At 47.1% G+C, this 52129-nt stretch carries 32 protein-coding genes and 8 pseudogenes; 27 read left to right on the top strand and 13 right to left on the bottom strand.

Translation table 11 applies throughout. From position 1 onward, the window contains the following. On the top strand, window positions 1-204 hold a 204-nt coding region (locus tag ACGF7G_RS14045; RefSeq protein ID WP_387466257.1), incomplete at its 5' end, for a hypothetical protein. A 9-nt stretch (window positions 205-213) separates the two neighbouring features. Further along, window positions 214-669, top strand: coding sequence for a hypothetical protein (locus ACGF7G_RS14040; protein ID WP_387466255.1), 456 nt, complete (start codon window positions 214-216; stop codon window positions 667-669). Window positions 670-888: 219 nt separating this feature from the next. Here the strand turns inward: ACGF7G_RS14040 and ACGF7G_RS14035 are convergent. The 6 genes and pseudogenes from ACGF7G_RS14035 to ACGF7G_RS14010 form a co-directional block, all read right to left on the bottom strand. After that, window positions 889-1845, bottom strand: a pseudogene (locus ACGF7G_RS14035) (IS110 family transposase). A gap of 122 nt (window positions 1846-1967) precedes the next feature. Further along, a pseudogene (locus ACGF7G_RS14030) lies at window positions 1968-2347 on the bottom strand (recombinase family protein); the annotation flags it as partial. Further along, window positions 2343-2483 (bottom strand): hypothetical protein, encoded by a 141-nt coding sequence (locus ACGF7G_RS14025; RefSeq protein ID WP_387466253.1) that lies wholly within the window; start codon window positions 2481-2483, stop codon window positions 2343-2345. The gene ACGF7G_RS14025 and the pseudogene ACGF7G_RS14030, both read right to left, overlap by 5 nt. A gap of 153 nt (window positions 2484-2636) precedes the next feature. After that, the gene (locus ACGF7G_RS14020; RefSeq protein ID WP_387466269.1) at window positions 2637-3635 is read right to left on the bottom strand and encodes a radical SAM protein; all 999 of its coding nucleotides are present in this window, start codon (window positions 3633-3635) and stop codon (window positions 2637-2639) included. A gap of 42 nt (window positions 3636-3677) precedes the next feature. Beyond that, complete coding sequence (locus ACGF7G_RS14015) at window positions 3678-4313, bottom strand: hypothetical protein (protein ID WP_387466251.1); 636 nt, start codon at window positions 4311-4313, stop codon at window positions 3678-3680. A 1195-nt stretch (window positions 4314-5508) separates the two neighbouring features. Beyond that, window positions 5509-6476 (bottom strand): annotated as a pseudogene (locus tag ACGF7G_RS14010) (IS30 family transposase). A 618-nt stretch (window positions 6477-7094) separates the two neighbouring features. Between ACGF7G_RS14010 and ACGF7G_RS14005 the strand changes: the two are divergent. The 3 genes and pseudogenes from ACGF7G_RS14005 to tnpA (ACGF7G_RS13995) all read left to right on the top strand — a co-directional run bounded on the left by ACGF7G_RS14005 (window position 7095) and on the right by tnpA (ACGF7G_RS13995) (window position 28400). Continuing rightward, complete coding sequence (locus tag ACGF7G_RS14005; protein ID WP_387466250.1) at window positions 7095-7547, top strand: hypothetical protein; 453 nt, start codon at window positions 7095-7097, stop codon at window positions 7545-7547. A 121-nt stretch (window positions 7548-7668) separates the two neighbouring features. Then, window positions 7669-27711 (top strand): annotated as a pseudogene (locus ACGF7G_RS14000) (non-ribosomal peptide synthase/polyketide synthase). Between the two features lie 233 nt (window positions 27712-27944). Beyond that, a complete protein-coding gene (gene tnpA, locus ACGF7G_RS13995; RefSeq protein ID WP_387466248.1) occupies window positions 27945-28400 on the top strand; it encodes an IS200/IS605 family transposase in 456 nt (151 codons plus the stop codon). Window positions 28401-28515: 115 nt separating this feature from the next. Here tnpA (ACGF7G_RS13995) and tnpC read toward each other — a convergent pair. The 5 genes and pseudogenes from tnpC to ACGF7G_RS13970 all read right to left on the bottom strand — a co-directional run. Next, window positions 28516-29586 (bottom strand): annotated as a pseudogene (gene tnpC / locus ACGF7G_RS13990) (IS66 family transposase); the annotation flags it as partial. Window positions 29587-29649: 63 nt separating this feature from the next. Then, window positions 29650-29985: an IS66 family insertion sequence element accessory protein TnpB gene (gene tnpB / locus ACGF7G_RS13985; protein ID WP_387466246.1), complete on the bottom strand. Its 336-nt coding sequence runs from the start codon at window positions 29983-29985 to the stop codon at window positions 29650-29652. Further along, window positions 29979-30281, bottom strand: coding sequence for an IS66 family insertion sequence element accessory protein TnpA (gene tnpA / locus ACGF7G_RS13980; protein ID WP_387466244.1), 303 nt, complete (start codon window positions 30279-30281; stop codon window positions 29979-29981). The genes tnpB and tnpA (ACGF7G_RS13980) overlap by 7 nt, the downstream gene beginning before the upstream one ends. A gap of 367 nt (window positions 30282-30648) precedes the next feature. Then, window positions 30649-30945: a NadS family protein gene (nadS, locus tag ACGF7G_RS13975; protein ID WP_133813298.1), complete on the bottom strand. Its 297-nt coding sequence runs from the start codon at window positions 30943-30945 to the stop codon at window positions 30649-30651. An 80-nt stretch (window positions 30946-31025) separates the two neighbouring features. Continuing rightward, complete coding sequence (locus tag ACGF7G_RS13970) at window positions 31026-31253, bottom strand: type II toxin-antitoxin system RelE/ParE family toxin (RefSeq protein WP_387466267.1); 228 nt, start codon at window positions 31251-31253, stop codon at window positions 31026-31028. A gap of 462 nt (window positions 31254-31715) precedes the next feature. On the opposite strand from ACGF7G_RS13970, the gene ACGF7G_RS13965 reads away from it, so the two are divergent. The 10 genes from ACGF7G_RS13965 to ACGF7G_RS13920 all read left to right on the top strand — a co-directional run bounded on the left by ACGF7G_RS13965 (window position 31716) and on the right by ACGF7G_RS13920 (window position 40987). Beyond that, entirely contained in the window at window positions 31716-32507 is a 792-nt protein-coding gene (locus ACGF7G_RS13965; protein WP_387466242.1) for a hypothetical protein, read from the top strand. A 2-nt stretch (window positions 32508-32509) separates the two neighbouring features. Next, a complete protein-coding gene (locus ACGF7G_RS13960) occupies window positions 32510-33247 on the top strand; it encodes a TIGR03759 family integrating conjugative element protein (RefSeq protein ID WP_387466265.1) in 738 nt (245 codons plus the stop codon). Beyond that, the gene (locus ACGF7G_RS13955; RefSeq protein ID WP_387466240.1) at window positions 33226-33849 is read left to right on the top strand and encodes a transglycosylase SLT domain-containing protein; all 624 of its coding nucleotides are present in this window, start codon (window positions 33226-33228) and stop codon (window positions 33847-33849) included. The genes ACGF7G_RS13960 and ACGF7G_RS13955 overlap by 22 nt, the downstream gene beginning before the upstream one ends. Window positions 33850-33854: 5 nt before the next feature. Beyond that, complete coding sequence (locus tag ACGF7G_RS13950; RefSeq protein WP_387466238.1) at window positions 33855-34391, top strand: integrating conjugative element protein; 537 nt, start codon at window positions 33855-33857, stop codon at window positions 34389-34391. Continuing rightward, window positions 34391-34993, top strand: a complete 603-nt coding sequence (locus ACGF7G_RS13945; protein WP_387466236.1) for a restriction endonuclease — start codon at window positions 34391-34393, stop codon at window positions 34991-34993. The genes ACGF7G_RS13950 and ACGF7G_RS13945 overlap by 1 nt, the downstream gene beginning before the upstream one ends. Next, window positions 34993-37155, top strand: coding sequence for a type IV conjugative transfer system coupling protein TraD (gene traD / locus ACGF7G_RS13940; protein WP_387466234.1), 2163 nt, complete (start codon window positions 34993-34995; stop codon window positions 37153-37155). The genes ACGF7G_RS13945 and traD overlap by 1 nt, the downstream gene beginning before the upstream one ends. Beyond that, window positions 37136-37888, top strand: coding sequence for a TIGR03747 family integrating conjugative element membrane protein (locus tag ACGF7G_RS13935; protein WP_387466233.1), 753 nt, complete (start codon window positions 37136-37138; stop codon window positions 37886-37888). Before traD ends, ACGF7G_RS13935 begins: the two co-directional genes overlap by 20 nt. Before the next feature lie 638 nt (window positions 37889-38526). Next, window positions 38527-39423, top strand: coding sequence for a hypothetical protein (locus ACGF7G_RS13930; protein WP_242688814.1), 897 nt, complete (start codon window positions 38527-38529; stop codon window positions 39421-39423). A gap of 17 nt (window positions 39424-39440) precedes the next feature. Beyond that, entirely contained in the window at window positions 39441-40325 is an 885-nt protein-coding gene (locus tag ACGF7G_RS13925; protein WP_387466263.1) for a nucleotidyl transferase AbiEii/AbiGii toxin family protein, read from the top strand. Then, window positions 40319-40987, top strand: a complete 669-nt coding sequence (locus ACGF7G_RS13920; RefSeq protein ID WP_387466230.1) for a PP2C family protein-serine/threonine phosphatase — start codon at window positions 40319-40321, stop codon at window positions 40985-40987. The genes ACGF7G_RS13925 and ACGF7G_RS13920 overlap by 7 nt, the downstream gene beginning before the upstream one ends. Here the strand turns inward: ACGF7G_RS13920 and ACGF7G_RS13915 are convergent. Further along, window positions 40939-41554 (bottom strand): annotated as a pseudogene (locus tag ACGF7G_RS13915) (DUF1016 domain-containing protein). The gene ACGF7G_RS13920 and the pseudogene ACGF7G_RS13915 sit on opposite strands and share 49 nt — an antisense overlap. Window positions 41555-41976: 422 nt before the next feature. Between ACGF7G_RS13915 and ACGF7G_RS13910 the strand changes: the two are divergent. The 3 genes and pseudogenes from ACGF7G_RS13910 to ACGF7G_RS13900 all read left to right on the top strand — a co-directional run bounded on the left by ACGF7G_RS13910 (window position 41977) and on the right by ACGF7G_RS13900 (window position 43980). Then, complete coding sequence (locus ACGF7G_RS13910; protein ID WP_387466229.1) at window positions 41977-42867, top strand: DNA-processing protein DprA; 891 nt, start codon at window positions 41977-41979, stop codon at window positions 42865-42867. Between the two features lie 452 nt (window positions 42868-43319). Beyond that, window positions 43320-43678: pseudogene (locus tag ACGF7G_RS13905) on the top strand (type II toxin-antitoxin system RelE/ParE family toxin). Window positions 43679-43680: 2 nt separating this feature from the next. Then, entirely contained in the window at window positions 43681-43980 is a 300-nt protein-coding gene (locus ACGF7G_RS13900; RefSeq protein ID WP_058588837.1) for a helix-turn-helix domain-containing protein, read from the top strand. A 142-nt stretch (window positions 43981-44122) separates the two neighbouring features. Here ACGF7G_RS13900 and ACGF7G_RS13895 read toward each other — a convergent pair. Continuing rightward, window positions 44123-44251, bottom strand: a pseudogene (locus tag ACGF7G_RS13895) (transposase); the annotation flags it as partial. 155 nt (window positions 44252-44406) lie between these two features. Between ACGF7G_RS13895 and ACGF7G_RS13890 the strand changes: the two are divergent. The 9 genes from ACGF7G_RS13890 to ACGF7G_RS13850 form a co-directional block, all read left to right on the top strand. After that, window positions 44407-44733 carry an RAQPRD family integrative conjugative element protein gene (locus ACGF7G_RS13890; RefSeq protein ID WP_387466226.1) on the top strand — a complete coding sequence of 109 codons (327 nt, stop codon included), beginning with the start codon at window positions 44407-44409 and terminating at the stop codon, window positions 44731-44733. Then, complete coding sequence (locus tag ACGF7G_RS13885; RefSeq protein ID WP_387466224.1) at window positions 44730-44966, top strand: TIGR03758 family integrating conjugative element protein; 237 nt, start codon at window positions 44730-44732, stop codon at window positions 44964-44966. The genes ACGF7G_RS13890 and ACGF7G_RS13885 overlap by 4 nt, the downstream gene beginning before the upstream one ends. Before the next feature lie 39 nt (window positions 44967-45005). Then, window positions 45006-45392 carry a TIGR03745 family integrating conjugative element membrane protein gene (locus ACGF7G_RS13880; RefSeq protein ID WP_011145431.1) on the top strand — a complete coding sequence of 129 codons (387 nt, stop codon included), beginning with the start codon at window positions 45006-45008 and terminating at the stop codon, window positions 45390-45392. A 21-nt stretch (window positions 45393-45413) separates the two neighbouring features. Beyond that, a complete protein-coding gene (locus ACGF7G_RS13875) occupies window positions 45414-45788 on the top strand; it encodes a TIGR03750 family conjugal transfer protein (protein WP_387466261.1) in 375 nt (124 codons plus the stop codon). After that, on the top strand, window positions 45785-46441 hold the full coding sequence (locus tag ACGF7G_RS13870; RefSeq protein ID WP_387466222.1) for a PFL_4703 family integrating conjugative element protein: 657 nt from the start codon (window positions 45785-45787) through the stop codon (window positions 46439-46441). The genes ACGF7G_RS13875 and ACGF7G_RS13870 overlap by 4 nt, the downstream gene beginning before the upstream one ends. A 59-nt stretch (window positions 46442-46500) precedes the next feature. Further along, window positions 46501-47361, top strand: coding sequence for a TIGR03749 family integrating conjugative element protein (locus ACGF7G_RS13865; RefSeq protein WP_387466259.1), 861 nt, complete (start codon window positions 46501-46503; stop codon window positions 47359-47361). Then, a complete protein-coding gene (locus tag ACGF7G_RS13860; protein ID WP_387466221.1) occupies window positions 47351-48829 on the top strand; it encodes a TIGR03752 family integrating conjugative element protein in 1479 nt (492 codons plus the stop codon). The genes ACGF7G_RS13865 and ACGF7G_RS13860 overlap by 11 nt, the downstream gene beginning before the upstream one ends. A 25-nt stretch (window positions 48830-48854) precedes the next feature. Continuing rightward, window positions 48855-49274, top strand: a complete 420-nt coding sequence (locus ACGF7G_RS13855) for a TIGR03751 family conjugal transfer lipoprotein (RefSeq protein WP_133814224.1) — start codon at window positions 48855-48857, stop codon at window positions 49272-49274. Further along, window positions 49271-52129: conjugative transfer ATPase (locus tag ACGF7G_RS13850; RefSeq protein ID WP_387466219.1), on the top strand; the 2859-nt coding region annotated here is incomplete at its 3' end. The genes ACGF7G_RS13855 and ACGF7G_RS13850, both read left to right, overlap by 4 nt.

Below are 52129 nucleotides of genomic sequence, written 5' to 3'. Positions count from 1 at the left end.
AAAGGCGCCATACTGTCCTGCCAGTCCGGCCTGTGGACAAAAGCAGAAGCCACCTTGCAGCAGAACCAATGTTATCAGGATGGAAACTGGGGCGGACGTGATTTTGCTGAGCACCGATGTAAGCTTGGATATTATGCGGCGGGACTTAAATTTGTGGGTCACCAACGCAGCGAATCAGCCTATGTCATTACCTGCTGTAAATAAAAACGTAACATGTGCGTATATCTGATTTTTATTTTGGTGGTGTTGTGTTGTCCTTGCTTTGCACTGGTGAGCGGATTAACGCCCTGGCGGGGATTTATTTGTTCGGGGTTTCGGCACAGGAAAAAACGGTATTACGTCATTCATCTTTCCCCGACTGACAGGATAGGGCGTCTGACGCGAAGTCGAACCCGGTGCTTTCATGCGGCATTTGTTCGCGAACTTGAGGGGGCGCTTTTGCGGGCAGACAGGGATATTCTGTTTCGTTCTCATTTGATGCGGCCTGCTCAGATACAGCTGGCCTGTTCGGTTCTGGCACATTACCCGACATGGCGTTACCGGATGATTAAAGTGGTGATCCCTCGCTGGGAGCGAACAGGAATTACATTACAAAACTTACTGTATGAGTGGCGTTATACTCCGACGGCTGCCTGTGGTCTTATGGTGGTGGTGAAGCAGGAAAAATAACATTTTATATTAGAGAGCATAAAAATCTGTGGGGCAATTGTTTAAATGCTCCCCTCGGATGGCCGTTCTGAATGGTGAACTAAAGGCACAATTTGGGAGTTGGTATCCCGGCATCAGAATTAATGAGCTAGCCGGAGTACGGTTGATAGTTCTACATTAGCTATAGCAGCATAAACACTAATGTAGTGCTCCACAGTTAATGAGCAACTGTCTTTCACTTTAAACCATGTGGAGTGATTCGTCCCACGGTTTATTTGTTTTTACCATTGCATTAAGGATGACCAATAATTTACGCATACAAGCAACGATGGCAACTTTATTGGGTTTGCCTGCAACTATCAGCCTCGTGTAGAAAGCACAAAGCACGGGATTAAATCTAATTGCTGTTAACGTAGCCATTACAGCATTCGACGCACCATTGCTCTCCCTCCGAAGATCGTTCTCTTTCCACCGAAGAATCCAGAGTCTCGATTAAACGGTGCAACACCAATTAAGGAGCTAATTTCCCGGTGTGTTAACTTGCCCAGTTCGGGCATGTCAGCAATCAAGGTGGCTACCGTGGCAGGTCCAACATCTTTCTTTGTGGATAATAGATCGAGTTTGGCACGATGAAACATTTTGATATGTTTAGACAATGCAGATTCAATGACTTTAAGCTGTTCCTGTATGAAGCTGATCATTAAAGTGATGCTTTCTCGGATTTCTGGATGGCAACTCCCCAACCTTTGGTGTTCTGAGATGGAAAGTGTGACTAATTTGGCGGCGGCGCGCGATCATGGCTTGCAGCACCCGTTGCTAAGTAGATGGCAATATCCTGGCTATTTTATCCCGATCTGTTCGTTGGGATAAAACCAGAGCTAACTGTGCCAACACCTGAGCATCTATTTTATCTGTTTTGGCTAAGTTACCCATTGCCTTAGCAAAGTTACAGGCTTGTCGGGGATTAACGATGGCAACAGCCAGCCCCAGAGTCTGCAAAACACAGGCGACAGGTACCTCATAACCACCTGTTGCTTCTAATACAACTAAATCAATTGCATAGTTAGCGAGTGTCACCGTGAGTTCATCATGGCCTCTAGGGGTATTTGGATATGTCATTACGGTTCCCTGAGTACCAAGTGCAATTTCAAGTGAAACTTTGGCGACATCAATACCGACATAAATAGTTTCAGTCATGGTTCTTCAGCTCCCATTCTTGCAAATGCGAATTTTGTTTCAAGCAACTGTTCAGGTTTTTCGAAGAAAAGTAACAATCATGCGTCGAAAACTCATTAAATATCCTACTGTAAGGTTGTTTTTCAAACAGCAGACTCCTGATTTACCGCTTTTACACTGAGAATAGTTTGTTGTGTCGAGCTGAATTCCCGGGCAACGGTACTTATGCTGGCCCCGGCTTTAATATGTTCGAGCACATCCTGTTGCTGTTCCTCATTCAATACCGGTGGACGTCCAAAGCATTTCCCTGCATTCCTGCTCTTGCTATTCCTGAGTGTGTACGCTCAAGCAGAAGATCACGTTCAAACTCCGCCACTGCTGAAATAACCTGCATAGTCATTTTTTCGGCAGGGTTGGTGAGATCCACACTGCCCAGTGCCAGGCAATGCACGCGAATGTCTGACGCGGTCAGTTGTTCAACTGTTTTCCTTATGTCCATCGCATTGAGACCAAGACGATCAAGCGCTCTGTCCTTGATGCACGTTTTTGCTGGTACTCGCTATCATTTCAATGTCAATGCGTGTGGTTCCTCCAGTCAGCAGGGAGCTTTGCATCCCGTATTGAGCACAATGATGCCGGAAATCTGTGAGGAACCACACTCACCCGCCTAAATATTCACCATTGTTAAAAGTTGAGATGCGTAAGTTAGTTCATTTGTGCTACGGAGTACTAAATATGCAGCAATCATATGATGAAAACTATGTTATTAGAGCTTGACCATCAAGACGGTAGCTTATTAGTCGAATCCTCCATCAAACGTTGTTAACATAATGTGGCCATGCAGCCTCATCTATTGCTACTGAAGCTATTAACTCTGGTATCAGCTCATCAATTCTTTCAATTAGAACTTGTGCCACATGCTGATCAGTAAATATTCTCTTGCATGCCTGACAACGATGTGCATACATATTCTCCCATTTGATTTCATCATTATAATCAGCACACCAAGCTAAAATTTTTTCTGGTCCCATAAAGTGAAGCAATAAAATTAATAAGTCTTGCTCTGCTTTATCTATGACAGTTTTAATTGAATTAACTTCGCTAATTTTACCAAAATTCAATTCTTTTATTCGATTTAATCCTAGTCCACAGCAGACTCCAATATTTCCATCGCCTTGAATTACTATTGTCTGTAGGACGCTATTGCAACCAGTACAAGAAGCAATATTCTCTTTGGAAATATACCAATTTTTTTTATAGTTGGCCTTATCATCAGGAGATAGTGGCATCCAAGGACTTTCTTCAAATCGAAGTTTTAATTCCTCTCTTGAAATGTGGCTAAGATTAACCGAATTTACAAAATTCTCCTTTGATATTAATTTTTCCAGCCCACCTTCAATATTCACATGAAAAACAATTTTATTCTCGTAAGCGGAGTTAACGGCGTTTATTATATTACTCATAGGAATAAATTTTATGTGCTCATCGCCTGTACTAAAGTTGATTTCTTTGAGTCCGGAATCTATCAATATCCTTAGCTTTGATAAGGCAATGGACTTAGATTTTGCCCAGTGTGCATTTGTTACTAATCGAGTATGCAATCCTAAAGAAGTAGCGTACTCAATTGCCTTAACCAAATCTCTCCATCTTAGTGTCGGCTCGCCTCCTGTGAATACAACATTTAGGAAGTTAAGACGGCGTGCTTCATTAATTGCATAAATTATTTCATCTAAAGATAGCGTATTATTCACACGTGGGCTGCTGAATGTTCCGCAGTTAGAACATTCAGCATTACATCGAAACGTGGGCATAATTGATAACGTTCTTTCTTTCCTAACTATTCCATGCCCCATTTATATACCCGCCCTTTTATTATTTTTTGCCACTTTCACTAACTGCTGAGCTATTGAGCGTATATCATTGCCTCCACTCTTGTTAAATACATGAATATCAGGACCTGTAGGTGGGGCATATGGATTAAAATCCATAGCTGTAATAGCCACATGGATAACTGCTACTGCAATCAATACAATTACTGTTTCAACTGCAATAATAGAGTCTATCTTTGACTGCATATCTTCTGTCGTTAGTCCATCCTTACGTGATTGCTCGTTGAGGAGAGCATAAACAATATCCTGATCACCTGACTTCAAAATAGCTTTTGCCACATCCATTCTAATTTCATCTTTGTTAATTTTTTTAGCTGAACTAATAGAAAAGTTATGTTTAAGCTTTTGGGAATACGAAATGGCCCAATTTCGGAAGTCATCATTTGCCATTATGGAAAATACTAACTTATTGGCTTCTCCAACTTTTTCTATATTGACTTTGCCGATTACTTCTGGAAAGTGAGCTGCGATTGTACCTGTAGGGTTATTTAGAAACATACCAATACCATTTTTATGTTCTAAGCTCTGTAAAAGTCTATTTAAGCCGAGTGATAACTCTGGTCGACTAAAACGCAAGTAACTTTCGTATTGTCCTTTCATAACAAACCTTTATTTTTTAGGTTATTAATCACTTAACACTTGCATAATTTTATTTGCAAGGGTTAAATAACGTTTCATAATTCTGCTACATATGATCCTCTTCAACCCATTGTTATACATGAAATTATTAGTAGTATAAGATGTAGCACTATTTTGGAATCTTATTTAACGCCAATGAACTGAATTGGATCCAATTAGCCACTCCTACCAAACGTGACTATCCTAAAAAATATAGATTAAAAGCCCATATCTAGCTTAGCATTAAGAGTCACTCTCTGAGTTTATCCATGGTAATTATGATATTTGTCACACAAGTCAAAACAAAATAATTGAAATACACGATATCAGCGTATTAATAAAATACTATTCTTATTTATTCTGGGTACTTGATGCAACGTATATAATTTAGAAAGGTGACATTGATTGTATCGTAATACAGTTCTCCTTTAGGCGAATCAACAAAAATAGTCATTTTCATACAATGATCACGAAAACCTTTTTCATCATTAACAGCTAAATCAATACGGCGGGTATATTCATTACCATCAGTGAAAACATACTTGATTAAAGTTGCTATTCGTTGTGTCAGTCCTATGGTCTAGTGACGTTTCAAGATTGCTGCTAATACAACAAATCATTGAAACGCCGGTAGCGCATTGAGTGCGTTTCTCATCTGTGACCGTTCCAGATATTTTGAACAAGATTTCGCGTTCTGGGGCGTTTTCCGGTACCCTTCCCAAGTGTCTCTTCCCTGCATTAGACATACGGAGCGAAAAATCAAACACTGGCCCCTGGATAAACGGCTTCAGTGGTGGCAGCGTTATGCTCGGCCGTGGCTGAATGAGCTGCTGCCCTGGTCTGAGAATCGTAACCGGATGCTTACCGTTATAACACCAATACCCCGAAATGAACGGGAGCAAAGGATTATGCCCGCTGATTGATGGCATTATTGATGCCACAATTACTAATAAGAGTATTTCCTGAAGGAATCTTTATGTTTTATCGTATGACAACCTCCTACTTAGGTTGTGATGGCAACCTGTAGCAGCGTAAATGTTGTGAACACTTTTTCGAGGTAAGGGAAAAGGCGGTATTTTATTAATGTTAATTACCTAAATAAGAAATGATTTCATATGTATAATTATTGTTAATATATAGATAAATCAGGTAGATTCACATAATAAGTGCAACATCGTTAATCGGGAAGTAAACATGTTCGTATTCCCTTAAATAATTCATTCGGCGTTTTCCCACCCCGTGTTTTTCGGGGACGATGATTTAATCGGTTTACCACAAAATTTATCTCCTGATCAGAGACTTCATTAAAATCAGTTCCTTTGGGAAAGTATTGTCTGATTAATCCATTGATATTCTCATTGATCCCTCTTTCCCAAGGCGAGTAAGGGTGAGCAAAATAAATTTGGGTTTCTAATTTTTTACTCATGATTTCATGATCTGCGAACTCCAAACCGTTATCGAATGTGATGGTCTTAACCCTTTGTTTTAAAGGGTATAATACTTTAACTACCGCTTTTGCTACTTCTGATGCCCGCTTGCTATCAAGTTTAACAATTATGGTATACAGCGTTTTGCGCTCAACCAGAGTTAATAAAACACTTTTTTGTCTTTCCCCATTATCGTGTCCCCTTCCCAGTCGCCAATACGTTCCTTTTTATCAACAATTTCCGGGTGAACATCAATACTGACCCGATTTTTAATTTTGCCTCTTCTTTCATAGCGACCATAGCGTTTGCGATAAGGTTTTCTGGCAATCCAGAGATGTTGCCATAAATCACCTCCCTCTATTTTATCTTGATAAATCAGCCTATAAATCGTCTCATGATGCAACGATATCCCTTTATGTCGCTTCAAATAATCAACCACTTGTTCAGGACTTAAATCTTTCCAAATTAACCGTTTTATCCATTTTTCGACTTCCGGCGTTATTTTCACGGCTTTCTTAGCAAAATGACGACGAGCTAATCCCTTCAAATGAGCCTGTTTAGGACAGTATGCCTGAGCTTCCTGATTTCTTTTCAACTCTCTACTGATGGTTGACGGATTTCGCTTAAGTGACTCAGCAATGAAAAGCTGTGAAAACCCCGCTGTTTTTAAACTGGAAATCTGGTACCTTTCTGTTTCGGTCAGTTGTGTATAGGCCATAGCGCATTCTCCTGTGGCGGGAAAGATGCCTACTATAGCAACTGACCGCCCTTCTGAAAAATTGCGCTTATTAGTCGAATCCGCCTCAGCTTTTTATTTTAAGGTTATATGTTGGCTAGGGTATTAATTTATATTTTTAAGTTATTGTTACGATTGTTGTTTATTATGTGATCTAAGTCTGACTTTATTATCAATTTTGTCTTTTTGGTTGATTGTATAGTTTTTTATTTCTATATTTAATTGTGATTAATTTGTTAATTTCTCCTTGATACATGTTGGTTGTATTTTAGATGATTAAGGATGGAGGGAATGAAAAAACGGTAGTTAGCAGATTTAATGTATATGTTATCCGGTATTTTTAAACCAAATAACAAAATTCGTAACCGCTAATACTGCGTAATGATAAATATCTGTGAATATTTGGAAAATTACATCAAAAAATAATTCCATTGGGATATATTGTCTAATAGTTAATGTCATATTGTGGAAGTGTTTATATTTTTCTTAATTGAATATTGATCAGGAGGTTTGAGATTATTGATGGGAAAACAGCTAAAAAATCGACGCTTGATATGTGGTTCAATCAGAATAGTTACAGACCACGATTAATTAATATTCATGACCGCCATTATCACAACGACTATTCTCGTTATCCGGTCTTGTATTGGCAACTATGTTGATAATGCTTGTTTTTATCTATTGAACATCCAACAGCAATCAGTGTGTCTAGGCAGCATAGAGGAACGCTATATCAGTAGTGTTAGGTTAGTGTGTGATGATCTGGAGCTTTATTGTTTCCATATTGAACCACCGGAAATGGAATTATTTCTGGCAGTGTATGATGATATTCATCAGACAGGGGTTATTGCCAGAAACAATATAGGTTGTAACTTGTGTCTGGTCACTTGTTTCACACTATTTGCGGCATTTCATGATAAAAAACGGATCAAGAAATTACTCCATTATTTCTATCAATACGTTAATCGGCCTACTGATATACATGAGTATTATGTGCAGCCAGAAAATGAATGCGAAGAAATTTTATCCAATTGGGAGGAGTGCTTGCTATGATGATGGGCATGAAAAAAACGGCTGCTTTTTTTCATGCTCTTCAGTTTTTAAATTTCCGGGACTTGGTGATCTCTCTGACATTATCACCCTATCTTTGGTTAATTAATGTGAGGAATTAGCAATGAAAAACGATAAGATGATGACTATTTCAACCAAGTGTGAGAAAAGGTATGTATCAGCATCACAAAAACAAATGCAGTTAGTTCATCATATTAAAGGGTGTTTTAGAGACTACCCTGTATCGGCATCTTATAAATTGGTGGGGGATTTAAATATTGCTTTGTTCCAGCAATCCTTAAATATCTTATTTAATCGTCATGGAATATTACATTCAACCTTTGTTGAAGATAACCCATCTCTGGTCGTTAATACTCTGAATCACAATACTGCATTTCCGCTCTTAATAGCTGACCTTCGTGCTGTTGATGACCCAGAAAAGAGGATTGCTCAGATTATTGATAATACCCTCAATACCCCTTTTGATTTTGTCAAAGGCCCTTTATTAAGAGCTTGCTTAATATTGCAGAATAATGACGAAAATATTTTTTTATTAAATCAGCATCATATCATTACTGATAATGAGTCTGTTGAAATTTTAATTAATGAATTATGTGTTATTTATAATGATCTGTTAAATCATCGGGCGGTTTCTTTACCTCCCGTTACACAACACTATGTGAATTATGTTGCTTGGCAAAACCGCTATTTGACTGAAGAGAGGTTGTTAAGACAGTGTGAATATTGGCAGCAAAAGCTTACTGATATTCCTCCCTTATTAACCTTACCGACAATGTGTCCAAGTCTGAATAATTTGTCCCCAAAAGGGGATACATGCGCGTTTACTCTCGATAAAGAATTAACCCATCAACTTAAGCAGATCAGCCAGGAACAGGGAATAACGCTGTTTACGACAGTCATGACGGCTTGGGCTATTGTGCTTCATCGCCTTTCAGGGCAGGACTGTGTTGTCATTGGAACCCCTTTTACTAATAGAAATATAACGGAAATAAAAAATATCGTGGGGCATTTTGTCAATATCCTGCCAATACGGATTGATATTGATGATGACGCTATGGTTGAAGAACTGCTCGTGCAGGTCGGTAATACGATTACGAGTGCGCAAGATAATCAGGATATTCCTTTTGAACGCCTTGTTGAAATCATAAATCCGGAATCTGGTGTAGCTTCATCTATTTTTCAGGCGTTCATGACCTGGCAGGATTTTTATGAAAGAGAGTTTCAGCTTGAGGAGATAAAAACCTCGCCGATTGATTATAGATCAAATGTATTAAAGTCTGATCTTGAACTAGTCATCTACCACCGAGACGGTGAGATTATTGGGGGAATAAACTATGCTACAGAATTGTTTGATAAACAGGCCATAGAGCGTCAGTTAAGTTACTGTCTTATTGTTCTGCGCACTATTGCGAACAAGGTGACTCAGCATGTTAAAGACATCGATATTCTGCCGACAGATGAACGAGAGCTATTATTAAACCAATGGAATGATACCACAGGCTATTACCCTTCAGAATATTGTCTCCATGAACTGCTTGAGCAACAGGTGATAAAAACCCCGAATGCTCCCGCATTGGTGTTTAATGGTCATATACTGAGTTATGCTGAATTGAATCAACAGGCTAACCGATTAGCACATCGACTGATTGCTGAGGGGGTAGTCCCGGATAGCCGGGTAACAATTTGTGTTGATCGAACACCCCTGATGGTCATCGGTTTACTAGCAATTTTAAAAGCAGGCGGGGCTTATGTTCCGCTTGACCCTAATTACCCATCAGCACGTCTTAATTATATTCTTGATGATGCCGCTCCTGTCTTGTTATTACATGATGAAATCGGCGCAGGCAAGTTCCATGGCATCTCTGTGACAAAGAAACGACTGGATATGAAAACTGTTCTGGCAGAGGGAACGGCGTTATCGGCAGATAATCCCTGTGTCATGGGGCTCAGTTCACGTAATCTGGCCTATGTTATCTATACGTCAGGCTCAACTGGCAACCCGAAAGGTGTGCAAAATGAACATCGTAGTGTGATGAATCGTTTGTACTGGATACAGCAAACTTATCAACTTACACCCGATGATGTCGTGTTGCAAAAGACCACGTTTAGCTTTGATGTTTCCGTTTGGGAACTGTTTTGTAGCTTTATAAATGGTGCCAAGATGGTATTGGCGACCGCTGCACAACAGAAAAACCTGTCTCAGTTGGTTGAGTTAATCAGTCTGGAGAAGGTAACCACCCTTCATTTTGTGCCTTCGGTGTTGACCGCATTCTTAAAAGAACCGGATTTGGCCTGTTGTTTAACGCTAAAACATCTCTTTTGCAGTGGTGAAATGCTGCATCCTATCACAGTGAAACAGTGCCAGGCGTTGATGCCTTGGGTCAGGCTCTATAATTTATATGGCCCGACTGAAGCTGCGATTGATGTTACCTATTGGCACTGCCCTGATAATTTTGATGGTCAGGTAGTGCCAATAGGCAAGCCAATTTCCAATTCCCGTATTTATTTGTTGGATAGCCAACAACAGCCAGTCCCTTTTGGCGCTATTGGCGAATTGTACATTGGGGGTGTCGGTGTGGCCCGCGGTTATTTGAACCGCCCAGAGCTGACAGCAGAACGTTTTCTGGCTGATCCTTTTTATTCAGAACCTAATGCTCGAATGTACCGCACTGGAGATTTAGCTCGTTATGGTCATGACGGCAATATTGAATATATTGGGCGTGATGACCATCAGGTCAAAATTCGTGGTTTCCGCATTGAATTAGGTGAAATTGAAACCTGTTTGGAAACACATCCAGAGGTACAGCAAGCGGCTGTTATTGCCCATGAAGGGATTGGCGGGGATAAACGGTTGGTGGCTTATGTGGTTTTGGGGCAGGGCAGCGAATCTGAGCAGACTACAGCGGTGTTACACCAATATCTGCTGTCTACACTACCCGAGTATATGGTCCCTGCTGCTTTTATAGTGATGGCACATTTTCCCTTGACGCCTAATGGTAAACTTGATCGAAAGGCATTGCCAACACCGGATGCCGCAGTGTATCAGCGCCAGTCTTATCAGCCGCCACAGGGTGAGGTAGAAAATTTGCTGGCAGAGATGTGGAGCCAGTTACTGGGTATCAATCATATCAGTCGTTTTGATAACTTTTTTACGCTTGGTGGACACTCGCTATTGATTGTGCAATTGATAGGGTTGTTGCGGGAAAAACGCTATACCGCACAGTCTGGTGCTCTGTTTTCTAGCCCGGTATTGGCAGATCAGGCGACTCTACTGATGAAAATCGATGATACTTTTGCTGTTCCTACGAATTTGATAAGCACAGAGTGTGAGCGTATCACTCCAGAAATGTTGCCACTAATTAATATAGAGCAGGCAGACATTGATAGGCTGGTCAGTCAGGTACCAGGTGGAGTCACCAATATTCAGGATATTTATGTCCTATCGCCGTTGCAGGATGGCATTTTGTTTCACCACTTATTAGCGGAAAAAGGTGATTTATATCTGTTGACCCGCCAGATAGCTTTTGCTGACAGGTCTCTGCTGGATCGTTATCTGGCGGCGGTTCAACGGGTGGTGGATCGTCACGATATCCTGCGCACTGCGTTTATCTGGCAAGGGTTATCAGTCCCGGCACAGGTGGTTCTGCGTCAGGTGCCTTTGTCAGTGACTGAGTTGACGCTGGATCCGGTTGATGGGCCAGTTTGTGACCAGCTGGCTCAACGTTTTGACTCGCGTCACTATCGTCTTGACTTAAGCCAAGCACCACTGCTGCGCTTTGTGGTAGCGAAGGAAATCGATGGCCGCTGGATAGTACTACAATTGCTACATCACCTGGTTGGTGACCATATGACAGTGGAAGCGATGAACCGCGAGGTTCAGGCATTTTTTGCTGGGCAGGAAGATAGCCTGCCTGTTCCAGTTCCTTTCCGTAATCTGATAGCTCAAGTTCGGATTGGTGTCAACCAGATGGAGTATACCCGTTTCTTTACAGACATGTTGGCGGATGTGGAGGAGCCAATGCTGTCATTTGGGGTGGCGGAAGTACATCATGATGGTTCACGAGTTACAGAATCGTACCGGATGTTGGCTTCTGAGCTGAATGAGCGCCTGCGCAGTCAAGCAAAACGTTTAGGGATCAGTTTGGCGGCACTATGTCATTTGGCCTGGGCTCAGGTGTTGTCGCATACCAGTGGGCGGGAACGAGTGGTGTTCGGCACAGTTCTGTTTGGACGTATGCAGGTGGGTGAAGATGTTGATAGTGGGATGGGATTGTTTATCAATACTCTTCCACTGCGACTGGATATTGATGAGACCCCTATAAGGGACAGTGTTTGGGGAGTGCATACCCGGTTAGCTGAATTGTTAGAGCATGAACATGCGTCACTAGCGTTGGCCCAGTGTTGTAGTGGAGTAGCTAGTGGTATGCCTTTGTTCAATGCACTACTGAATTACCGACATAACGTATTGTTGGAGGCTTCGAATGAAATCTTGAATGGCATAGAATTCTCTGGTGAACAGGAACGTACCAACTATCCGTTTACGTTGTCGGTGGAAGATTTTGGTGAAACATTGGGTCTGACGGCTCAAGTAGTACAACCGTTTGACCCTGAACGGGTATGCGGCTATATGCAACAGGCCTTGGAGAGCTTGGTGGAGGCACCGGAAAAGCCGGTAAAAGCACTGAATATTCTGCCTGAAGCGGAAAAGAGGCTGTTGCTGGAAACGTGGAACGAGACTGAAACCGCATATCCTGAGCAGTTATGCATTCATCAATTATTCGAGAGTCAGGCGGAGAAAAATCCTGATGCTACAGCACTGGTTTATGAAAGGCAGACTCTCAGCTATGCGGAACTGAATGCTCGTGCTAACCGGTTAGCTCATCAACTGATTATGTTAGGTGTTGTACCGGATCAGAGGGTGGCAATTTGCGTGGCGCGTTCACCGGCAATGGTGGTGGGATTGTTGGCGGTGTTGAAAGCCGGAGGAGCTTATGTGCCGTTGGATCCAACCTATCAGGGGGAACGTCTGGCTCATATTTTGATTGATGCTGCGCCAGCTATTTTACTGGCGGATAAGACCGGACGTGCTTTGTTGGGTGAGAAGTCACTGGCAGAATTAACCGTACTTGATCCGAATGCACTGTTTAACCAGCGAGATGACAACCCACAAATATCTACATTAACCTCACGACATCTAGCATATGTAATTTATACCTCGGGTTCGACGGGGACACCGAAAGGGGTGATGGTTGAGCATCGGGGCGTAGTTAACCTAGCTTTGGCGCAAATTATCCGATTTGATATTCGTGTAACCAGTCGGATGTTGCAGTTTGCCTCATTTGGTTTCGATACCAGCGTATCGGAAATCATGACTGCTTTGAGCGGTGGGGCCAGCCTAGTTATCCCTGATAACACTGTCCGTCAGGATTTGCACCGTCTTTGGCATTATCTGGAAGAACAGTCAGTGACGCACGCCAGCCTGCCCCCCGCTTTGTTCCAGGAAGGGGGGGACTTACCAGCGATAACGATAAGGCCAACATTGATATTGGCTGGTGAAGCACCAAATGCGGTGCTGTTCCGGAATCTGTGTAACCGGGTAAATCTGTTCAATGATTATGGTCCGACAGAAATCACAGTTTGTGCCACGGCCTGGCGCTGCCCGCCAGACTATAGTGGCATGTTAGTTCCTATCGGACGCCCGACAGCCAACATGCGGGTTTATCTGCTGGATGCTCAGGGCCAGCCGGTACCTTTGGGAGTAGTAGGTGAATTGTATATTGGTGGTGCTGGTGTGACTCGGGGTTATCTGAACCGCCCTGAACTGACCGCTGAACGTTTCTTGCCTGATCCGTTTAGTGATATACCAGATGCTCGGATGTACCGAACCGGGGATTTGGTCCGTTACTTGCCAGACGGCAACCTGGTATTTGTTGGCCGTAATGACCAGCAGGTAAAAATCCGTGGTTTCCGTATTGAGCCGGGTGAAATTGAAGCCCGGTTAATAGAGCACCCTGAGGTACGCGGGGCGTTGGTACTCGCTCTGGGGGACGGGCAGGATAAACAACTGGTTGCCTATGTGGTGGCGCAAGCAAATAACCAGTTGGTTAATAGTCTGCATACCCACTTGAGAGCCTTATTGCCTAGTTATATGGTGCCGGCGGCTTTTGTGCATCTGGATGCTTTCCCGTTGACTCCTAACGGTAAGCTGGATCGTCGGGCGCTGCCAATTCCAGGAAAGGAAGCTTTTGCCCGTCAAGTTTATGAAGCGCCACGAGGGGAGATGGAAATAGCCTTGGCGGCAATTTGGCGAGAGTTGCTGAGGGTTGAGCAAGTAGGGCGGTATGACAACTTCTTCGCATTGGGTGGCCATTCACTGCTGGCGGTACGGGTAATGAATCGTGTGGCTGCTTTAGGTATTGAGTTACCACTAACTACGCTATTTGAAACACCATCTTTGATTGATTTTGCTGAGATTATGGGTGCTCGGCTTGATAAACAGGATAATATATTACCTGCTATTATGCCGATCTCCCGTGAGGGTGAGTTACCGATGTCATTTTCTCAACAGCGTCTGTGGTTCTTGGCTCAGTTTGATGGTGTCAGTGATACCTATCATATCCCGATGGCATTACGTTTGCGGGGTCAACTTGATATCAGTACCTTGCAGCGAGCTCTTGACACCTTATTTGCCCGCCATGAAGCGTTACGTACTGTATTTATTTCTGTTGATGGTCGGCCTCAGGCCAAACTTTTACCGACTGAATTTGGCCTACCGATGAAAAAATACGATTTACGTAAAGCCTCTGACGTGGATGGACAGCTTAAGCATTTATGTGTGCAGGAAACTGAGGCATCGTTTGATCTTACCCGTGGTCCCTTAATCCGTTCAGGTCTGATACAACTTGCTAACGATAATTACGTATTTCTGTTGACCCTGCATCACATTGTGTCAGACGGCTGGTCTGTAGGTGTATTGGTACGTGAGTTGAGTGCCCTCTATACGGCTTTTCTAGCTGGGCAACCTGATCCGTTGCCGCCGTTGGCGATTCAGTACCCTGATTACGCCGCATGGCAGCGTCAATGGTGTTCCGTTGAACTCCTGAGAACCCAATCTGACTATTGGCGTAGCATTCTGACTGATGCGCCGGTATTGCTGGATTTGCCCACTGATCGGCCTCGTCCGCCTCAGCGATTATTTACCGGAAATCTATTGCCTATCAATTTGGATGTGGAGTTAACGAAATCTCTTAAGTGCTTGAGTGAACAGCAGGGTGTTACGTTATTTATGACCCTTCTGGCCGCTTGGGCGACAGTTCTGGCGCGTTTGTCGGGTCAAGAGGATCTGGTTATCGGTACACCGAGTGCAGGCCGTAGCTGCCAGGAAGTGGAATCCTTGATCGGTTTCTTTGTTAATCCTCTGGCGTTGCGTATTGATTTATCGGGTAAGCCAAGTGTGACTGAATTACTTGCGCGTGTGAGGCAGACTTCGCTGGCGGCACAGGAACATCAGGATCTGCCATTCGAACAGGTGGTGGAAGTTGTGCAAGTGCCACGCAGATTAACACATACGCCATTATTTCAGGTGATGTTTGCCTGGCAGAACAATGAGAGTACAGAATGGAGATTGCCGTCGTTGGCAGTTTCACCTGTCGATCAAGTTCTTAATACCGTTAAGTATGATCTTGAATTGGAGCTGTTTGAAGAGGAAGACAGGATCGTTGGCGCTTTGAGTTATACAACGGCCTTGTTTGATCAACAGACAATAGAACGGCATGTGGGGTATTTGCATACAGTACTGCAAGCGATGGTGGCTAATCCTCAACAGACAGTTGGGAAAATTAATATTTTGGCACCAGCGGAACGCAGGCTGCTGTTAGAAACTTGGAACGCGACGGAAACAGCTTATCCTGACTCGTTATGTATTCATCAGTTGTTTGAACAACAAGTAGAGAAAAATCCTGATGCTACGGCGCTGGTATATGAAGAACAGAATTTCAACTATGCGAAACTGAATGCCCATGCTAACCGGTTAGCGCATCAATTGATTGCACTAGGTATAACAACTAACCAGCGGGTGGCAATTTGTGTGGCCCGCTCGCCGGCGATGGTGGTAGGGGTGCTAGCAGTGTTGAAAGCGGGTGGGGCTTATGTACCTCTGGATCCAGATTACCCGAGTGAACGTTTGGCATACATTCTGGCAGATGCAGCACCGACTATCTTGTTGGCGGATAATGTTGGATGTATCGCGTTGGATGAGAGATCAATTGCCGACTTGATTGTACTCGATCCTAATGTGTTGCCAGACCAGATGGATAACAATCCACAGATACCTGTTCTGACCTCACGGCATCTGGCGTATGTGATTTACACTTCCGGTTCGACCGGCAAGCCAAAGGGTGTGATGGTCGAGCATCGTGGCCTGGTTAATCTCGTCAGGGACAAAATTGCCCAGTTTAACATTCATCCGGGTAGCCGGATGTTGCAGTTCGCTTCATTGAGTTTCGATGCCAGTATTTGGGAAATCATGATGGCGTTGGGGAGTGGGGCCAGTCTGGTTATCGCTGCCGACCTCATCCGCCAGGACCTGCCAGGTCTCTGGCATTATTTGGAGCAACAGGCAGTGACCCATGCCTGCTTGACTCCGGCTTTGCTTCGAGATGGGGGCGATTTACCGGCGCTAACGGTAACACCGACAGTGATACTGGGGGGGGAAGCACCCAGTACAGCACTGTTTCAGGCACTCTGTCGCCGGGCGACGTTGTTTAATGCCTATGGCCCGACAGAAATCACGGTGTGTGCGACAACCTGGCGTTGTCCTCCAGACTACACCGATACGTTAGTGCCTATCGGCCATCCGACAGCGAACACTCAGATTTATTTGCTGGATGCCTATGGCCAGCTGGTGCCACTGGGGGCAGAGGGTGAGTTATACATTGGTGGTGCGGGTGTGGCGCGGGGTTATCTGAATCGTCCTGAGTTAACTGCTGAACGCTTCTTAGCTGACCCGTTTAGTGAGATGCCGGATGCGCGGATGTACCGTACCGGGGATCTGGCCCGTTATCTGCCGGACGGTAATTTGGTATTTATTGGTCGTAATGACCAACAGGTTAAAATTCGGGGTTTCCGGATTGAGACAGGTGAAATTGAAGCCCGGCTGATGGAACACCCGATGGTACGCGAAGCAGTGGTGTTAGCGTTAGGGGATGGTCAGGACAAGCGTTTGGCTGCCTGGGTGGTGGCAGAAGAAAACGATGAGTTGGTGAATAGCCTGCGTCTTCATCTGAGTACAACTCTGCCGGATTATATGGTGCCGGCGGCTTTTGTCCGTTTAGATGTCTTTCCATTGACGCCTAACGGCAAGCTGGAGCGCCGGGCATTGCCGGCACTAGGAGAAAAAGCCTTTGCTCGCCAGGTTTACGCTGCACCGCAAGGAGAAGCTGAGACTGCCTTAGCTGCCATTTGGCGTGAATTGTTGGGAATTGAGCAGATTAGCCGATATGACAATTTCTTTGCGTTAGGCGGCCATTCGCTGCTGGCGGTGCGAATGGTTGAGCGTCTGCGCAAGCTTAGTTTAACGTTGGCGGTACGTGATCTGTTCCAATCGCCAATGTTGTGTGAACTGGCTGGGACACTCGGGGCGCATCGGATGGTGGTGGTACCTGACAATGTCATCATGCCAACAACAACTGCACTGACACCAGCGATGCTACCGTTGATTAACCTGACCCAGCCTGAAATTGATCTCATTGTCAGACAGGTACCGGGTGGGATTACCAATATTCAGGATATCTATGCGTTGTCGCCATTGCAGGACGGTATTTTATTCCACCATTTACTGGCCGATAAAGGTGATCCGTATCTGCTGATTAATCAGGTGCGCTTTACTGATCGACTTTTGTTGGATCGCTATCTGGCGGCGGTTCAGTGGGTAGTTAATCGGCACGATATTCTGCGTACCGCTTTTCTCTGGCAAGGATTGTCAGCTCCGATTCAGGTGGTCTGGCGTCAGGTTCCTTTGTCAGTCACTGAAATGACATTCGATCCTGCTGACGGATTGGTCTGTGACCAATTGATTCAACGTTTTGACCCTCGTCAGCATCGTCTCGATCTGAGTCAGGCACCGCTGCTGCGTTTTGTGGTTACACAGGAAGAGGATGGTTCTTGGGGAATGCTGGAGCTGTTGCACCATTTGATTGGTGACCATACGACGCTGGAAGTGATGAACCGTGAAGTTCAGGCCTATCTTACTGAGAAAGAGAGCTGCCTGCCTGCTCCGGTTCCTTTCCGTAATTTAATTGCGCAGGCCCGGTTGGGTATGAGTCAGGAAGAACATATTCGCTTCTTTACTGACATGTTGGCTGAGGTGGAGGAGCCGACGCTGCCATTTGGGTTGACGGGAGTACAACACGATGGCTCTCAGGTGACACAATCACATCGGATGTTAACCGTTGCGCTGAATGACAGTCTTCGTCGTCAAGCCAAACATTTGGGTGTCAGTTTGGCGGCGTTATGTCATGTCGCTTGGGCGCAAGTGTTGTCGCGTACCAGTGGTCAACAGAAGGTGGTATTCGGTACAGTATTGTTTGGGCGTATGCAGGCAAGTGAAGGTGCGGATAGTGGGATGGGGCTGTTTATTAACACTTTGCCGCTGCGGTTGGATATGGGCGATACGTCAGTGCGTGATAGCGTACAGTCGGCGCATAACTTACTGGCTGGATTATTGGAACATGAACATGCCTCACTGGCACTGGCCCAACGTTGTAGTGGGGTTGCCAGTGGTACGCCGCTTTTCAATGCATTGTTGAACTACCGACATAATACGCCGTTGGTCGTTGTGGATGAGAGTATGAGCGGTGTTGAATTCCTTGGTGGGGAGGAACGTACCAACTATCCGTTTGCACTGTCGGTAGAAGATTTTGGTGATGCCTTAGAGCTGACGGCTCAGGTGGTACAACCGTTTGAACCCGAACGGATATGCGATTATATGCAGCAAGTACTGGAAAGTCTGGTAGCAGCACTTGAGCAGATCCCTGAAATGCCAGTAGGAAAGTTAGAAATCCTACCAGAAAATGAACGTACATTGTTGCTGAGAACCTGGAATACAACTGACACAATATATCCTGACCAGTTATGTATTCATCAATTGTTTGAACAACAGGCCGAGAAAACCCCTAACGCAATAGCATTAGTGTATGAAGAACAGGAATTCCGCTATGTGGAACTGAATACTCGTGCTAACCGGTTGACTCGTCAGCTAATCGAACAGGGGGTTTGTCCCGGTGATCATATTGCGATCCTGTTAACACGATCTGCCGAATTGGTGGTGGCTCAATTGGCGATTCTCAAAGCCAGCGCGGTTTACGTGCCAGTTGATCCCAGCGCACCCGATGAGCGGAAAAACTGGCTGATAAATGATTGTTCCGCCCGGTTGTTGCTTACCGATGAATGGGCCGATATTCCGGCTAACCTGGCTGTTCCGCTGTTTCGTCTCTCGGATGAGACGGACACGAGTGGAGAGGAATATTGTCTTAACCCTGACTTATCGTGTTCCAGTGTCAGGGCTGCATATATCATGTATACCTCCGGTTCGACTGGTATGCCAAAAGGAGTCATGGTGCCGCATCGTGCGGTGATTCGACTGGTCATCAATAATGGCTATGCTGAAATCGGCCGGGGTGAGCGGGTGGCTTTTACGTCTAACCCGGCTTTCGATGCCAGCACGTTTGAAGTCTGGGCACCGTTGCTCAATGGTGGCGCTCTGGTGGTTATCGACCACGCCACGTTATTGACGCCACAGGCGTTAGTACGGGCTTTACAGGCTCACCACATCACGGTGCTGTGGCTGACTATCGGGTTGTTTAACCGGCTGGCGGCAGAATTATCGTCAGTCCTTCCGCAAATCAAGATCTTAATTTTCGGGGGCGATATCCCCGATTCACAGGTGATTTCCCAGGTTCTGAATAATCACCCGCCACAACAATTATTGCAGGCCTATGGGCCGAGTGAAGGCACCACCTTTACCACGATGTATCCTATTGAGGTGTTACCACCGTGTGTGACCCGAATCCCGATTGGCCGGCCAATCGCGAATACCCGGGTTTATTTGCTGGATGCTTATGGTCAGCCGGTACCGTTGGGAGTGACCGGAGAAATTTATGTCGGCGGAGATGGGGTTGCCTGTGGTTATTTCAATCGTCCTGAACTGACGGTTGAACGCTTCCTGGCAGATCCCTTTAGTGATAAGCCGGAGGCGCGGATGTACCGGACTGGGGATTTGGCCCGCTATTTGCCGGACGGTAATCTGGAATTTATTGGTCGTAATGACCGACAGGTTAAAATTCGGGGCTTTCGTATTGAACCCGGTGAAATTGAGGCCCAGCTAATAGTGCATTCCGCAGTGCGTGAGGCGGTGGTGTTAGCTCTGGGTGATGATAACGACAAGCGTCTGGTTGCTTATTTGGTGGTGGAAGCACTGGAGGGGGTGGTTCACCGTCTGTGTACCCATTTGAGTGCCATTTTACCGGATTATATGGTGCCGGCGGCGTTTGTCTGTTTAGATACCTTCCCGTTGACTGCGAATGGTAAGCTGGATCGTCAGGCACTGCCGACACCCGGTGAAGAAGCTTTTGCTCGTCAGGTTTACGAAACGCCACATGGGGGAATGGAAATTGCCTTGGCTGCTATTTGGCGAGAATTGCTAGGGGTTGAGCAGATTAGTCGGCATGATAACTTCTTTGCCCTAGGCGGTCATTCGTTGCTGGCAGTAAGGGTGATGAACCGGATAGCGGCTTTCGGTGTTGAGTTACCGTTGACCACATTATTTAAATTGCCGACATTGGCTGCCTTTGCTGAAGCGATGTCGGCTCAATTTGGTGAGCATAACGCTAGCCTCCCTGCCATCCTGCCGATATCCCGTGAGGGGACATTACCCTTATCATTTGCGCAACAGCGTCTGTGGTTCCTAGCCCAGTTTGAGGGAGTCAGTGAGACCTACCATATTCCGATAGCCCTGAGTTTGCAGGGTCAGCTTGATATTAATGCCTGGCAACAGGCGTTGAATCGCTTGTTTGCTCGCCACGAAGCTTTGCGCTCTGTCTTTATCACGATAGATAGTCAACCTCAGGTTAAGTTGTTACCAGCTGAATCAGGCTTGCCGATGAGCAGGTACGATCTGCGTAAAGTACCTGATGTGGATAAACAGCTTGAGTGCCTAGAGGTACAAGAAGCAGAGGTGCCTTTTGATCTGATTCGTGGTCCGTTAATCCGTGCTGGCCTGATACAACGGGCTAACGATGATTACATCTTTTTGCTGACTCAGCACCATATTGTGTCAGACGGTTGGTCTGTTGGTGTTCTGATACGCGAGTTGAACGCTCTCTATACCGCTTTTTCATCGGGACTACCTGATCCGTTGCCGCCACTGGCGATTCAATATCCTGATTATGCCGCCTGGCAGCGTCAGTGGTTATCGGCGGAACGAGTACAAATTCAATCTGACTATTGGCGTACGATGCTGGCTGATGCACCGGTTCTGCTGGATTTGCCGACTGACCGGCCACGCCCGTCTGAACAGTTGTTTACCGGACATATTGTGCCTATTAATCTGGATTCAGAATTAACTATGTCTCTTAAGCGTCTGAGTGAGCAGCAAGAGACTACGTTATTTATGACGCTGTTGTCAGCCTGGGTCATAGTGCTATCGCGCCTGTCAGGCCAGGATGATGTAGTGATAGGGATCCCGAGTGCGGGCCGCAATCGTCAGGAAGTAGAATCTTTAATCGGATTCTTTGTTAATACACTGGCTTTACGTATTGACTTATCAGGAGCACCAAATGTGGTGGAGCTACTTGCGCGCGTGCAGCAAACTGCACTGATGGCGCAAGAACATCAGGACTTGCCGTTTGAACAGGTGGTGGAAATTGTGCAGCCGCTACGCAGCTTGTCGCATACGCCGTTGTTTCAGGTGATGTTTGCCTGGCAGAACAATGAAAGTACAGAGTGGCGATTGCCGGGGTTAGTCGTTTCACCTGCCGATCAAGTTTTTAACATAGTTAAGTTTGATCTCGAACTGAGCTTGTTTGAGAAAGACGGCAGGGTTGTAGGTGCGCTGCATTATGCTACAGCCTTGTTTGAGCAATCAACTATCGAGCGACATGTTGGGTATCTAAACAGGGTGTTGCAAGCAATGGTGGCTAACCCTCAACAATCCATTGGCGAAATTAATATCCTATCCTTGATGGAACGCAGGCTGTTGCTGGAAACTTGGAACGCGACTGAAACACCGTATCCTGACCAATTATGTATTCATCAGTTGTTTGAACAAAAGGTAGAGCAAACCCCGGATATTACAGCGCTAGTGTATAAAGAACAGAAATTCAGCTATTCGGAGCTGAATGCTTGTGCTAACCGGTTAGCACATCAATTGATTGCACTGGGTATAACATTTGATCAGCGAGTAGCGATTTGCGTGGCACGATCACCAGCGATGGTGGTAGCGTTGTTGGCAGTGCTGAAAGCGGGTGGAGCCTATGTGCCTCTGGACCCTGATTACCCGGGTGAACGATTGGCTCATATTCTGACCGATGCAGCACCGGCTATCTTGCTGGCGGATGAGGTTGGGCGTATCGCGTTGGGTGAGGGAGCTATTGCTGCCTTGATTGTACTTGATCCTAATGTGCTACCAGAGCAATCGGATAGAAATCCGCAGGTGCCTACTCTGACTTCACAGCATCTGGCGTATGTAATTTATACCTCGGGTTCTACTGGCACACCGAAAGGAGTGATGGTCGAGCACAGACAACTGGTGCATCAAATTGTTGCACTGAGTGCGAAATGGGTGTTTAACGTATTTGACCGTATATTACAGTTCTGTAGTCCTTCTTTTGATGTTTGTACATCGGAAATATTTTGTGCTATCGCCAATGGTTCAGGATTAGTCTTGAGGACAGAACAATGGGTGTCTAGTGCACAGGAATTTTGGCGTCTGTGTGAGTCTAACAGAATTACCTATATGGCAATCCCGGCTCAATTTTGGCGGATGATCGGTCATGTTAATGAAGGTGATATCTATAAGGGTTTAAGAATCATTTGTATCGGTGGGGAAGCGATACCTCATCATGAGTTGGCAAGCTGGTTATCTGTTCATAATGGATATCCTGTCCTGGCGAATTGTTATGGCCCGACAGAAGCCACGATTACGACGACGATATCTTGCTTTAATGAAATGGCAGGACAGGCGAATATTATTGGTCGTCCACTCCCGAATGTACGTGTTTATCTGTTGGATGTTTACGGTCAGCCAGTGCCATTAGGGGCGGTAGGCGAGTTGTATATTGGTGGTACAGGTGTAGTCCGTGGTTACCTCAACCGCCCTGAACTGACAGTTGAAAGTTTTCTTGCCGATCCATTTAACAATAAACCGGGCGCGCGTATGTACCGGACTGGTGATTTGGCCCGTTATCTGCCGGACGGCAATCTAGTGTTTGTCGGCCGTAATGACCAGCAAGTTAAAATTCGGGGCTTCCGGATTGAGCCGGGAGAAATCGAGGCTCGGCTGACAGAGCATGCGGCGGTGCGTGAAGCCGTAGTGTTAGCACTGAATAGTGGTCATGACAGGTGTTTGGTTGCTTGGGTAGTGTCAGAAGCTAACGATGATTTGGTAAATAGCTTGCGAGTTCACCTGAGTAACGTTTTGCCGGATTATATGGTGCCGGTAGCTTTTGTACGTTTGGATAAGCTACCGCTGATGCCGAATGGTAAATTGGATTATCAGGCATTACCTGCACCGGACAGTAAAGCTTTTGCTCACCAGGTTTACGAAGCGCCCAAAGGAATGCTGGAAACGGCTTTGTCGATTATTTGGCAGGAGTTGTTGGGCGTTGAACAGATAAGCCGGTATGACAATTTTTTTGCGTTGGGCGGCCATTCACTGCTGGTTGTTCAGATGATTGAACGCCTACGTCATCAAGGGTTGACGTTGACTGTACATAACCTATTCCAATTCCCGGTGTTGTCGGAGCTTGCTCGCACATTGGGGTTACATCGGACCGTAGTGATGCCTGCTAATATCATTACATCCGAAACGAAGAAAATCACGCCGGCGATGTTGCCGCTAATAGATCTGACCCAACCTGACATTGATCTCATTGTTAAGCAAGTGCCGGGTGGGCTCGCCAATATTCAGGATATCTATGCCTTGTCTCCATTACAGGATGGCATCTTATTCCACCATTTGTTGGCAAATGAGGGTGATCCTTATCTTCTGATGACCCAACAAGCTTTCGCTGACCGAGCCTTGCTGGACCGTTATCTGGCAGCGGTTCAATGGGTGGTTAGTCGGCACGATATCCTGCGTACGGCTTTTATCTGGCAAGGCTTATCAGTTCCGGCTCAGGTGGTCTGGCGTCAGGCTCCCTTGTCAGTCACTGAATTGACTCTGGATCCGGCTGATGGGCCGGTCTGTGACCAGCTGGCTCAACGTTTTAACCCACGTCAGCATCGCCTTGATCTGAGGCAGGCACCGTTGTTGCGCTTTATAGTGGCGCAGGAAAAAACGGATGGGCGCTGGATCTTATTAGGGCATCAGCATCACCTGATCGGTGACCATACAGCATTGGATGTGATGAACAGGGAAGTTTGGGCATACTTAGCTGGTCAGGAGGCCGATCTGCCTGACCCGATGCCTTTTCGGAACTTAATTGCTCAGACCCGGATGGGAGTGAGCCAGGAAGAACATACCCGTTTCTTTACCGATATGCTGGTCGAGGTAAAAGAGCCAACGTTGCCGTTCGGATTGATGGAAGTGTATCGCGATGATTTGCAGGCACCAGAATATCACGGGATGCTGACATCTACTCTGAATGATCGCCTTCGTAGTCAAGCTAGACATCTGAATGTCAGTTTGGCTGCTTTGTGTCATGTAGCTTGGGCACGGGTATTATCGCGTACTAGCGGACAGGAGAAGGTGGTATTTGGCACGGTGCTGTTCGGGCGTATGGCGGTAGGGGAAGGTACTGATAGTGGTATGGGGATGTTTATTAATACCCTGCCGCTACGGTTGGATATGGATGATACCTCAGTACGAGAGAGTGTACAGATGGCGCATAGCCGACTGGCAGGGTTGTTGGAGCATGAACATGCGTCATTGGCGCTGGCCCAACGTTGTAGTGGTGTACAAGGTGAAATACCACTCTTTAGCGCCTTGCTGAACTACCGACATAATACATTGTCAACAGCTGTAGATAAGGTTATAAGCGGTGTCGAGTTTCTTGCTGCATGGGAGCGGACCAACTATCCATTAGTGTTGTCAGTAGAGGATTTTGGTGATGCTCTGGGTCTGACGGCTCAGGTGGTACAGCCGTTTGACCCGGCACGGATATGCGGCTATATGCAGCAGGCGCTGGAAAGCTTGGTGGAGGCACTGGAACAGGCCCCCGAGACATCCGTACGGACATTGGAAATTCTGCCGGAAGTGGAGCGGACGTTGCTGTTAAAAACTTAGAACGCGACGGAGACCGAGTATCCAGACCAGTCATGTATTCACCAGTTGTTTGAACAACAGGTGGAGAAAACCCCTAACGCGATAGCGTTAGAGTATGAAGAGCAAATGTTCAGCTATGCCGAATTAAATGTCCGAGCTAATCGGTTAGCCCATCAACTGATTGCGTTGGGTGTCGTACCTGACCAGCAGGTGGCGATTTGCGTGTCACGTTCACCGGCTATGGTGGTGGCATTGTTGGCAGTGTTGAAAGCTGGTGGGGCTTATATTCCGCTGGATCAAACCTATCCGGGTGAACGTCTGACTCATATCCTGAATGATGCTGCCCCATCAGTAATATTGGTTGATGTGACTGGACGGGCGGCCTTGGGTGAAGAAGGGCTGGTGGGGCTGACGGTACTTGACCCGAATATCTTGCCTGATCAGCCGGACAAAAATCCCTTGGTGACCGCATTGACGCCACATCACTTGGCTTATGTGATTTATACTTCGGGTTCTACCGGTATACCGAAAGGGGTAATGGTGGAACATCAGGCTGTTTACCAACGTATTCTGGGCTTTAATGAGACCTATGCGGTCACGGCGCAAGACCGAGTGCTACAATTTTCATCGTTTGCATTTGATGCGTCAATCGAAGAATTTTTCTCGTCGTTGTGTAATGGTGCCACGCTGGTGATGCGTGATGATAATTGGTTGGCTTCTATACAGGCGTTTATTTCTTTAACCCAGCAAAACCGTATTACGGTGATGTCTCTGCCGACCCTGTTTTGGTCTGAACTGGCGGCTAGGGACAACGTATTACGGCTACCGGACTGTCTCAGATTAATTATTATTGGTGGTGAGGCTGTGAAAAAGCGTGCTATTCAGGATTGGTTTGCTCAGGAAATCCACCGCCCACGGTTATTGAATACTTATGGCCCGACTGAAAATACCGTGATTGCGACTTGTCAGGAGATATTATCTCCGGAGGATGATTGCTCAATTGGCCGGCCGGTAAGCAATACTTGTATTTATTTGCTGGACAGATACGGACAACCGGTGCCATTAGGTTGCATTGGAGAAATAAATATTGGTGGCGCGGGTGTGGCGCGGGGTTATTGGAATCGACCAGAATTGACGGCTGAACGTTTCTTGTCTGATCTGTTTAGAGATAGACCTGGTGCGCGGATGTTCCGGACCGGGGATTTGGCGCGTTATCTGCCGGATGGTAATCTGGAATTCCTAGGCCGTAATGATCAACAGGTTAAAATCCGGGGCTTCCGGATAGAGCCCGGAGAAATTGAGGCTCGGCTGACAGAGCATCCAGCAGTGAGTGATGCTGTTGTGCTCGCGCAGGGAGAAGGACACGACAAGCGTCTGGTAGCCTATGTAGTGGCGGAATCGAATGATGGGCTGGTTAATAATTTGCGTGTCCATCTGAGTAAAATGTTGCCTGATTATATGATGCCGGCAGCCTTTGTTTGTTTGGAGGCTCTGCCGTTTACGCCGAATGGTAAGCTGGACTGTCAAGCATTACCAATGCTGGTCGAAGAGGCATTTGCCCGGCAGGTTTATGGAGCTCCACAAGGGGAAATGGAAATAGCTCTAGCGGCAATTTGGAGAGAGTTGCTGGGGATTAAGCAGGTGGGGCGGTATGATAACTTCTTCGCATTGGGTGGCCATTCACTACTTGCTATGCGGATGATAAACCTTGCAGCAAGACTTGGTCTGTTTTGTACCTTGAATGCTTTGTTCCAATTCCCTGTGCTGTCCGAATTGGCTGCAAAAATTACGTCCGATAGGTTGTCTCTGCCGCAATGCAGTGCAATCCCTGTACGATCTGACGGAGCTCAGCTACCATTGTTCTTTGTTCCAAGTGGGATAGGGGATTATTCATATGCTTTTGGGTTGTCTGAACATATCCAGTCAGGATATCCGATTTATGCATTGCCCTGGCCGCCCATTGATAAGGAACCGATATCGACAATGGAAATGTTGGCGACCAGAGTGATCTCCTTTATAAAAGAGGTTCAACCGGAAGGTCCATACCGGATATGTGGTTACTCTTCTGGTGGGATACTGGCTTATGCTATTGCCCAGCGATTGTTGAATGTCGGTGATAAGGTTGATTTCCTCGGGCTGATTGATACATTTGCCCCTCACTGTTTCAAAGAGCAGGTAACTCAACTTAAACATCAATTTCTAATTGAATTGGAAAGGCAGTCAGGGAACGAACATTTCGAGGTGATTGCAGCATTGTATCCGAGAATTGATGAACTGAATTGGGTACAATTGATTGAGTTTGCACAAAAATTAGCGTTATATCCCTCAAATCAGCGTTCCGATCTGATCGCAAAACATATGGAACAAAGAGTAAATTACGAACAAATAGTTAAGGATTATGTGCCGGAAACATTGGCGATAAAGCTGCATCAGTTCTATGCAATGGAACCTTCTCTATCGCCTATCGTTACAGATACCGAATTGGAACCTTTAACTATGGACCCATCGTTAGGGTGGGCGCAGGTAATGTCTGCTCCTTTGCTGCGGTTGATTGCTATTCCTGGTAACCATTCTAGTATGCTTGGGAATAGTGAAAATAGAATTGTCTTAGCCCAAGCTCTGAATACGGCATTGGCAACCAATTGTTGCAATGGGGAGGAGCTGTAATACTGATAGATTAAGGAATATTGGATAATTTAATGTTGGTGTAATAATCCGGTATAGACTTTATGCCGGATTTTTTATTTATGGCTTTAGCCAGTTTAAGTAGCGTCAGCTGCTTAAACATAAAACCACCCGCTATGCGGGTGGAGACCCGAGGTTATACCAAGAAAAACACCTTTCCGTTACGATATAGATGTTCAAGCTAATATACGTAACTAAAATAAGGAAAGGTGTTTATGGGGATTAAAGCACAAAGCTCAGCACATACAAAGTGGCTGTGCAAATACCCTATCGTTTTTTCGCCGAAATACAGACGAAAAGTCATTTTTGCCAGTATCCGTACAAGCATAGGTGAAATATTACGAGACCTTTGTAAGTACAAAGGAGTTGAAATCATTGAAGGCCATTTAATGTCAGATCATGTCCATATGCTCGTGAGTATCCCACCGAAAATCAGTGTGTCGAGTTTTATGGGATATTTAAAAGGCAAAAGTTCGTTGATGATATTTGATAAGCATGCGAATTTAAAATACAAATTTGGCAACAGGAAGTTCTGGTCAGAAGGATACTATGTAAGTACGGTGGGGCTCAATGAAGCCACAATCCAGAAATACATAAGAGAGCGAGAAAAGTCAGATTTAATGCAGGATAAATTAAGTACACGAGAGTATGAAAACCCCTTCAAGGGGTAAGCCAAAGAGACAATGACCCTTTAGCTTGAACAAAGAGAAAGCGGCGTCATTTAGGCGCGGTCGGTAACATGCCCTTATAGGGCTAGAGCAAACCACCCGCTATGCGGGTGGTTATGATTTTTCGCTCCAGCTTGTACAGGTCGCGAATGCCATCCAGCGCCTGTTTCGCCACCGGACTTTGGCTCGCTTTGTATTGGTCAAAGAATTTGCGGCGGGCGTGGGCCCAGCAACCCGCTTCGGTGATATCCGACCGGGCATGCAGCGCGTTGTAACCGGCATAATCATCCGTCACCAGCGTACCGCCCGACCAGTCTTGCAGCAGGCTCTGGGCATAACGGCCACTGCGCCCGGGATGCAGCTCATAGTACACCACTGCCGGCGAGCTATCGGGGCCGGTGACAGACGTCCACAGATAGGCGCGCTGGGTCTGGCCTTTTCCCGGCACCAGTATCGGCAACGGGGTCTCATCGGCATGCAGCACCGGCGACGTCAGCAGCGTCTGCTTCAGGGCATCGGCCAACGGTTGCAACGCCACCACCACCTGCCCCACCCAGTCCGACAGGGTGCTGCGAGCCAGAATCACGCCGCTGCGGGCATAGATTTGTTGCTGACGGTAGAGCGGCAGATGGTCACAATATTTGGCGACCACCACCTGAGCCAGCAACCCCGGCTCCGGAAGGCCCTTTTCAATCAGCCGGGCGGGCTGGGCTTTGGCATGAATTCGCTGGCAGGCCGCACAGCTGTACTGCGGACAGACATAACGCCGGACAACAAACGTCGCGGGGCGATATTCCAGTCGCTCACTGATTTCATCACGCAAAAAGCGCAGGGCATGACCGCAATCCGGGCAGCTCTCCGTCTCCGGCGCCAGCCGGATATCTTCACGGGGTAATGTCGCCGGCAAAGGCTGACGTTTAGGCTGGGCCGGGGTCGCGTTTTCCCTGATATGCAGGCGTGACAGCCGGGTTTCCAGCACCGCGATATCGGTATCGGCATCTTCCTCAAACTGACTGCGTTTGGGACCGGCAGGCAGGGTTTCGCTGTGCGCGCCAAAACGCCAGCGTTGCGCCTGTTTCAGGGCCTCTTCCAGCTGGCGAATATAATCACATTGTTGCTGAAGCAGCGCCAGTGCCCGCAGGCGGAACTGGCCCGGGTCATCCAGCGCCATTAAGTCATTGAGCGTCATACCGACAGTGTACCGGATAATTCCCCGCCGTTATCCGGTGAAAGTGTGACCGGGGCGGCAGAATCAACTTCGCCAGCTGGACAGGTCATCCCCCTCGACCTGTTGCCAGTGAATGCTGCGGATGAGCCAGTCAAACTGGGCGGGCGTCATCACCCAGCTGCGCTCGCCCTGCTTCGGCCAGACAAAATGGGCCCAGTGCAGACGGCGGGTACACAGCCAGACGCCGTGTCGGTCCCAGCGCAACACCTTGAGACGGGAGCGGGCCTTGTTGCAGAAGACAAAAGCGGCTTCTTCCTGCCAGCGCAAATTCAGCCCCTCCAGGTGCTGGGTCAGGGCATCAATGCCCCGGCGCATGTCGACGGGCTCTCGCACCAGAAAGAGCTGTTGCGGTTTCAGCATCGGGCCAGCACCCGCATCACGTCAGGCAACAGCGTCAATGGACAGGCGATAGTATAGCCGTCTGGGGTATGCAGGGTGACGGTGCGCGCGTCGTCAGGCTGGAGTGAAACCGGCAAGATGGCGGGCAGTGTCTGGCTGAGAGGTTGGCGTATTTTGTTACTGTCGGCAATCCAGTCGCGGAAAGAGGAAAAACTCAGCTGATGCTGTTCACAATACTGTTTTCGGGTCAGGTCACTGTGGCGCCATTGGGTCACATGTTGCTGTTTTTGCTCCGGGGTATATCGGCTACGGCTCATGATGTCAGTCTCCAAATTAAAGAAAGGAAGCGGTAGCGTGCATGGGCCAGAGGGGAAGAGTAAGGTGAGATGACCGGAGTATTACACAAAAAAGGCACAATTTGGGAGTTGGTATCCCGGCATCAGAATTAATGAGCTAGCCGGAGTACGGTTGATAGTTCTACATTAACTACAGCAGCATAAACACTAATGTAGTGCCCCATACTTAGATTTTATGCTGTCCTGAAGCAGCATGTCCACATTGTGGACGTTGCAAGTATGACGTTATATCGGAAAGTAGCAGCTCAACGCAGTTACTTTCCGAACGTGCATAAAAAACAGCAATCTTTACCTAAACGTTCTAGACAATTAGCAATGCTTTTCTAGCTCAAATAGATCTTAACGTGTCTACGATATTCGGATTTTTCTCTATTAAAAATAGCATTTTCAATGCGACCCCTGATGGTATTCTCTGGTTTTGTTCCCAACTTTGCACCAGTCTAGTGCTCACCCCTACCATTTCCGCAAACTCGGATTGTTTCATACCGAAATTTTTGCGGATTAATTTAACATTAGGGATAGCATGACGATGAACATGTTCAGGCTTAGGCTGAAATTCACCGTTTTCTATAGCGACCATCTCATTTACACTACTCAAAAGCTCTTTAAACATGTTTTCTTCCATAATTTATCCTCAATACGTTAGATCATTCCCTGAAAATTTAGATATAAAATTGGAGAAGTTAACCGCCTGAAGGCTGCATTTTATTTCATATGTTGAACAGCATTTTTTAATTGTGCTTTCTGATCTTGTGTCAGGTCTTCTTGTACATTTTTCGGATAAATAAACAACAAATACAATCGACCACTTAACGTCCTGACATAGTAAATAACTCGTACCCCACCGCGCTTACCCATCCCTTTGCGACCCCAGCGAATCTTTTTGCACCCACCAGTTTGACTAATCGTGTCGCCATGTTCGTGATACTTCAACAAGTAAGTTTGAAGCTCCTGAAACTCATTTTATCTTTATATGAGTTCTGCTCTAACCCTACTGAAAGCGGTAGTTTCGATAAATTCCAAATAATCCATCGTAACTTCTCCATGCTGTCTATGATGACATCATACTGACACGCCGTGTTACTTTTCAAGTAAAAAAATGACACTACGTGTTAGTTTGGCTAAATTTAAATCTTTTCAATATATAATATGTGTGGTTTATATTAGACCTTCATTATTGGGGGGATAATTTTCATTTTTTTATGTTGAATTTTTTATCGTCATTCTCTCTGGTTTTGCCCAGTATGCTTCCCGGTATCGGGTAATCATATGATTAGACTCTAATCACGACCTGAATAAGTCGCATTTTTGTGTCCGTTGTTTTGTCAAGCAACCCGATAATACTAAAAGTACTCCAGGCACAGTGCTAAATAAAACAAACAAGGATGTTGTGGTATGACAACTGAAATCCCTCCTCTGTCGCCAACGTCTGAAGCTGAAATTGATAGCTTTCAGCAAGCGGTTTCTCAAAAGACCCAACCCAGATTGTCGTTAAAAAAATGTCTGGGGTATCTGTCAATATTGCTTGTTATTGTCAGCATAGCGTTGCTGGCATTCGTGGTACGGCAGCAACATCATCAGTTAGTAGAATTTCAGTCATTGGTACGAAATGGCTTATTCCAGCATTTACCTGATGAGGTGCAAAAGCTGCACGAACGGCTTGATAAAGCGGATACCGGCTTTGTCTCCCGTCAGGACTGGCAAATGCAAAATGACCGGTTTCATCAGGCATTGATAGCGCAACAGGGTTCCATCAACGACCAACAGAAACCGCTGGTACAGTCAGTGACTGATGTAAGCCGTGCTCATCAGGATCTTACCGAAGCAGTGAGTGTATTGAAAAATATCGGGAAACAGCAGGAAATGCGCGTTGACGCATTAATCGCGTGGAAATCTCAGCAGGAAAAGCATTTTGGTAAAAAAGCGGGCACACCTGACCGGGAGGTTCTTCGAACGAAGAAACGGATAGTGGCTCCTTTCATGCTTTCTGGTATTGAACGTCGGGGAGAACAAGTTTATGCCGTTATTATTCCACAAGACACAGCTCCTCATTCCCAACTATCTCAAATGCGCTTACTGACTCCGGGTGAAAGCGCATTTGAGTGGACGTTGGTCAGTATCTCTGATCATCAGGCTTTGTTCCAGGTACAAGGGCATCGTCAAATCCTGTCAGTCAATGGAAGGTAATGATGAGAAAAGATTTTTTCAGCCAGAGGAAAGGGTTGGTGCTGATTGGCGTTGTTATGTCTCTGTCAGCTTCGGCGGCACAGGTTGCTATCTCTGAACAGACAGAGACGGGAATGAAAGCGACTCAGCAACAGGTCACGCAGGCTGAAAACCACCGTATTCAGGCGCAAATATGGGGACTGACGGAAGCAGAGTTTCAGCGTTATCAGCAATTGATGCAAGGTAGACGGGGCATGCAGTCTCCTGGGCTCGATCCGTTGAGTGCATTGGGTATTGAGGCCGAAACAGTACAAGAGCGTCAACGTTATGCAGAATTGTGGGTTAAACAGGAATATGTCCGTACTGAAAAAGAGTTGGCGTTCCAGCGGGCGGTGGATGCGGCCTGGAAGCGTCTGGCGCCGAATATTTTGCCGGTTAATTTAGGCAAGGGGGACGGAATTGCACAGGGTAATCTGGGGCGGCTGGCGTTATTTGTGAAAGAGGATTGCGCGGCTTGTGATGCCCGGCTGGCTGCTGTCTTGTCAGTTGATCGTGAGGTGGATATTTACCTGGTAGATAGTGAAGGCAACGATGATGTTTTACGTACCTGGGCAGGTAAACATCATATTCCATTAGAAAAAGTCCGTAGCCGAAAAATCACGCTTAATCATGACAAAGGACGCTGGCGACAATTTGGTCAGGGGAAAATGCCGGTCGTACTACAACATGAGAATGACGGATGGCGTGTGGTGGCATTTTGAGTCTCGCTGTGGCGGGAAGTCTCTTTTGGGTGACAGAAGGTATGGCCGCTGCGGTAAAACAGGTTGTTCCGCCTGGGTACCAACAGATTGCGCGGGTGCATGGCGTACCTGCCGAAGTGCTTTATGCGTTGGCACTGGCTGAATCGGCAAAACGTTTGCCACAGGAGAAACATGAACGCCCCTGGCCGTGGACGCTCAATGTGGCTGGAAAGAGTTATCGCTATGCAACCCGGCAGGCAGTCTGGCAGGCGTTACAGGGATTTATGCGTAGCGTACCACTCAAACGTATTGATGTGGGGATTACTCAAGTGAATTTAGGCTGGAACGGCCATTATTTTCGTTCTTATTGGGATGCCTTGGACCCCTATAATAATCTTCATGCGGCAGCCCGTATTCTGAAAACCTGTTATCAATCCAATCCGGGTAGTTGGTTGAATGCGGCAGGCTGTTATCACCATCCCGCTGGCGGTCAACCCGCGAGTAAGTATCGGAAAATTGTCGCACGTAAACTGAGTACGCTAGAAACCCGATATCCTGTTTTGTCCACCAATATTGCTGTAGCTAATACGACACAGACCTGGATTGAACCGAAGGAAAAATAAAGAAGATGTTAATCCCTAACTTAATCCGTTACCGCTGTCGTTTATTTTTAATGATGATGATATTGACACCCTGTTCTCAGGCTGCACTGACTATTATGGCTGATTTGGGTGGACAATCTACAGCAGCGTATTTTGATGCCATTAACGCTCAGGACAATGAACTGACTACTTCTTTAAATACGGAAGTGACCCCGCCAGATTTAACCGAAGGGGGCATGTTACCGGTGGAAACGCCGGAATTGTCTCCCGGACCTGTTGACGTTCGTCCGTTGCAATTGCCGGGAATGGGGGCGTTGTTCATGATTGGGGATGATGCCCGGTCAAAACAGTGGTTGAAGAAAAATTTGGTTGGTCTTCGGAAAAAGCAGGCGGTGGGGTTGCTGGTCAGTGTGCGAGATAAAACACAACTGGATGAACTGCGTCAGCTTGCAGAGGGCTTGGTATTAGCCCCCGCTTCCGGCAGTGATTTGGCCCGGCGACTGAACTTGCGGCATTACCCAGTGTTGATAACCGATACTGGTTTAACTCAGCAGGTGCGTTGATGTGGCCTCGTCATCCGGTATTGGACACCGTGTGGCAGCAGGGTTGTCCAGCATGGTTACTGCTACTGTGGCTGTTGCTGACGATTGTGGTGCTGTGGCTCAACATACCTTCATTATCAGCCCGGTCATGGCGTCATCGTCACTACCGGACACAGGCTGTCCGTATTCTGGATCGGTTACCTCAGTTAGCGGGAGATGCACAACGCCTGAGATATTTACGCAAAATCAACCCGTATGTTTTTGAAGAATTATTGTTGTCGGCATTCGAGCGTCAGGGGCTGACCGTCATCCGCAACTGTCGCTACAGCGGTGATGATGGTTTGGACGGTCAGGTGTTTATCGCCAGGCAGCGTTATCTGATTCAGGCCAAACGTTACAGCCAGTTTATTGCAGCCCGTCATATTCAGGCATTTGGTACGTTGCTGATTAAAGAGCAATGTGGCGGCTTCTTTATTCATACCGGTCGCATCGGCACGACAAGCCGAACATTACTGAAATCGCATCCACGTATTCAGCTTATCAGTGGTCAGCGTCTGCTTGATTTGCTGGCAGGGAAACGAGACTGGCTGTGCCCTTCACATTTTCAATGGTCATGTGATTGATGAGTGATCGCTATGTGATTGAAACCCTATTGCGTCCGGCGGTAGAACTGAATACGGCTATGGTTGCAGCGGTAGCCGCAGGTGTCTGTATCGCAGCGCCTTGGGCTGTGGCATTGTCACCGTCCGTCAGTGATGTCACGGCGGCAGGTTTTGGCGTGTTATCCAGTATCCGATTCCGGCAGGGACTACGAGTACTGCACTACCGGCGTCATATCCGACGACTGCCCCGTTATGTGATGACCAGCAACCAAGTGCCAATAAGTCATCAACGACTGTTTCTGGGGAAAGGGTTTCTTTGGCAACAAAAACATACACAACGTTTGCTGGATACCCTGCGCCCGGAAGTCGAACGTTATGTTCAACCTCCCCGCTATTATCAATTAGCGCGGGCATTTGAGCGACGATTTGAATACTCATTACCCTCCTTATGTCGTCTGATGCAACGTGATTCTCCGTGGAACCCGGTGAGGCCACTGCCGCCGGTAGGGGGCAATCCGGCATTGCATGGCATTGAGCCGGAAGAGGTTAATGTGTCAATGGATCTGTGTGAACGAGTCGGTCATATGCTGGTACTCGGCACAACCCGTGTTGGTAAGACCCGGCTGGCAGAGTTACTCATCACGCAAGATATCCGGCGGGGTAATATCACGATTGTGTTTGACCCAAAAGGCGATGCAGACCTGCTCAAACGCATGTGGGCGGAAGCGCATCGTGCCGGTCGGGAAGATGAATTCCAGGTGTTTCATCTGGGCTGGCCAGATATTAGTGCCCGCTACAATGCTGTTGGACGTTTTGGTCGGGTTTCAGAAGTCGCTTCTCGTATAGCAGGACAATTGAGTGGGGCGGGTAATAGCGCCGCTTTTCGTGAGTTTGCCTGGCGCTTTGTCAATATCGTGACCCGCGCCTTGGTGGCTCTGGGGCAGAGACCGGATTACACCCTGATATTACGCTATGTCACCAATATTGGGGAACTGTATGAAACTTATGCTGAAAAAATTATCAGGCAACGCTTGCCTGTGTTATGGGAACAGGTGAAAAAAAGCCTGGGTCTGCTGACGGAAGATGATTTGCCACGCAATATGCAGGGGCAGGCGAATGCGGTAAAAATCTGGGCGATTGAAATGGCACTAAGCTCAGAAGCGGGGAAAAAACTCTACGATCCGATACTGGACGGCTTGCGCAGTGCGGTTCGCTATGATCGCACCTACTTTGATAAAATTGTGGCGTCGCTTTTGCCGTTACTGGAAAAGCTGACCACAGGGAAAACAGCTGCACTGCTGGCACCGGATTACACGGATATGAACGATCAGCGTCCCATCTTTGACTGGCAACAGGTGATACGTAAGAAAGGTATTGTCTATGTGGGACTGGATGCTTTGTCGGATGCGGAAGTCGCTTCGGCGGTGGGTAATTCCATGTTCGCAGACTTGGTTTCCGTTGCGGGTCACATCTATAAATTTGGTCTGGATGACGGTTTACCCGAAGGCAAAACGAGGAAACTTCCCATTAGCTTACATTGTGATGAATTCAATGAGCTGATGGGCGATGAATTTATTCCGTTGATTAACAAAGGGGGTGGTGCCGGGATAGAGGTAACCGCGTACACCCAGACCTTGTCTGATATTGAAGCACGTATTGGCAGCAGTGCTAAAGCGGCACAGGTAACAGGAAATTTTAATACCTTAGTCATGTTGCGGGTTAGGGAAAACAGCACAGCCGAGCTGCTAACCCGCCAGTTGCCGGAGGTGGAAGTGTACACTAAAACTTTAGTCTCCGGGATTACCGATATCTCCAGTCCAGAGCAGGGGAGTCACTTTACCTCTAATACACAGGACCGGGTTAGCACGATTAGAACGCCGTTAATTACCCCCGCAGAGGTGATTAATCTGCCGAAAGGTCAGGCATTTGCTCTGCTTGAAGGGGGACGGTTATGGAAGATCCGCATGCCGTTGCCAGCAGCCGATGATGATGACCTGATGCCGGCAAGTCTGCAAAAAATCGCTGATGATATGCGTAAACATTACCGTACCAGTGAATCCTGGTGGTCGGGTAGCGCAATGCCTGATGACAGACAAGTTGACCTGAATGCAGTGTTAAACACTGCTGTGTTGACCGATGATTCTGGCATGGAGGTGGCAAACAATGGCACAAGGGAAAACTGAGTCGCCGCAGACACCACCGAAAAAGTCAGGACCATTAAAAACGGTTTTGTGGGATTTTCCGTGGATGCTTATTGGCTTGTTGCTGGCCTCGCTGTTTTTCAGTCTGATGATTGAATATTTTGGGATCGCCTTTTTCTGGCCGGAGCAGGGAGAGAGACACAGCCAGCAAGTTATGATCACGGAAAGCGGTTGGTTGTCTAAAGAGTTTACCCGCAGCTTACTGTTATCAGAACCCGCTACTACGCTCAGTATCGGGTTAAAATGGGGGTATCAGTGGGTGCTGGTAGACAGTGGTACACTGGACTGGGTTAATCAACAGCATACAGTACAAGCTCGGAGCCACCATGAAATGGTGAGAGAGTTGAGCGATTGGCGTGTATGGCTGGCGGAAAGTTTGCGGAAGTACCTGCTGGCAACGGTATATGTGACCGTAACCTTTGTTATCCGGCTCACTATTCTGGTATTGTCTTTGCCATTGTTTGTGATGGTTATAGGTGTTGCTGTCGTTGAAGGACTCAGTCGACGTGACCTGCGACGTTATGGTGCTGCCTATGAATCGAGTTTTGTTTATCATCATGCCAAACGGTTTGTGAAACCGGCGTTTTGTGTACCCTGTCTGTTATATCTCTCCTGGCCGTCGGCTGTGTATCCTAATTTACTCTTGTTACCCGCAGCTCTCCTGTTGGGGATCACTATTACTGTGATGATGGGTACTTTTAAGAAATATCTTTGAGGTAAAAACGGTATGATGTGGATTTTTGGGTATTCCCATAGGATTAGTTTGGAAAATCAGTGTACTCGACTATGAGATTTTTAATGAGCTTAATGACGAAGATAATCTGGTGCGTAAATTTAGCATTTTTATCCAGTGGACTTACATTAGATTGACAAACTTTTAAAAGGGAGTTGGAATTGTTTTTAGAATAAATTATTCAATGACTAATAAGAATGAGTAAGATATATCAATCAAGTCTGCACGATTAGTCAGATGGTAGATTGAATATGATTTCTCCAGGTTGTGTTCCATCTGCTTTTATTTTTCAGGCGTAGGAAAAGAGATGGTAATTTACCTTCCATAATTTTCCTCTTTATCCAAAATAAGTATTTGCATTTGCTATAAGCGGTTTAAAAATTTACCGTCACTCTGTGGGTTAGTATTGACAACCCGACAGTATTAAAAAAATATCGCATAAAGTATTTATACAATAACGTCCTTAGGACGTTATTGTATAAATACCTACTTATTTGTCAAGGCATTTCATATTATGCTTAATTTCATTGAGTTATATGAGCATCAAGGAAAATAACTATTTGACTTTTTACGACAGCCTATGTATAAGTCCTAAGGACTTATACATAGGCAGCCTTACAATGATGAATGAAACTATTCTTCTTCGGGAAGCTCTGCGGCGAACATTACTCAACAAGTATGATAACCCAGCGATCGGATTACATGAGTTCAACAGGTTTATCTACACCTTATACCGTGATAAATCATTTGAGGGTGTACGGATTGGGAAGATATCAGCTCCAGAGCCGGATAGCAGAGTCCTGGATATCACACTGAGTGACTTAAAGACTCAAGGAATTCTTTCTCCTGTGATTGAGGGAGTGGTTTACCAAATCAGTAACAAGGATCAGGCGAGCGCACAGCAGATTGCCTGTAGTACAACTCCTTACTCCTATTTGGCCTATTTGACGGCAATGGAATGGCATGGCATAACGGATCGTATTCCTCATATCGTACATTTAGTCCAATCTTCTCAAGCACAGGCCAAAAAATTGCTAAATGAACAACTCGCTCAAGAGTTTCCAGGTATCAGTGATATTTATCCTTTGCTGCCGAAGAAGGTGTCATCCGTAGGGAAGATCGATGGCAAGGAGTTGCTCATTCATAGTAAGAAAAACTTCGTGATGAAGCGAGAGCTCTATAGTTCAGGGGGGATAAGGGTGACTAATATTGGTGAGACCTTTCTTGATATGCTCAAAAAGCCTGAAATGTGTGGCGGTTTTATGCATGTGATGGAGGTGTTTGAAGAGTATGCAAAAGAATATCTGCCTTTAATTGTAAAAACCGTTGAGAAGGATGGAAACTCCATTGATAAAGCCAGAGCGGGCTATATTCTGGAAGACGTTTGTCACCTTAAACACCGAACGATAGACACTTGGAAGCGGTCGGTTCAACGTGGTGGAAGTCGGAAATTAGTGGCCTCGCAGCCGTACAAAGAGGTGTACTCAGAAGTCTGGTGCATATCTCTCAATCTTTAGAACAGAAAAAGTGGCATATGGAATACTCAATTGAGCAGTGGGTTGCAGAAGCATCGAAGGATAGGATCACTTTTCGACAGGCAGTTCATATCGTTCTTCAGGCCATTGCGTCCAGCGACTATCTTAAACCCAAGATGATCATGAAAGGTGGGTTGCTACTAGGGATCCGTTATCAAAGTAGCCGTTTTACTGAGGATATTGATTTTTCTACGGCAATGAAGTTGGCTGATATTGACCAGGAAGAGTTTCTCGCAGAGCTCAATGAATCACTGCTTATCGTTTCCGGAGAGCTTCCCTATCAGGTCACCTGTGCGGTTCAAGCCGTTGTGATTCAACCCAAAAACCAATATGAGAAAGCCACGTTCCCCTCGTTTAACTTAAAAATTGGATACGCCAGAAACACAAGTCGCGGAGAAATGAAACGGCTACGTGAAAAACAGTGTCCTAACACGATTAAGATTGATTACAGCCTGAATGAAGACAGTTTGCATGTTGATCACATCACCTTAACGGATGAGAATGAAATCTGTGCCTACAGCCTTACCGACCTCATCGCAGAAAAAATCCGTTCTATCATCCAACAAGTACCGCGCAACCGCTCTCGCCGACAAGACATTTATGATTTGAACTATTTATTTAACAATGTTGAACTTGACGAAGTTGAAATGTTGTCGATATTAACTTCATTACTGCACAAATCGGTCGGTCGCCTTGAACCAGGCGTCGTAAACCCTGCAACATTAGATCGTGCAGATATCAAACAACATTCCGAGCGTGAGTATCAAACGTTGACTGCTGAGATCGAAGGGATGTTGCCAGACTTCGACACGGCCTATGAGCGGATCAGGCTATTTTATCGTGCGTTACCTTGGGAGCATACCACAGGATGGGAGATATGCTGACTAAGTGTTTAGCACTGAGCAACAAAGGGAATAGGAGAGAACAACTGGATCGTTTCTTTCATTTCCGTACTGACACACATTCAGTATCAATCATGATAGACGGTTTCAGTTATTGCGGAAGCTCCCCCCATTATGTTGACTATCTTGGTGAGCAGTTTGCAACTATTCAGTATGCCCGACTGGACAGTGATAGCATCTGCTATGAAATCAACCGAATTCTTAATGCGCATGACGGTTATCCTGGTAAGGCAAGTATTGCCATTATCGTTTCCGATCAAGAGTATTATCGCTATATGTCGCTTGGTGATACTCGCATTTACTGGCCTTCAATGCAGAAGCGTACTGTTGACCATACGCTGGCCCAACGGTGTGTTGAACGGGGAAAATCCCCTGCTGAGACATTAAGAACGCATCCGCTGAGAAACCGCGTCACGCAATTTGTGTCAAAAGACAGTAAGCATCATCTCTGCTATAAAATCGACAGACGTATTCCTGGCGAGGTAATAATTATGTGTACAGATGGGTTCTGGTGTCAGTACGATGATAAGGTACTCTATCTGTTAGATTCAGAAGAGGCAATTGAACACGCTTTTCGTGAGGTATTGTCTAAAAGTCACAAGTTGCATGATAACTTTTCTACAGCCTTTCTGCGTGATAGGTAACATATTGTAGAAAGATGGCCTCCAATATGAGGCCAACGGCTATAACATTTCCTCAGCAGTATATTGGTTACTCCCCATAATGACTGCGTTTTGCTTCCTGCATCCTCGATGCTTGGTAAGCTGGATTTTAAGTCCCCTGGCAATGTACAGGTTAACTCGTAATCCGAAACTCCAATTGGCTTTTGAATACCGCGCAAGGTATATTCGGCCAGTATCTGGTCTTTGGTCTGGCATAAAATCAAACCTATGGTAGGCTTCAGTGGAATGTTGTAGCTTCTCATCGACCACCGAGCAATAGGAATTCATCTTACCGGCATGTTCAGGCTTGAACTCTCCTCGTTTCAGCTCGATCACAACAAAAGCCCTTAAAGTCAGATAATAAAAAAGCAGGTCAATGTAATAATCTTGTTCGCTTACGGTAATACGATATTATCGCCCCATAAAAGCAAAGCCCTTACCGAGTTCGAGTAGGAATTTTTCAAGGTGTTTGAGAAGCTCCGTTTCCAGCTCACGTTCTTTAAAGGGTTCTGATAGGGTGAGGAAATCAAAAACATAGGGATCTTTCAGGGGCTGCTGTATCAGCTCCGATTAAGATACGGGTAACCGGTTCTTGAAGTTGCTGACAGCCGAGCCCTGCCGGGCATAGGCATTGCTTTTGATGATATGAAGCAGGGAGTCTCGGCTCTATGTTTCTGGGTCTGTTCTGCATACCAGAATCGCTCGGTTTTATCCTCTCAATCAGCAGAATGTTGTGACCCCACGGCAATTGTGCCACAGGTTGTGGCACAATTGCCGATACGGGCTTTCCGGAACCTTGTTGCTCTATTTGTGGCAAGGCGTACTCCCGGTAGGGCGTAGTTGGAGTAAAAAGAAAAAATAATGGCATTTACTCAGTTAACCATTTAGCCTGTTTTTGCACTGCCTCTTCGGCAGTTACTGTAGTAGGTGTTCTTAGTAACCTTTTATGCTATGAATTGGGAACGGATAAAATGCTGCAACTTGATTTTAGATCTTCAGATTCTTTCGAACGAGCGATATCTCCATTTGAGGAGATGGCGGCATATGAAGCGTTGTGGACTGAGCAGGGCACTACATTTAAAACTATTGCTAATAAATTTCGGCAAGCACCTAATGGTACTATACCATCTGAACTCGTCCCCGAAGAAAAAAGAGAGTCTGTCAAAAAGTCACTGAAATATATTCTTAATAAATATTCTGTGGAGCATTTAGGTATTAGAGTGCACGGAGCTAGCGAATATCCTGATAAATTGAGAGATGCTCGTTACCCAATAGAATTGTTTTATTATCAAGGTTGGTGGGATTTAGTGAATACTCGGTGTGTGGCTGTCGTCGGTTCACGAAAGATATCTGATGAAGGTCGCTGTAGAACAAGAAAGCTAGTTAAATGTCTTGTAAATGATGGGCTTACTATCATTTCTGGCTTGGCTGAGGGAGTCGATACTGTTGCTCATACGACTGCGTTGGAGTTGGGAGGAAACACAATAGCGGTTATCGGTACTCCGTTGTCTCATATTTACCCAAGACAGAATAGTGAGCTCCAAAAGGCAATTAGAGAAAGTTATTTGCTAATTAGCCAGGTACCATTTAAACGTTATATTGAGCAAGATTACCGTAGTAATCGTCGGTTTTTTCCTGAGCGCAATGTGACTATGTCAGCATTATCTGAAGCGACTATTATCGTTGAGGCATCGGATACCTCAGGAACGATGACGCAAGCTAGAGCGGCTTTGAATCAAGGCAGAAAATTATTTATATTAGAATCTTGTTTCAAGAATACTTCAATTAGCTGGCCGACAAAATATGAAGCGTTAGGGGCTATAAGGGTTAAAGACTATGAGGATATTAGGGAACATCTGTGACTTACCGTCTTGCAATAATTGATAAATTGAGTCGTAGAGATCACTACTATCTTGCAGAGGACGACACTTGTTACTTTTATGGGGAATATACAGCTAGGAAAGGTTATGCTTACAGTGAAACAAATAGGCTAATAATAAATCTAAAAAAGAGCGTATTACAGCGAACGGAAGATCATTATAAACATAAGCAGCAGGCAATAAATAAAATAGCTGAAATGTCGTCTCATATCAGCACCCTTCAACATTTGACTTTTTTTGTTCTAGTGCCTCCATCAAAATGCAAACTAACATTAGTTAATCTCAACTTTGCTTAAGAAGAGCGAGTTCAGAACCCCGTAAATTCAAACTCGGCTTTTTCGGTTGAAAAGAGAATATAAAATCGTGCCGCTATGGTTGAAATTATAGTGAATACGTTATATTCTTGATTATAACAAATAGGCTATGGAGTCGATATGTGGGAAGTCATAACGACAGAGTGCTTTGATGAGTGGTTCCTGGCTCAGGAAAATGCTCTAAGGGAGTCAGTCTATGAAGCTATGAAGCTATGGGGGTATTGGAAAAGTTCGGCCCAAAACTTGGCAGACCATATGTTGATACATTGAGTGGTTCTGATTTCCCCAACATGAAGGAGCTGCGTGTACAGCATGCTGGTAATCCTATCAGAGCGTTTTTTGCGTTTGATCCTACCCGCTGCGCAGTTATTTTGTGTGCTGGCGATAAAACGGGATTAAATGAGAAACGTTTCTATAAGGATATGATCCGGCTGGCTGATTCCGAGTACCGTAAACATCTTGCGAAACTGGAGAAATAATCATGGCTACTTACAGAGAACTGTTGGCTAAAGAAAGTCCTGAAATGCAGGCACGAGTTGCGGAACGGGTTGAAGAAGCCAGTATCCAGATCGCTCTTAGCCAACTGCGTGATGAGCTAAAAATTTCACAAACAGAATTGGCCGCTGTTATGGGGGTCAAACAGCCTTCCGTTGCTCGTATGGAACAAGCTGACAATGATCCAAGGTTATCAACACTTAAGCGCTATGTGAAAGCATTAGGCGGTGAATTAAGCCTTGATGTGACTCTTCCAACAGGTAAGCGCGTAGCTTTCCATCTTTAAGGGAGAAAGTCCGCAGAGCGGGCTTTCTTCAGATTATTGACAAGGTGTTGTTTTTTTATCCGGTACTTTGTTTTAATTAACCTCGGTTTCGTTTAAAAATAGCGATATCACAATCTCGTAAATTCAAGCTTGATTTTTTAGGTTAGAATGTATAAGCAATTAGGCCAGCGACGATTTCCAATAAAAAACCGAGCTGACTGCGGTGTCTTGAATGCGCTATCTGAGAAATATTTTTGAGCTGATCCATGACCGTTTCTATCAAAAATTGCCTTCTATCTTATCAACCAGATGGGGTGTTTATAGTTTTATACCCTAAGTTCAAATAGTTAAAATTTTCAAAATCAGATAAACAGTTATTCACTGTAATCGTTACTCTTTTTCGTCACTCTGTTGATGTATATATCTACGCAGATTTAGAGTAATGCTATGGTTTATTTCCGTTTGTTTTCCCATAGTCTTTTTGTCCTGACGATACTAATGAGTTGGCCTGTGCTGGCCGGGGAAAAAGATGAGCTGGCCACCACACTCAAACAGCTTGACCAGGTGCAGGCCAGTTTGGAGCGTGCCCGGGTTTTGGCCGTTCAGGAGGGTCAGGCAGACCGTTTTTATTTTGATTATCTGCGTGTTAACCGGGACCTCAATATTGTCCGTGAAGGCATTAACCGCTATCTGACCCCCTCCCGTGCCCAACCTGGGATTTCTGCGGCTGCGCTGGATGTGACCGGTCAGTATCGTCAGGAGCGAATACGGTGAACGAGGTACAACGCCATGCATTCAGGGCGGCTTCCGGCAATCTCGATCCCCATGTGATGCAATTTCTCTGTATCGGTTTACTGATAGCGGTGCTGTTTCTCTGGGCGGCATGGGGAATGGTGGACGTCTGGCAGGGCTGGGCCAATGAAAAGGTCCGTGAAGCGGCGATGACCCGTTTTGTCATTCGTGTGGCGTTGTTGCTGGTGATGGTTATCTGGATGTTTGCCAGCTAATCGGTTTTTTAACCTGTAATGGAAAAAAGGGAAAAGGAAATGGATCTGTTAAACCGGGGATGTCAGTCACTGTTCCGCCTGTTTGCCCGTATCAATACCTGTGCCGTGTCACTCAGTGTGCTGGCTTATCTGGTTTGTCAACCCGTGACAGCGGCATTGCCAACGGTTGAACCGCCTTCCAGCGGGAGTGGCGGTGGCATTTTTAATACCGTCAAAGGTTACTTGCAGGACGGCATCGTGATAGGCGGGCTGGTCGTTGCCGCGATCGCGTTTATCAATGTGGCGACAGCGGCAATCCATACTTTTTCTGAAGTTCGCAGTGACAGAGCTTCCTGGACTAAATTTGGCGCGATTGTGGTGGTTGGCGTGGTGCTGTTAGTGGCGGTTATCTGGCTGCTGGGCAAATCGACTTCTATTCTCTTTTAACCCCAGGGAAGTGTCAGTATGGTGCAGACGATTCGTTTTTTACCTGACCGTCTTAACGCCGAACCTGTGGTGTTCCGGGGATTTACCACCCCAGAACTGGGCTGGACGGCATTAACGGGACTGATAGCTGGCACGGTCATTGGCTTGTTACTGACACCGGTAACGGGTTGGGTGATGATACCGACGGTGGCCCTGATTGCGCCATTATTATTGATTGCCTTTGGCGGCAAATACCTGGCTCGGGTGAAGCGTGGTAAACCAGAGAATTACCTCTATCGGCAACTGGAAGTGAAAAAGCGGCGCTATGGTCTGGGTGATCCGTCACTGATTGTCACATCACAACGCTGGTCGTTGCGCCGCCGTCACCGGGTAATGATCAGGATGGGGCGGTTATGAGCCGTTTTCGTCATGCGATTCAAAACCGGGACCAGCATATCCTGACGTTACGCGCGGCCTGTGGTGTGCTGGTTTTGTTGTTGTTACTGAGTCTGAGTGGCTGGATGATGGTGCCGAGAGAGTTAACCATTTATACGCCGCCGGATGTCCGTAGTGGTAGTACTCGCCCGTGGTGGCAAGTACCGGTCTCCCAGGTCTATGCCTTTGGCTTTTACATTTTTCAGCAACTGAATGCCTGGCCGAAAGACGGGGAAGTCGATTACCCGGCGAAAATAGCCGCGCTTTCTCCTTATTTGACCCCTTCCTGTCAGGCATTGCTGGAACAGGATGTTCAAAACCGGTCACAAGTGGGTGAGCTAAAAGATCGCGTGCGGGTGGTGTATGAAATTCCGGAACGGGGCTTTCGTGACAGCAATGTGATGGTAAAAGACCGGGATAACTGGGTTATCCGGTTAGATTTAGTCGCCGATGAATATTTTCACGCTGAGCCGGTCAAACGGGCATTGGTACGTTACCCACTGAAAGTCACCCGTTGGCAAGGGGATGCAGAGCGTAACCCGTTCGGTCTGGCACTGGATTGTTATGACAGCACACCGCAGCGGCTGGAAGCAGCCTCGCCGCCGGCACCGGCGAAAAAGGGGGTATTCCAGTGAAAAAACAGGTACTCGTCGAGTTATTGGCATTGACCGCATTATTATTCGCTGGACTGGTCATGGTTTCGCCCGTTGAGGCCGTGGAGTTGATGAAGTGGGAGCGTATCCCGCTGCCGGTTGCCCTGCATGTTGGGCAGGAGCGGGTGGTTTTTGTGGATAAAAATGTCCGGGTGGGTTTTCCCGGGATGTTGAATGGCAAATTGCGGGTACAAAGTACCGGTGGTGCAGTGTATTTGTATCCGAGTGAAACGTTTGTTCAGACCCGACTGCAACTTCAGGATGTGGAAAGTGGTGAAATGATTTTGCTGGATGTGACCGCCACCAATGGAAAAAGCCCCCTTGAGCCGGTTCGTGTAGTGTACCACGGGGATGTGACCACGTTGACGGACAACGACCAGGTTCACTACGGTGCCAAAGGGGATAACACGTCAGCAACGTCTCCCTCTCCTGCCGGTGAACGTCAGGCCGCCCGGCGTCAAAAACCGTCCTACACGGCTCCGCTGCCGGTGGTCCTGACCCGTTACGCCGCACAGAGTCTGTATGCGCCGTTACGTACAGTGGAAGCTGTTCCCGGCATTCACCCGGTATCACTGGCACTGCCGGCCCGATTGACCACATTGTATCCCTCTGCGCCGGTGATAGTCTCCCCGTTAGGGGGCTGGGGGGTGGATAACCTCGCTGTGGTGGCGTTGAAAGTGCGTAACACCCACCGTGAGAACGTGGTGCTTGATCCACGCAGGTTACAGGGGCAATTCATGGCAGCGACCTTTCAGCATCGTTGGCTGGGACCGTCAGGCACGCCGGAAGACACGACTACCGTCTATCTGGTGGTGAAAGGTCGGCCTGCCCGTGCCTTTCTGCCAGAACCGGTGAGGTCAAAAACGCCGATGAAGCAACAAGGAAATCCCCATGCAAATTAAGTCAAACGGTCTGGTGAAGTGGGTGGTGCCTATTTTTGTTATCGCGGGACTGGCGGTGGGTATCAAGAGTTGTCGGCAATCAGAGATTCCTGTCAGCCAGACAGTGAATCATCAGGCCCTGGCGGAACTGTCCCCCGGGGAGCTGCGGGCATTGGGGATTGAGGGAGACACCCCGGAAGACACATTGCGTACGCTGATTGGTGCTTTGCGCAGTATCCGTGTTCAGCAGGCGGCGCTGGAAAAACAAAACGCACAATTACTGGCGGACAATGAGAAATGGCGAAACGGGAGTCAGAGCATGACTGACCAAATTAACCAGGCGGTAGCGGGCACCCGTGAGGAGACAGAAAAGCAACAGCAGGTACTGAAAGCGGAGCAGCAAACGCTGTTTAACCGGCTTGACCAGCTAACCCGTCAGTTAGGCAATAAAGGTATGAGTACAAACTCCCCTCTGGTTGAGCGTGAGATTCCGCTGGGATTAGGATTGGACGATACCGGCCAAAATACGACCTCAGGCGGGGACAGGCTGGTCTGGATTACCCCACAGGATGCGTTACCGGCTGACCCACAGGTTGCAATGAGCGGTCAGCCAGCGACTCCCCGTTTTCCCGTGTCATTTCTGGAGGACAATGCATTGAGCCGTCAGAAACTGGCATACGACGGTATGACTAAAAATCAGCAAGCCATTACCGAGGGTCATACAAACGAGGCTATCCGGCCCGTTTATACCCTGCCCGAAAATACGACGCTGGTCGGCAGCCAGGCGATGACCGCATTATTAGGCCGGGTGCCGGTGAATGACAAAGTCACTGACCCGTATCCTTTTAAGATACTGATAGGTAAAGATAACTTGACTGCCAACGGCATTGAACTGCCGGACGTGGAAGGGGCGATTGTTTCGGGTACAGCGACCGGTGATTGGACCTTGTCTTGCGTGCGCGGCAATGTCACTTCTTTAACTTCTGTCTTTGCAGACGGCACCGTCAGAACTGTGCCGAAATCGGATCATCGCACCAATGGCAACCATCACGTTCAGGGTAATAGCGGCGGCGGTATTGGCTGGTTGTCTGACGACAGTGGTATTCCGTGTATCAGCGGGACACGGAAATCCAATGCAGCCAGCTACTTGCCAACCTTATTTGCGCTTTCTGGCGGTACAGCAGCCGGTGATGTGCTGTCACAGAGCCAGCTTACCACCCAGACTAACGGTTATGGCGGTGCGACGTCATCACTGACCGGGGATGCCGGTAAAGCGGTTTTGGGACAAGCTGCGGCCGGAGGATTGAAGGCGGTGTCGGAATGGGTCAAAGCCCGTTACGGCCAAACCTTTGATGCCGTCTATGTGCCACCGGGAACCAGCGTGGCGGTACATATTACCCAACAAATACCGATTGATTACGAAACACAGGGGCGCAAGGTGAAATACCCCTTTAGCCTGGGACAGGAGAACAGTGATGGGCTGGACTGAGAAAATGCATATCTGTGGAGCCGGTATGTGCAGCGTCAGATTGAAATCAGGTTGTTGGGTTTGCCTGTTCGTAGTGACGGCGGTCCTGACCGGTTGCAGCACGTCCAAAGAAGACATGTTGCCCTCGGGAGACCAGACTATGCTGGCATTGTGGCAGGGAAAAGCCGCGTCGTCACAGACCACGCTGGAAGCCCGTCAAGTGCTGCGCCGGGGGCTGAACGAACGGGAGCAGCAGACCATGTTGGACTACACTGAAAGTTACAGTCGGACACAGGAAAATGAAATCAGTCAAACCTTCCCACGGCTACCCAATCCGGACATGGTGATGTATCTCTTTCCCCATTTGGTGGCGGGAAACTCGCCGGTGCCGGGATATAGCACGGTGTTTTCGTTTTACAGTCAGGTGCAGTACGCCCTGCCGGGTGAACGGACGGGGGCATTGTGATGTGGACGCTGTTGAATAAAGCCCGCTTGCGTAAACGGAGTCATCTATCGGAAGTTTTGGGTGAAACTGAGGTCATACTACCGTCGTCTTCCACTGTTGTTGGGCGTGAACCTTTGAGGCGTCCCGGCAAAATGACGAGCACGGATGAAGCTGCGTTGTATGACATTTGGCCGTCTATCATTGATTACCTGCCTTGGGCAGAATATTTGGATGATGAGAAGTGTTTGTTGCTGGATGATGGTCTTTCTGTCGGGGCGGTTTATACGGTTTCTCCGGTATCGACAGAAGGACGCACCGCTGCCCGTCTGGAAGAGATCCGTGACCAGGTGGAGGATGCGTTGCAGGACAGCCTGGAGGAAGAAGATATTTCTCCCTGGGTGGTACAGTTTTTTTGTCAGGATGAAGATGACTCGTCGTCATCGCTGACGCAGCTTCGTCAATATATCAAGCCCTGGGCACAGGGCACAGCCTTTACCGAAACGTGGCTGGCTGAGACTGAACGTCATCTGCGAGGCATTGCCCGGCCTGAAGGGCTGTTTAACGACACATTGGTCACCGGTCAACCTTGGAGAGGACAGCAACGCCGTACCCGAATGGTCGTTTATCGCTGGGTCCCGGCAGGCCAGAAGGATGCTCTGTCACTGGCAGCGTTGCTTAATCAGGTCTGTAACCGACTAACGGCCTCGCTGGCCAGCGCCAGCATTTTGTGTGAACGACAAGATGGTGAACAGGTTCATCACTGGTTATTGCGATTATTCAATCCTGGTCCAGATTGGATAGACAAAGCGGCGTTGTATCAGGCAGCTAGTTATGCGACCCCACAGGCTGGTGAGTGGAAGCCAGATAATGATTTCACGGAAACCTTGTGGTTTACCCCGCCACGTTCTGACGTGAAAAACGGTATATGGTGGTTTGATAATATTGCTCATCGAGCGGTACCGGTTGAACGGCTGCGTCGCCCACCAGAGCCGGGAACGCTGACCGGTGAAATGGCCCGGGGTGAACATATTAATGCGCTGATGGATTTATTACCCTCAGGTACCCTGGTGTCACTGACCGTTGTCATACCGGCCCAGGATAGGTTGGAACAGGATTTTGACCGGTTGTCAAAAAATGCAGTGGGAGAAAATACTGAATCAGGGCGAGTACGCGCAGACGTAAAAGAAGCTAAGGCACATCTGGGGCTGAGACATAAACTGTGCCGTTCTGCACTGACCTTTCTGTTACAGGGGGCTGATGTTGACGATTTGAACCGTCGGCATCAGCAACTGGCCGCAACCCTGTTGGTCTCGGGGTTGCAGCCGGTCAAACCCGAATGTGATGTGGCACCGTTAAACGGTTATCTGCGTGCCTTACCGATGTGTTTTAACCCGCAACGAGACAAGCATCACTGGTATACCCGGTTGACTTGGGTGCAGCATGTGGCTGGGTTGTTGCCCGTGACAGGGCGGGCGACCGGCACCGGTAACCCGGGTCTGAGCTTTTTTAACCGGGGCGGTGATGTGCTGACCTTTGATCCGCAAAATAAACATGACCGTACCCAGAATGCGCATCTGTTGCTGTTCGGGCCGACCGGGGCGGGGAAGTCGGCTACGCTTTGTGCGAACCTGTCGCAGCTGATGGCGGTGCACCGTCCCCGATTATTTGTGGCGGAAGCGGGCAACAGTTTTGGGTTGTTTGCTGATTACTGTCAACGCCTGGGGCTGAGTGTCAACAAAATCGGCATTAAACCGGGCTGTGGGGTCAGTCTGGCACTGTTTGCTGATGCCCACCAATTGCTTCACATGGCATCTTCTCAGCTGGATTTGGCGGGTGAAAAGTCGGCGGAGGAAATTGAAGACGACGGGGACGATGAGCAGCGCGATATTCTGGGCGAAATGGAAATTGCCGCCCGCATGATGATCACCGGCGGGGAGAAAAAAGAGGAGGAGCGTCTGACGCGGGCGGATAGGGGCATGATCCGCGAAGCTATCATGATGGCGGCAAAAGCGAGTGTTGACGATGGCCGACAGATGATAGCGGAAGATCTGCAAAAGGCATTGTCTGTGATTGCCCGGGACAGCCGGCGGGATGAACAGGGGCGATCATTGCGTACCGAACAGCGTCGTGCCCGTGCCGAAGAGATGGCGGGGGCGATGTCAATGTTCACCAGTGGTTTTGAGGGAGAATTGTTTAATCGTCCGGGAACCCCCTGGCCAGAAGCCGATGTGACGCTGATTGACCTCGGTACGTTGGCGCGTGAAGGGTATGGTGCCCAGATGTCGCTGGCGATGGTGTCTCTGGTCAATACCATCAACAATAGGGCGGAGCGTGACCAGTTTGAGGACCGGGAAATTAATTTTGTGGTGGATGAGGCGCATATACTGACCACTAATCCGCTGTTGTCGCCCTACATGACTAAAGTGGTCAAGATGTGGCGAAAACTGGGCGCCTGGTTGTGGCTGGCGACTCAGAATTTGGCGGACTATCCGGATAGTGCGGAAAAAATGCTGAATATGGCGGAGTGGTGGTTGTGTCTGACCATGCCGCCGGATGAAGTCGAACAGATAGCGCGTTTTAAAAAGCTGTCTGAAGAACAAAAATCGGTGTTGCTGTCAGCCAGCAAACTCCCGGGCTGTTACACCGAAGGCGTGGTGTTGTCGAAAAAAGTGGAGGCGTTGTTTCGGGTAGTGCCACCCAGTGTCTATCTGGCGCTGGGTATGACGGAGAAAGAGGAAAAGGCCGAGCGCAGGGCGATTATGAAAGTGCTTCATTGCAGCGAATTGGATGCTGCCTTTGTGGTAGCGCGCAGGCTGGACCGTGCCCGAGGTCTGATATCTGGGGAAGAAGCAGATGGGCGTGATGAGGATCTCTTA

It is taken from the genome of Photorhabdus sp. RM323S (assembly GCF_042879375.1).
GTDB classification, from domain to species: Bacteria; Pseudomonadota; Gammaproteobacteria; order Enterobacterales; family Enterobacteriaceae; genus Photorhabdus; species Photorhabdus tasmaniensis.
Note: the sequence above shows the minus strand (reverse complement) of the source record. Positions and strands in the feature narration are given on the sequence as shown.

Bases quoted from the DNA above. Each gene is read 5' to 3' on its own strand.
- ACGF7G_RS13865 (WP_387466259.1), top strand. From the start codon at position 46,501: ATGGTTTCGCCCGTTGAGGCCGTGGAGTTGATGAAGTGGGAGCGTATC.
- ACGF7G_RS13965 (WP_387466242.1), top strand. From the start codon at position 31,716: ATGACAACTGAAATCCCTCCTCTGTCGCCAACGTCTGAAGCTGAAATT.
- ACGF7G_RS13930 (WP_242688814.1), top strand. From the start codon at position 38,527: ATGATGAATGAAACTATTCTTCTTCGGGAAGCTCTGCGGCGAACATTA.
- ACGF7G_RS13925 (WP_387466263.1), top strand. From the start codon at position 39,441: ATGGAATACTCAATTGAGCAGTGGGTTGCAGAAGCATCGAAGGATAGG.
- ACGF7G_RS14015 (WP_387466251.1), bottom strand. From the start codon at position 4,313: ATGAAAGGACAATACGAAAGTTACTTGCGTTTTAGTCGACCAGAGTTA.
- ACGF7G_RS13960 (WP_387466265.1), top strand. From the start codon at position 32,510: ATGAGAAAAGATTTTTTCAGCCAGAGGAAAGGGTTGGTGCTGATTGGC.
- ACGF7G_RS13950 (WP_387466238.1), top strand. From the start codon at position 33,855: ATGTTAATCCCTAACTTAATCCGTTACCGCTGTCGTTTATTTTTAATG.
- ACGF7G_RS14020 (WP_387466269.1), bottom strand. From the start codon at position 3,635: ATGCCCACGTTTCGATGTAATGCTGAATGTTCTAACTGCGGAACATTC.
- ACGF7G_RS13860 (WP_387466221.1), top strand. From the start codon at position 47,351: ATGCAAATTAAGTCAAACGGTCTGGTGAAGTGGGTGGTGCCTATTTTT.
- ACGF7G_RS14005 (WP_387466250.1), top strand. From the start codon at position 7,095: ATGACCGCCATTATCACAACGACTATTCTCGTTATCCGGTCTTGTATT.
- ACGF7G_RS13920 (WP_387466230.1), top strand. From the start codon at position 40,319: ATGCTGACTAAGTGTTTAGCACTGAGCAACAAAGGGAATAGGAGAGAA.
- ACGF7G_RS13870 (WP_387466222.1), top strand. From the start codon at position 45,785: ATGAGCCGTTTTCGTCATGCGATTCAAAACCGGGACCAGCATATCCTG.
- ACGF7G_RS13935 (WP_387466233.1), top strand. From the start codon at position 37,136: ATGGCACAAGGGAAAACTGAGTCGCCGCAGACACCACCGAAAAAGTCA.
- ACGF7G_RS14040 (WP_387466255.1), top strand. From the start codon at position 214: ATGTGCGTATATCTGATTTTTATTTTGGTGGTGTTGTGTTGTCCTTGC.
- nadS (WP_133813298.1), bottom strand. From the start codon at position 30,945: ATGGAAGAAAACATGTTTAAAGAGCTTTTGAGTAGTGTAAATGAGATG.
- ACGF7G_RS13880 (WP_011145431.1), top strand. From the start codon at position 45,006: ATGGATCTGTTAAACCGGGGATGTCAGTCACTGTTCCGCCTGTTTGCC.
- ACGF7G_RS13955 (WP_387466240.1), top strand. From the start codon at position 33,226: ATGGCGTGTGGTGGCATTTTGAGTCTCGCTGTGGCGGGAAGTCTCTTT.
- ACGF7G_RS13855 (WP_133814224.1), top strand. From the start codon at position 48,855: ATGTGCAGCGTCAGATTGAAATCAGGTTGTTGGGTTTGCCTGTTCGTA.
- tnpA (WP_387466244.1), bottom strand. From the start codon at position 30,281: ATGAGCCGTAGCCGATATACCCCGGAGCAAAAACAGCAACATGTGACC.
- ACGF7G_RS13945 (WP_387466236.1), top strand. From the start codon at position 34,391: ATGTGGCCTCGTCATCCGGTATTGGACACCGTGTGGCAGCAGGGTTGT.
- tnpA (WP_387466248.1), top strand. From the start codon at position 27,945: ATGGGGATTAAAGCACAAAGCTCAGCACATACAAAGTGGCTGTGCAAA.
- traD (WP_387466234.1), top strand. From the start codon at position 34,993: ATGAGTGATCGCTATGTGATTGAAACCCTATTGCGTCCGGCGGTAGAA.
- ACGF7G_RS13900 (WP_058588837.1), top strand. From the start codon at position 43,681: ATGGCTACTTACAGAGAACTGTTGGCTAAAGAAAGTCCTGAAATGCAG.
- ACGF7G_RS13890 (WP_387466226.1), top strand. From the start codon at position 44,407: ATGGTTTATTTCCGTTTGTTTTCCCATAGTCTTTTTGTCCTGACGATA.
- ACGF7G_RS13910 (WP_387466229.1), top strand. From the start codon at position 41,977: ATGCTGCAACTTGATTTTAGATCTTCAGATTCTTTCGAACGAGCGATA.
- tnpB (WP_387466246.1), bottom strand. From the start codon at position 29,985: ATGCTGAAACCGCAACAGCTCTTTCTGGTGCGAGAGCCCGTCGACATG.